Annotated in this window: 36 protein-coding genes and 2 pseudogenes; 23 read left to right on the top strand and 15 right to left on the bottom strand. The window is 46.9% G+C overall.

Translation table 11 applies throughout. The features are described 5' to 3' along the window. From J5I83_RS07165 to J5I83_RS07150, 4 genes are all read left to right on the top strand, one after another. Positions 1-471: WD40 repeat domain-containing protein (locus tag J5I83_RS07165; protein WP_369683404.1), on the top strand; the 471-nt coding region annotated here is incomplete at its 5' end. Positions 472-520: 49 nt separating this feature from the next. Further along, positions 521-1279 carry a peptidoglycan-binding protein gene (locus tag J5I83_RS07160; RefSeq protein WP_304054511.1) on the top strand — a complete coding sequence of 253 codons (759 nt, stop codon included), beginning with the start codon at positions 521-523 and terminating at the stop codon, positions 1277-1279. 31 nt (positions 1280-1310) lie between these two features. Then, positions 1311-1895: a hypothetical protein gene (locus J5I83_RS07155; protein WP_304054509.1), complete on the top strand. Its 585-nt coding sequence runs from the start codon at positions 1311-1313 to the stop codon at positions 1893-1895. A gap of 103 nt (positions 1896-1998) precedes the next feature. Next, entirely contained in the window at positions 1999-3000 is a 1002-nt protein-coding gene (locus J5I83_RS07150; protein WP_304054507.1) for a hypothetical protein, read from the top strand. Between the two features lie 75 nt (positions 3001-3075). On the opposite strand, the gene J5I83_RS07145 is transcribed toward J5I83_RS07150, so the two are convergent. Then, the gene (locus J5I83_RS07145; protein WP_304054506.1) at positions 3076-6564 is read right to left on the bottom strand and encodes a WD40 repeat domain-containing protein; all 3489 of its coding nucleotides are present in this window, start codon (positions 6562-6564) and stop codon (positions 3076-3078) included. A gap of 36 nt (positions 6565-6600) precedes the next feature. Next, positions 6601-7971, bottom strand: a complete 1371-nt coding sequence (locus J5I83_RS07140) for a toll/interleukin-1 receptor domain-containing protein (protein WP_304054504.1) — start codon at positions 7969-7971, stop codon at positions 6601-6603. 382 nt (positions 7972-8353) lie between these two features. Between J5I83_RS07140 and J5I83_RS07135 the strand changes: the two genes are divergently transcribed. The 7 genes from J5I83_RS07135 (at position 8354) to J5I83_RS07105 (ending at position 15436) form a co-directional block, all read left to right on the top strand. Next, positions 8354-8545 carry a YezD family protein gene (locus J5I83_RS07135; protein WP_304054503.1) on the top strand — a complete coding sequence of 64 codons (192 nt, stop codon included), beginning with the start codon at positions 8354-8356 and terminating at the stop codon, positions 8543-8545. Positions 8546-8680: 135 nt separating this feature from the next. Further along, positions 8681-10414 carry an alginate export family protein gene (locus tag J5I83_RS07130; protein ID WP_304054502.1) on the top strand — a complete coding sequence of 578 codons (1734 nt, stop codon included), beginning with the start codon at positions 8681-8683 and terminating at the stop codon, positions 10412-10414. A 42-nt stretch (positions 10415-10456) separates the two neighbouring features. After that, positions 10457-11455 carry a sulfate ABC transporter substrate-binding protein gene (locus J5I83_RS07125; RefSeq protein WP_304054500.1) on the top strand — a complete coding sequence of 333 codons (999 nt, stop codon included), beginning with the start codon at positions 10457-10459 and terminating at the stop codon, positions 11453-11455. A 187-nt stretch (positions 11456-11642) separates the two neighbouring features. Then, entirely contained in the window at positions 11643-12476 is an 834-nt protein-coding gene (cysT, locus tag J5I83_RS07120) for a sulfate ABC transporter permease subunit CysT (RefSeq protein WP_304054498.1), read from the top strand. A gap of 10 nt (positions 12477-12486) precedes the next feature. After that, the gene (gene cysW, locus J5I83_RS07115; protein ID WP_304054497.1) at positions 12487-13383 is read left to right on the top strand and encodes a sulfate ABC transporter permease subunit CysW; all 897 of its coding nucleotides are present in this window, start codon (positions 12487-12489) and stop codon (positions 13381-13383) included. Next, the gene (locus J5I83_RS07110) at positions 13373-14446 is read left to right on the top strand and encodes a sulfate ABC transporter ATP-binding protein (RefSeq protein ID WP_304054495.1); all 1074 of its coding nucleotides are present in this window, start codon (positions 13373-13375) and stop codon (positions 14444-14446) included. Before cysW ends, J5I83_RS07110 begins: the two co-directional genes overlap by 11 nt. Positions 14447-14482: 36 nt before the next feature. Then, a complete protein-coding gene (locus J5I83_RS07105) occupies positions 14483-15436 on the top strand; it encodes a CysB family HTH-type transcriptional regulator (RefSeq protein WP_304054493.1) in 954 nt (317 codons plus the stop codon). Positions 15437-15517: 81 nt separating this feature from the next. On the opposite strand, the gene J5I83_RS07100 is transcribed toward J5I83_RS07105, so the two are convergent. The 5 genes from J5I83_RS07100 to J5I83_RS07080 form a co-directional block, all read right to left on the bottom strand. Continuing rightward, positions 15518-17320, bottom strand: a complete 1803-nt coding sequence (locus J5I83_RS07100; protein ID WP_304054491.1) for a patatin-like phospholipase family protein — start codon at positions 17318-17320, stop codon at positions 15518-15520. Positions 17321-17523: 203 nt separating this feature from the next. Further along, positions 17524-18735, bottom strand: coding sequence for a catalase family protein (locus J5I83_RS07095; RefSeq protein ID WP_304054489.1), 1212 nt, complete (start codon positions 18733-18735; stop codon positions 17524-17526). Continuing rightward, positions 18732-20261 (bottom strand): peroxidase, encoded by a 1530-nt coding sequence (locus J5I83_RS07090; RefSeq protein ID WP_304054488.1) that lies wholly within the window; start codon positions 20259-20261, stop codon positions 18732-18734. The genes J5I83_RS07095 and J5I83_RS07090 overlap by 4 nt, the downstream gene beginning before the upstream one ends. A 15-nt stretch (positions 20262-20276) precedes the next feature. Beyond that, the gene (locus J5I83_RS07085; RefSeq protein ID WP_304054487.1) at positions 20277-21581 is read right to left on the bottom strand and encodes a hypothetical protein; all 1305 of its coding nucleotides are present in this window, start codon (positions 21579-21581) and stop codon (positions 20277-20279) included. A 35-nt stretch (positions 21582-21616) separates the two neighbouring features. Next, positions 21617-22072: a hypothetical protein gene (locus J5I83_RS07080; protein ID WP_304054486.1), complete on the bottom strand. Its 456-nt coding sequence runs from the start codon at positions 22070-22072 to the stop codon at positions 21617-21619. Positions 22073-22515: 443 nt separating this feature from the next. Between J5I83_RS07080 and J5I83_RS07075 the strand changes: the two genes are divergently transcribed. Next, positions 22516-25203 carry a hypothetical protein gene (locus J5I83_RS07075; protein ID WP_304054484.1) on the top strand — a complete coding sequence of 896 codons (2688 nt, stop codon included), beginning with the start codon at positions 22516-22518 and terminating at the stop codon, positions 25201-25203. A 225-nt stretch (positions 25204-25428) separates the two neighbouring features. Continuing rightward, entirely contained in the window at positions 25429-27366 is a 1938-nt protein-coding gene (locus J5I83_RS07070) for a GMC family oxidoreductase (protein WP_304054483.1), read from the top strand. 27 nt (positions 27367-27393) lie between these two features. Here the strand turns inward: J5I83_RS07070 and J5I83_RS07065 are convergent, their stop codons facing one another. The 3 genes from J5I83_RS07065 to J5I83_RS07055 form a co-directional block, all read right to left on the bottom strand. Beyond that, entirely contained in the window at positions 27394-30228 is a 2835-nt protein-coding gene (locus tag J5I83_RS07065) for a peroxidase family protein (protein WP_304054481.1), read from the bottom strand. 257 nt (positions 30229-30485) lie between these two features. After that, the gene (locus tag J5I83_RS07060) at positions 30486-32153 is read right to left on the bottom strand and encodes a lipoxygenase family protein (protein ID WP_304054479.1); all 1668 of its coding nucleotides are present in this window, start codon (positions 32151-32153) and stop codon (positions 30486-30488) included. A gap of 70 nt (positions 32154-32223) precedes the next feature. After that, complete coding sequence (locus tag J5I83_RS07055; RefSeq protein ID WP_304054477.1) at positions 32224-33672, bottom strand: peroxidase family protein; 1449 nt, start codon at positions 33670-33672, stop codon at positions 32224-32226. Between the two features lie 793 nt (positions 33673-34465). Between J5I83_RS07055 and J5I83_RS07050 the strand changes: the two genes are divergently transcribed. Continuing rightward, on the top strand, positions 34466-34690 hold the full coding sequence (locus tag J5I83_RS07050; RefSeq protein WP_304054475.1) for a hypothetical protein: 225 nt from the start codon (positions 34466-34468) through the stop codon (positions 34688-34690). Then, positions 34687-36111, top strand: coding sequence for a patatin-like phospholipase family protein (locus J5I83_RS07045; RefSeq protein ID WP_304054473.1), 1425 nt, complete (start codon positions 34687-34689; stop codon positions 36109-36111). The genes J5I83_RS07050 and J5I83_RS07045 overlap by 4 nt, the downstream gene beginning before the upstream one ends. Positions 36112-36199: 88 nt before the next feature. On the opposite strand, the gene J5I83_RS07040 is transcribed toward J5I83_RS07045, so the two are convergent. Both J5I83_RS07040 and J5I83_RS07035 read right to left on the bottom strand, forming a co-directional pair. After that, a complete protein-coding gene (locus J5I83_RS07040) occupies positions 36200-37126 on the bottom strand; it encodes a response regulator transcription factor (protein ID WP_304054471.1) in 927 nt (308 codons plus the stop codon). Then, entirely contained in the window at positions 37105-38454 is a 1350-nt protein-coding gene (locus J5I83_RS07035) for a cache domain-containing protein (RefSeq protein WP_304054470.1), read from the bottom strand. Before J5I83_RS07035 ends, J5I83_RS07040 begins: the two co-directional genes overlap by 22 nt. Positions 38455-38715: 261 nt before the next feature. Here J5I83_RS07035 and J5I83_RS07030 point away from each other — a divergent pair, with 261 nt between their 5' ends. From J5I83_RS07030 to J5I83_RS07020, 3 genes are all read left to right on the top strand, one after another. After that, entirely contained in the window at positions 38716-39105 is a 390-nt protein-coding gene (locus tag J5I83_RS07030) for a hypothetical protein (RefSeq protein WP_304054468.1), read from the top strand. Between the two features lie 141 nt (positions 39106-39246). Then, the gene (locus J5I83_RS07025; protein ID WP_304054467.1) at positions 39247-41289 is read left to right on the top strand and encodes a carbon starvation CstA family protein; all 2043 of its coding nucleotides are present in this window, start codon (positions 39247-39249) and stop codon (positions 41287-41289) included. 34 nt (positions 41290-41323) lie between these two features. Then, positions 41324-41518 carry a YbdD/YjiX family protein gene (locus tag J5I83_RS07020; RefSeq protein WP_304054465.1) on the top strand — a complete coding sequence of 65 codons (195 nt, stop codon included), beginning with the start codon at positions 41324-41326 and terminating at the stop codon, positions 41516-41518. Between the two features lie 182 nt (positions 41519-41700). Here the strand turns inward: J5I83_RS07020 and J5I83_RS07015 are convergent. Next, positions 41701-42946: pseudogene (locus J5I83_RS07015) on the bottom strand (cation:proton antiporter); the annotation flags it as partial. On the opposite strand from J5I83_RS07015, the gene J5I83_RS07010 reads away from it, so the two are divergent. Continuing rightward, positions 42945-43211 (top strand): hypothetical protein, encoded by a 267-nt coding sequence (locus tag J5I83_RS07010; protein ID WP_304054463.1) that lies wholly within the window; start codon positions 42945-42947, stop codon positions 43209-43211. The pseudogene J5I83_RS07015 and the gene J5I83_RS07010 sit on opposite strands and share 2 nt — an antisense overlap. A 154-nt stretch (positions 43212-43365) precedes the next feature. On the opposite strand, the gene J5I83_RS07005 is transcribed toward J5I83_RS07010, so the two are convergent. Then, positions 43366-43557 (bottom strand): twin transmembrane helix small protein, encoded by a 192-nt coding sequence (locus J5I83_RS07005; protein WP_304054461.1) that lies wholly within the window; start codon positions 43555-43557, stop codon positions 43366-43368. Positions 43558-43731: 174 nt separating this feature from the next. On the opposite strand from J5I83_RS07005, the gene miaA reads away from it, so the two are divergent. Both miaA and J5I83_RS06995 read left to right on the top strand, forming a co-directional pair. After that, entirely contained in the window at positions 43732-44718 is a 987-nt protein-coding gene (miaA, locus tag J5I83_RS07000) for a tRNA (adenosine(37)-N6)-dimethylallyltransferase MiaA (protein ID WP_304054459.1), read from the top strand. A 64-nt stretch (positions 44719-44782) separates the two neighbouring features. Then, a complete protein-coding gene (locus tag J5I83_RS06995) occupies positions 44783-45139 on the top strand; it encodes a BON domain-containing protein (RefSeq protein ID WP_304054458.1) in 357 nt (118 codons plus the stop codon). Between the two features lie 130 nt (positions 45140-45269). Here J5I83_RS06995 and J5I83_RS06990 read toward each other — a convergent pair. Then, a pseudogene (locus J5I83_RS06990) lies at positions 45270-45737 on the bottom strand (IS982 family transposase). Between J5I83_RS06990 and J5I83_RS06985 the strand changes: the two are divergent. Beyond that, on the top strand, positions 45657-45887 hold the full coding sequence (locus tag J5I83_RS06985; RefSeq protein ID WP_304054513.1) for a hypothetical protein: 231 nt from the start codon (positions 45657-45659) through the stop codon (positions 45885-45887). The pseudogene J5I83_RS06990 and the gene J5I83_RS06985 sit on opposite strands and share 81 nt — an antisense overlap. Positions 45888-46308: 421 nt before the next feature. Then, on the top strand, positions 46309-48588 hold the full coding sequence (locus J5I83_RS06980; protein WP_304054457.1) for a TIR domain-containing protein: 2280 nt from the start codon (positions 46309-46311) through the stop codon (positions 48586-48588). Positions 48589-48718 lie beyond the last annotated feature (130 nt).

Below are 48718 nucleotides of genomic sequence, written 5' to 3'. Positions count from 1 at the left end.
AGCTGGGACAACACCGTGCGCCTGTGGGATGCTGAGTCGGATCAACCCATCGGCCAACCCCTGCTGGGACATCAGAATGCCGTTTCAAGTGTCGCTTTTTCCCCGGACGGCCGCCGCATCGTCTCCGGCAGCTGGGACAGCACAATACGCCTGCGGGATGCTGAGTCAGGACAACAGATCGGCCAGCCTCTGCTGGGTCATCAGGATGCAGTTTTGAGTATCGCGTTTTCCCCGGACGGACGGCGCATCGTGTCAGGCAGTATGGACAAAACGGTGCGCCTGTGGGATGCCAGTATTTTTATGCTCTCTCTCAAAGAATTGGCAGCACGCGCCGAGAAGCTCTGCCCGTTGAGTAAAGCTGAGCGTCAACAGTTAGGCCTTTTTGATCCTCGAAATCAAGCCACAATTCAAGCGCTAACACCCGAGCAAAGCCGGGCATGCGGCGAAGAAGAACGCAAGCAAAGCCACTAATAGAAACGCTCCACGAACTTCCTCCCAAAAATTCTGAAAGGAGTAGATCATGAGTTTAAATGACCTGACAAACGTACCTGCAGACATTAATACAGGTGTACGAAACGCTAAACAGCAAACCATGCTGACATTACTGGGTAATCCGCGTTCTTCATATGATAGCGATTGCCAGCCTGTTACGCATACTACATTGAAAAAACTGATTGTATTGGAAGACGTTGGGCCATTTAGAATAACCGGCCTCAAACCCGCAATCGATGATTTACGCGCTATTTTTATCCGTGTCAAGATGAACAATCCTCAGTTGCATGCAGCATTGGGCACTGCCGGGATGCTCTGTTGCCGCCTGGTTCGTGGTTCCCAGACATCGATCAGCAATCATTCGTGGGGAACTGCTATCGATATCAAAATCAACGATCAACTTGATCGACGAGGAGATGGCAAAGTTCTGCAAGGGTTGGTAGATCTCGCTCCATTTTTTAACAAACAAGGATGGTTTTGGGGAGCTGACTTTGGAACTGAGGACAGTATGCACTTCGAGGTTGGAGATGACCGTATACGAGAATTTCATAAAGCTGGCCTCTTCGGTCACGCTGTCGTCGCACCTGAATTCGCATTGAGTATTGGCGATCGTGGACCCGAAGTGCGTCACTTGCAGGAGCGACTCAATTTTTTAGGAGCAGAAATGAAAGTGGATGGTATCTTTGGCTCAGCTACGCATGCAGATGTCGGTGCATTTCAAGCTGAAAAAGGCCTTATACCAGATGGCATTGTTGGTCCAAAAACGGCCGAAGCATTAGGTTTATAAAATGAGATTGCGTTACTGAGCAGGGTTATTTATGCGATTTATTATATCCACAATACTCATTGCGGTAATAAGTACACCCATTATCACCGCTTATAGCAAAGAAGACAGCGAGTACGTATCCTTGCAAGCACAGTCTTGCAAGGCACCGGATGATCTGGTTATTCGTCATTATCTTTCCCGCGATCTTGTAGTAAGCGAATGCCCGACCAGGGCCATAGTTCAATCAGAACCCTTGAAGTTATTTATTGTGTCAACTGATGAGCGATCCTGGATTGATCTCGCTATAGGTAACACCATATGGTCTAGCGAGGATGAAGTTGTTTATGAAAAAGAAAATCAATTTGGTTATTTTCCTAACGTTGGTAATGCACCTGCAGAAATAAGAATGAGCGATACCGGTGTTGTTGCTGGTTTAATCTTCCGCGTTACAGCACAAACTCCTGATGCTCGATCAGCCAATCTTGGTACTTCAAATGTCTCAAGGTTATTTGTAATCGGACTCAAAAAATCTAGTGCATGTTTTCTAGGTCTTGCCAGCAATAACACGATGGCTCGCAAATTATTGGATTCTGGTGCTGTTTGTAAACGGATGCTTAAAACTGAACAGCTGCCGTGAAGTCATTTTCTGAGTCTAAATTAATAAATAGATTCTATTTATTTCTTCAAACTCAATGATTTACCAATTTAAGCAAAATTTTTAACCCATAGGTGATAAAAAAATGAATCTTACAACATGGATAGACGTGGCTATCGGATTAACTCTCATTTATCTTGGGGTTAGCTTGTTTGTGACTATTATCAATGAGTACATCGCTCAAATGCTCAATTTGCGTGGGCGCCAATTACGTGCTGCCCTGAATAAATTAATTGATAATGATGCGATTAAGCAAACATTATTAAAAAATCCGGCACTTGAGCCCTTTTTCACAGAACAACCGAAAAAGAAAGGTTTTTATATCATTTTCGATGAACTGAAACGGCTATTGATCACATTCTTCCCGACCAATAGATTACCTTCCTATGTCGATCCCAATATACTGGGGCGCATGCTCATTGGCAGCCTTTTATCTGCTGGCAATACTCACAATGCAGTAAACCAAATTTCGGCAACAATTGATAAATTATCAACAGATTCAGCACTGACGATTCAGCTGCAGGCTATTGTAAGAACAAGCGGCAGTACCATTGAAAATTTTTCTACTGCAATCAGTGATTGGTTAGATCGATCACTCACAATGATGAGCGAAAGTTATAAACGGAATCTGCAGATCATCAGTTTTGGCGTTGGGCTAGCCATTGCAGTAACTCTAAATATTAATACGATCACACTCACCCAGCACCTTTACCGGGACAAAGAAACACGCGATGCGACAACTTCTCTCGCCATTCAAATTGCCGAGCAAACCAATAAAGCGTCTTTTGAGCAATGTATTAACTTGCCTCGCGACAAACTTATGAGCGATAACGCGTGTGCTCCTTTCAAAGGACTGGTCGATGCTATTCAGACACGCAATTCAACTTTGGGGCTGCTACCAATCGGCTGGCCAGAAGGCGTTTTGAAATTACTTTCGGCCACACTGACAGATTGGCTTGGCTGGTTCATGACCGCCCTTGCCGTATCACTTGGCGCTCCCTTCTGGTTTGACTTACTCAATAAAGTTGTAAGCGTTCGCCATGGCATACGTAAGCCCGAGATAGAACAGCCAGTTAAAAAAACTTAATTCATTCTGGAAAAACATAATTTCTTTATAAATCTGGTGATGCCATCTTCGCTATAGCCGTTAGTAGCCAACATATCATGATTGAGGTGTTTTACGGGACAAAGCAGTATCGGCAGGAACGGGCAAGTCAGGACATTGTGTTCGATACTTGCTATCAGGCGATACCCATTCATGCCATTCCATCATACTCATATTACGCGTCAATTTATTACAGAGCGCATCGCTCCATGCCGTGGTGGCTGGCCATAGGCGCACGGTCTTGTCGGCACTGCCGGAGGCGATGCGCGTACCGTCAGGACTGAATACCGCGCTTGATACTGAGCCCAGGTGCCCGGGCATGGGGTTGCCTATCGGCAGACCACTGTTTACGTTCCATAACCGCAGCATCATATCGTGACCGCCTGAAATAATACGGCGGCTATCAGGACTGAAAGCGACACTATTGACGCGCTCTTCATGGCCCACTAACGGCTCACCGAGAGACTGGCCAGTATGCGCATTCCACAGCCGCACCGTTTTATCTTTGCTGCCGGAAGCAATATATTGCCCATCCGGGCTGTAAGCAACACTCACGACATCCCGTTCGTGCCCGCGCATGGGTGCGCCGACAGCTTGACCTGTCTTTGCATTCCAGCGCTGCAAAGTCTGATCGTAACTCCCGGAAACAATGAAGGCGCTGTCTGGGCTAAAAGCCACGCTCCTGACCATTTTCTCATGTCCCCGCATCGGTGCACCGATTTGCTGGCCCGTGTGGGCATCCCATAGACGTACAGCATTGTCCTTACCACCCGATGCAATCAGCGTACCATCAGGACTGAAGGCGACAGTCTCCACGCCGTCTTCATGCCCATACCATGGGTTACCAATCGGCTGGCCATTAGCGGCATCCCATAGCCGCAGCGTCTTGTCGCTTGCACCTGACACAATGCGGCTGCCATCGGGACTGAACACAGCACCATTGAGCGTTCCTTCATGGCCTCGCATCGGTTCGCCGATCGACTCACCGGTATGGGCATCCCACAAGCGCAGCGTTTTGTCGTCACCGGCCGAAAGAATACGGCTGCCATCCGGACTAAACACGACGCTCGCCACCATATCTTCGTGCCCTTGCAGCGGCACATCAATGAATTGAATATTACTGGCATCCCATAACCGCAGCGTGGCATCGCGACTGACTGATGCAATCAGCTTGCCGTCAAGTGAAAATGTGGTACTGATCACAGCGCCTTCATGTCCGCGCAGAGGTTGACCGACGAGCTGACCAGTCCGACTATCCCATAGCCGTAGCGTTTTATCCTCGCTAGCTGAAACGATACGGGTGCCGTCAGGAGAAAAAGCAACGCTGGTAATGATTCCGTTATGTCCACGCCATGTTTCACCTATCGGCTGCCGGGTATGCATATCCCATAGCCGCAGTGTTTTATCCTCGCTCCCTGAAACAAGCCAGCTATCGTCAGGGGAAAAGGCGACGCTGCGGATTGCGCCATCATGCCCTTGCCAAGGTGCACCCATCGGTTCGCCGGTTGCCAGATTCCACAACTGGAATATGCCTTCACCTGCCATGATCAACTGCTTACCATCAGATGAAAAAGCCATGCAATAGATAGGCCCGTCGCCTTTTATCTCTCTAGTGAGTCGTTTAGTATCGATATCCCACAAGCGTACCGCTCCCTTGGCATCTCCGGTTGCCAACTGCTTACCATCAGGTGAAATGGCGATACTGCTCATTCCTTGTTCGGCGATCTGTATCGGCTCACCGAGCAATTGCCCGGTTTGCGCCTCCCACCAACGCAATATACCGTCGTCACCAGCCGAAAGCAGACGCATACTGTCTGAACTGAATGCAATGGCATGGATTGGTGCATCTGTCGTCCAGATTTTTCGCGTATTGTATTTTCTATTCAATACTGTGATCAGCGCTGCATCCACCTTTTTATTACCAGGTGCAATTTGTTGTGCTGCCAGCAATTGCAGCATAGCGCGTTCATCGCCCCCTGGTCGCATGCCATGCGAGATATCCAGACTCTCGGCTACCAGGCGCAGGCTGATGATCTCGCGCTGCGCTAGCTTTCTTTCTTTTCTTTCAGTATTGGCATCATAAAACCAATAGCTTGCTGTGCAGATCCAAATGATGACAACCCAAAATCTGCGTTGCAGTTTTCGCGCCTGCTGGCGCAACTTTGCTGCATCTGCTTGCGCCCTTTCCGTGGCGCGCAGCCGTTCGGCTGCCAGCGCCTCTGCCGTCGCCTGTTTTTCCAGCGCGGTTTCGAGCGCCATGCGGCGACGCCGCTCCTCCTCCTCAGCTCGCAGACGCTGCAATTCCAACTGTCGCAAACGCTCGTTACGCGCTTTGCTGACGACACTGACCAGCCGATCATGAATCAGCTCGATGCGACTGACGCCTAATTGCTGATCGATGCGCAGGAGGCGATATTTGGTTGCCAGCAACGAAAGCTGCTCTCTCGTCAGGAATCCATCCTGCAATGCCTGGTCAACGGGATAGCTGCTGCGATAACGGTTACCCTGAATCAAATGGGTTTCGATAAATTCCGACACGATCGCGGGCAGACCCGCCAGTGCTTGGTTGTAAAAATCCTGCAAAATATCCTGGCCCGCCTGACGCAATAACTCAAGATCGATCTTGCCCTCGGCTGAACGACGCTGATTGAGCTGGTAGCAGCACAAACTCAACAGTACCGGCTCGATCACCGGTAGCGCACTGGCGGTGGCTGAGTCAAGATTGCCGACGAAATCGACCAGCGGTTCTGCAACCCCTGTTGCCAGCACAGCAGCGCCTGCTGCCATAACAGCTTCAATCGCCCGTGCACGAGACATCGGCAATAAACGCAGGCGATTACGCAACAGAGAAGGTACTTGCCGCTGCCAGCCTTCAATTTCCGGCAGAAAATCTTCGCGGAAGGACAATACGACGCGATAGCGTTGTGCCTGCAGATCCAGGTCGGACAGAACACGCCGACTGGTTTCTGCGAGGGTGAGTTCAGTAGGAATACGATTTTCGATCAAATCGGCCAGCGCATTCAATGTCAACTGCAGCTGCGCGGGCATCAGCTCGCCCTGGGAAAAAATTTCCTCGAATTGATCGAATACCAGTACCGGCGTCAGTAGATAATTGTCTTGACTCCATATTTCCAGATCACGGCGATGCAGGTAGCACCACAAGCTTTCATCTTTTGCCGGCGCTGGAAATTCGGCATTCGCTGTTGTAAGCGCTTCCTGCAATTTCTGCATCGCCTGCTCAAGTGGAGGTAATAAAGCCGAAAGAGCAAAATCGAGTCGCAAATGAACAGGAAAAAAATGCTCTGCGCGCAAGAGTGGATAAAGTCCTGCTTGCAATAGCGATGTTTTGCCAAGTCCGGATTTACCATATAACGCGGTCAGAGGTGTCTGCCGGATCATGCGTGCGAGCTCGGCAGCTTCCTCTTTGCGGCCAAAAAAGAAGTTGCTCGCGTTTTCATCGTAAGCAGCCAGCCCCGGCCACGGTGATTGTGCTGTCAGCCGAATCTCTGCTTTCGTTTCGTCCGCAGCAAGAATGGATTCGGACATGTTCGTCAGCGGCGATTGGGGAGGAGGAGTCATCGCTTAAACACTGCGTTGCCGTTCAGCGCGGATAAGTTTCTTTAATAGTGTATTGGTCTGCTCATCTGGCAGACCGCCCGGTGCGTGGCCAAAATGCAAGTTATCTTTCCATTCGTGCGGCACACGCTGGTATTGTTCCGGATCGTAAGCCTGATCGATGATCATGGGAACAACGAATGTTCTGCCTTGAATCGATTTACTCCGGTCAAGCGCTTCGTTCCATTCCCGCCGGAAAAACTTTTCATCCAGTTGATCGGCTGAACTGGAGATCAGCGGAACGAAATAACGGCACGTGCGGATACCAGTCAGGATACGTTCCCGGAAATCCTGCCCCGGCTCGATCACCGATTTATCGAACCAGATTTCATTGTCTGCTATACCCAGCGATTTCAACGATTCCATCAGTTTTACGGCTACCGAATAATCAGGCGCACGGCAATAACTGATAAAGAACATGGTGTTGCGGGGAATCACCTCAGCTTGTGTGGATGTAACCTCCTCTGCTGCGCCATGACGCGTCAGCCAGCGCTGATGCAGTTCAGCAATAAATACTGTGGGGGAAATATCAGACAGAATTTCTGTTCCCGCGCTGTAGCTTTTTAGAAAATAGATCAGCTCCTCTTCTGCTTGCAATGCTTCCACAAGCCATTCGCGCTTTCTTTGCGTGTCCGAAAGTCGTTGCTGATTGGTCAGACGCAAAAAGAAGCGACTCAGCCACGCTGGAAAATTGCAACCGATCAGCAGCAAATTACGCTGTTGCAATTCAGCTAAAAACCGGACCGGCACATGACTACCGCGCGCAATAATGTTATGCACATATTCCAGAATATCTTCATCATGAATTGCAAACATGGGAGCAGGTCTCGATTTGCCGAACAAATAGAGCAAAAACACTTCCCCTGCGCGCGACAACCAATCGGCAGGTAAATCAGCTCCTTCGCTCGTGGGCAAATAAGGAGAATGAACGATCTCATTGACAACACATCGCGTCCGCAGACTGCGTGCAAGCAGCTCATCCGGCGTCAGGGTTACGAACAGACGGAAATGGCTAATGGCTGCAATCTGTCTGACTGGCTCCGGCATCGCTGCTTCACTTTTGGGCATCAACTTTTCGATCGCATCGTGAATATCGCCATATAAATCCTGGAGCTTATGATCGCGCTTGAGGCGCGTGACAGCTTCATTCATTTCGCGAAACGGCGGCAACGGATTACTGCCGGGATCACAGTTATAGGATGCCAGAAGCTGACGCGCAACCTGCGCCTGCAAGGAATCGTTGCTGCCCTGGGCGATCAGGATTTGTGGACCCAGCACGGGTACCACCAATCCATCTTCGATCGATTTCAACAAACGGTCCCAGCTTTTTTCATCCATCGCATGTTTACCGATTCTTTATGTACTATTCAGGTAAATTTTATGATGCCAGCAACTATGTCAGTCTATCATACCGCCAAAATACATTTTCCTGCTGATTGCCATGTGTTTCTATACTTCGAAGTTCTTATTCGACACCGCCGCGCTGACAGTAAGAAATAGCCCTGCTATCTGCTGATACGCGCAGCAAAGACAAAATGCCGGATAAACCGCGCAAAAATAAATCTTTGGTGAAACTGGAAAGCATCCAGGGCTTTGTCAAGCATTCTTATTGCTCTATATATATGAAAAAGTGATAAACAAATGAATTAATATTATTTCTACATATATAGAATGACTGATAAAGTTCGCAACCATCGAAGTTACTAATTATTTCAACGCAATGACAAACAGCACGACACCAGCGAACAGCCGATCAGTCCCTCAGGATATCCAGCAAGAGATTCTGCGAGCCATTGCCAGCATTCAATATGGCTCAGTCGAGATTGTGATTCATGCTAATCAGGTCGTGCAAATCGAGTGCCGGGAAAAAATTCGTATCCATCAAGTTGATCCTATTCATAAACTCAAATAACGAATTCAAAATTTAACGCACTCAGCTCATGTTTGCTCAAATACTCGACATCACCTCGACCAGAAAACTGGAGAAAGAAAAAAATGCACAACCTTGGCCTGACCGGAATACCGGAAGGACAGCGGGGAGAGATGAATGAAGTACCTTTGGCAAAAATTATTTGCATTAGCAGGAGAAGTCTTTTTCTTACTGCTGATAACTATTATCAAATTCCAGTTTAAGACGATTGCCATCTTAAAAAATACCTTATTTCCAGTATTTAACAGAACTAAGCCATTCTTGGTTAAAAGCAGCACCTTCATGTTGATTGGAAGCATACTATCGGTGGCGTGGTTCCAGAAGATTGCGGGTGCTCAATCCTTTACCGAAAACGCTACCTCTCGGCAAGCTGTCCTGCAAACTGCTCAAGCGGCTGGGGAGGATGCCTACAAGTGGGCCGTTAAATCCAAGGAACAACCAACTGCGCAACCTGCGGCCGCCATAGTCGAAGCCTCCCAGAAAACAACCTATTTTCAGCGTGCGCGCAGCTATGCCACCCATCCTGAATCTGATCCGCCCCGCTATGTGCGTAATCTGGCCAAGACTGAATACGAAATATTCAAGGATCTCAACTGGCTCGATGCCGGTCTTGATCACCGCACACGTTTTGAGTTGCGTGATGGTGATATCCGGCGCAATAACCTGTTAACCGATTACCCATTCTTACTGCGGACTCGTGCGTACGTAGGGATCAGGAATATCCTTGATCCGTTTCGGATGGCGGTCGAATTTCAGGACTCGCGCGGTTATAACAGCGAGTTCCCACGAGATAACCGTGACTGGAATGAGTTTGAGCTGATTCAGACCTATGGTGAGCTATATTTCAAGAATGCGTTGGGGCAGGACGATCTGGGAAATAACCGTCCAATCCGGATCCGTGGTGGCCGTATGGCCTGGGAAGCAGTTGACCGGCGTTTGCTCGGTAACAACCAATGGCGCAATACCACCAACAATTTTGAAGGCTTTCGCGTCACCTTTGGACAAGAGGCCAATGACTGGGAGTTCGATGCCTGGGGCATGCAGCCGGTCATTCGTGACATCGATGAATTTGATGGGCGCAATAAAAGCCAATGGTTTTATGGCGCAGTAGGGCATTGGCGCAAGTGGTCAGATGTCATTACGCTGCAGCCCTATTTCATGGGACTCAAACAAGATGACCGGGAAGGACGTCAGCCCGAGCGGGATATCTATTCACCAGCCATCCGTGCCTATGGCGTGCTGCCCAATACCAACATCGATTTCGATCTGGGCGCGATCTATCAGTTTGGCCGCGACAATGGCATGAAAAAATCTGCCTGGTCTTATCTGCTTGAATTTGGCTACTCCTTCAAACACGACTGGAAACCCCGGCTCAGCGCCTTTTATGGTTTTGTCAGCGGTGACCGCGACCCTAACGACAATGTTGACAACCGTTTTGAACGATTCTTCGGCTTTGCACGGCCGTGGTCACCTGATGACTATCTCGTCATGGAAAACGTCAAAGCACCCAAACTGGTATTCGAGTTTTCTCCGCACAAAGATATCTCCATTGACGGGGGCTATAGCTGGTTCTGGCTCGCCAGTGACACCGATCGTTTCAATAATTTACTGAACATTTCAACCCCTAATCCCAACAATCGTGACCGTACCGGAGAAAGTGGCGATTTCATCGGGCAATCGATCAATGCGCGCGTCAATTACAAATTGTCATCGCTGGCCGACACCACCATAGGGTATTCACACTTTATCAGCGGGGAGTTCACCAAGAACAGGCAGATGGCGGCACTGGGAGAATCCCGGGATAGTTCCAATTTTTTCTATGTTGAAGTATCGATTCGAGCATTTAAATAAAGCGTTCAAATAACCCAAACCTTATCCATTAAAGGAACAAAGATGACAGCAAATAAATGGTTAAACATCATCCTCCTGGCAGCAAGCTTACTGATCAGCAGTCATGCATTAGCAGACAAAACCTTGTTGAATGCCTCCTATGATCCAACGCGCGAGCTCTATCAGGAATTCAACCCTGCATTCAGCAAATACTGGCAAGCACAGACCGGTGAGAAGATTACCATCCGCCAGTCACATGGCGGCTCCGGCAAGCAAGCACGTTCCGTCATTGACGGACTGGACGCCGATGTGGTCACGCTGGCATTGGCTGGTGATATTGACGCGATTGCAGCATATGGCAAGCTCCTGCCAGACGATTGGCAAACCCGTTTGCCAGGTAACAGCTCGCCCTATACTTCAACCGTTATTTTTCTGGTGCGCAAAGGCAATCCGAAAGGCATCAAAGACTGGAATGATCTCGCCAAGCCAGGCGTTGCCGTAATCACCCCTAACCCCAAAACATCTGGCGGCGCGCGCTGGAACTACCTGGCAGCCTGGGAATACGGCAAACAGCATTTTGGTGAAGCGAAAGCCAAGGAATTTGTCGCAGATATTTTTAAGAATGTGCCAGTACTCGATTCCGGTGCGCGCGGTTCTGCGACGACCTTCATAGAACGTGGCATTGGCGACGTGCTCATTTCCTGGGAAAACGAAGCATTCCTGGCACTTAAGGAATATGGCCAGGGTAAATTTGAAATCATTATTCCCTCATTCAGCGTGCTGGCAGAGCCCACCGTAGCCCTGATCGACAAGGTTGTCGACAAAAAAGGCACACGCAAAATCGCTGAAGCTTATCTGCAGTACCTCTATTCGGATGAAGGCCAGGAAATTGCTGCCAAACATTTCTACCGGCCAAGTAATGAAAAAGTTGCGGCAAAGTATGCCAGGCAGTTCCCGGCCATCAAACTGTTCAAAATCGATGACGCATTTGGCGGCTGGAAAAATGCACAAAAGGTCCACTTTGATGATGGCGGTACATTTGATCAAATCTATCTGAAATAACGAGCTTCGTATTGGTGAAGTCAACTGAGAGTTGCAAAAAATCATAGCAAGCGCCCCAAACGCAAAGCAGATGGCGCGCAAAGCGAAACATATTAAATGGATAAACGATGAACGAGCACCACCCCACACAACAATTAAGATGCGCAATAGGTTTATTTACAATCTCTGATTGATCAGGAGTTAACACTTGAATACATTCAAACAACATAGCGTGCTGCCAGGATTTAATCTGGCGCTGGGATTTACCCTCCTCTATCTGAGCCTGATTGTGCTGATCCCGCTTGCGGCTGCATTTATTCGTACTGCTGAACTGACCTGGCCAGAATTTTGGGCGACGGTAACGACACCGCGCGTACTGGCTTCGTATCGTTTGACGTTTGGCGCTTCCTTTGCTGCCGCCCTGACTAACGCGCTCTTTGGGCTGCTGGTGGCCTGGGTGCTGGTGCGTTATCACTTTCCCGGCAAACGGCTGGTCGATGCCTTGATCGATCTGCCATTTGCCCTGCCCACTGCTGTGGCAGGAATCGCTCTGACCGCGCTTTATGCCGGCAATGGCTGGATTGGCCAGTTGCTCGAACCGCTCGGCATCAAAGTCGCCTTTACCCCTATCGGCGTCTATGTGGCACTGACATTTATCGGGCTGCCATTCGTAGTACGCACGGTGCAACCGGTGCTGGAAGATATCGAAACAGAGCTGGAAGAAGCGGCCGCCATGCTGGGTGCAAACCGGCTGCAAACTTTCTTGCGGATCATTCTCCCGACTATTTTTCCGGCGCTCATGACGGGTTTTGCGCTTGCCCTTGCGCGTGCCATCGGCGAGTACGGTTCAGTCATATTCATCGCTGGCAATATGCCCATGATTTCGGAAATTACGCCGTTATTGATCATTACCAAGCTGGAACAGTATGACTACGCTGGCGCAACGGCCATTGCCGTCGTCATGCTGATCATTTCTTTCGTTCTGTTACTCATTATCAACCTGTTGCAATGGTGGAGCCGCCGCCGCAATGCATTAGCCTGAGAGACGCACAATGACGACGATAACCATTTCTCACCCAAGCAAAAGCCAGCAGGCTGCCATTACCCAAGAGCCTGCCTGGGTACGCTGGATACTGATTGGCATAGCGCTTGCCTTCCTGACATTATTCCTGTTTGTGCCGCTGGTTTCGGTATTTTACGAGGCACTCAAAAAAGGCGTGGATGTTTATTTTGCTGCGATCACTGAGCCGGATGCGCTTGCCGCCATCAAATTGACACTGACTGCCACGGCGATTGCTGTGCCACTTAACCTGGTATTTGGCGTCGCGGCTGCCTGGGCGATCACCAAGTTTGAATTCCGTGGCAAGAATGTTCTGATCACGCTGATTGATCTGCCCTTCTCGGTATCGCCTGTCGTTGCCGGATTGATCTATGTGCTGGTATTCGGTCTGCAAGGCTGGCTAGGACCATGGCTGGCCGAACACGATCTCAAAGTGATCTTCGCAGTGCCTGGCATCGTGCTGGCAACGATTTTTGTAACAGTGCCGTTTATTGCACGGGAGTTGATCCCATTGATGCAGGCGCAAGGAACGGAGGAGGAAGAAGCGGCAGTGGTATTAGGCGCCAATGGCTGGCAAACATTGTGGAACATTACGCTCCCGAATATCAAATGGGGTCTGCTGTACGGCATCATTCTATGCAATGCGCGCGCCATGGGTGAATTTGGTGCTGTGTCAGTGGTATCCGGCCATATTCGCGGCAGCACCAATACCTTACCGCTGCATGTCGAGATTCTCTACAACGAATATAACTTTGCAGCAGCATTTGCCGTCGCATCGCTCTTGGCATTGCTCGCCTTGATCACGCTTGCCATCAAAACGTTCGTAGAATCAAAAGTCACCCAGCAAAAGCACACCACAAAACTTAAGGAAAATAACCATGAGCATTGAAATACGTCATCTTTCCAAGCAATTTGGCTCGTTTGCTGCATTACGCGATGTTAACCTGAAAATCGAGGCAGGCGAATTACTTGCCTTGCTGGGACCTTCGGGCTCTGGCAAGACCACCTTGCTGCGCGTCATCGCAGGACTGGAAACAGCCGATACTGGTCAAGTATTGTTTAATGACGAAGATGCAACCAGTCAGCATGTGCGTGATCGGCAGGTAGGTTTTGTCTTTCAGCATTATGCGCTGTTCCGTAATATGACGATCTTTGAGAATGTCGCGTTTGGGCTCCGTGTTCGTCCTAAACAGAGCCGTCTGAAAGAACAGGAAATCCGTGAACGCGTCTCTCATTTGCTGAAACTGGTGCAACTTGACTGGCTGGCAGACCGCTATCCTCACCAGCTTTCTGGCGGCCAGCGTCAGCGCATTGCTTTGGCACGCGCTTTGGCAGTTGAACCCAAAGTATTGCTACTGGATGAGCCATTCGGCGCGCTTGATGCCAAAGTGCGCAAGGAATTGCGCACCTGGTTGCGCAGGCTGCATGATGACATGCATATCACCAGTGTTTTTGTCACTCATGATCAGGAAGAAGCACTGGAAGTTTCCGATCGGGTTGTGATCATGAATGAGGGACGCATCGAGCAAATTGGTACACCCGATGAAGTCTATGAGCGGCCGGCTAACCCGTTTGTGTATGAATTTCTGGGACATGTCAATCTGTTCCATGGCCGGATACACCAAGGCCGTGCCTGGATTGGCGATATTGAAATCGATGCGCCTGAGCATGCCGAGGCTGAGGATCTGGCTGCAGTCGCCTATGTGCGGCCGCACGATATCGAGGTTGATCGCACCATTAATGGCGAATCAGCATTGGCAGCGCATGTGGTTCATATTCTCTCCGTTGGTCCGGTCGTAAGACTAGAACTGACGCATGAAGATAATGAAAACAAGAACCTCGTTCAAGTCGAGATCAGCAAGGAACGATTCCGTGAGTTGCAATTGAGAAGAGGTGACCAGGTTTTTATTAAGCCACGCCGCCTTGATCTGTTTCCTCATCAACTGCATTAACAGAGAACAACTAAACATCAACGAAGGAATCAACCATTGAACTTCCAGCAACTGCGTATCCTCAGCGAGACTGTTCGCCAGAATTACAATCTGACGGAAGTCGCCAACGCCTTATTCACCTCGCAATCCGGTGTCAGCAAGCATATCAAGGACCTGGAAGATGAGCTAGGTATCGAATTATTTGTTCGTAAGGGCAAACGATTGACCGGACTGACTGAACCCGGCAAAGAGTTGATCAAGATTGTCGAGCGGATCTTGCTCGATGCCAAAAATATCAAGCGCCTGGCTGAGCAGTTCAGCCAGCATGATCAAGGCCAGCTTACGATTGCCACCACTCACACGCAAGCACAATATGCCTTACCTTCCGTGGTCGAAAAGTTTAAGAAAGCCTTTCCTAAAGTCCACCTGGTACTGCATCAATCCAGTCCGGATGAAATCGTATCGATGCTGCTTGATGGCCAGGCAGACATCGGTATCGCAACAGAGGCGCTGGAAGACACTGCCGATTTGATCTCTTTTCCCTATTATACATGGCACCATGCCATCATCGTGCCTGCCGGACATCCCCTGCAGTCGGTTCATCCGCTCACGCTTGAAGCCATTACTGCATTTCCGGTCATTACCTACCACCAGGGCTACACCGGCCGGTCGCGGATCGATCAAGCCTTTGCGCAAGCAGGCCTGACGCCCGATATCGCTATGTCTGCCCTGGATGCCGATGTAATCAAAACCTATGTTGCTCTGGGGCTGGGGGTAGGCATCATTGCCTCGGTAGCATTCGTGCCAGAACGGGATTTCCTGCTGGTCAAACTGGACGCCTCACATTTATTTGAACAGAATACCACCTCTATTTCGATTCGCCAGAATCACTATCTACGCGATTTCGCCTATTACTTTATAGAGCTTTGCATTCCTACACTCAGGGAATCCAGCGAATCCCCTTTCTCTTGGTTAAGATCAGAAATTCCAGCAACCCGCAGCAAATGTTAAATTTTAGTCAGTCCCCAGCTATAGCCAGAACTTATCTCTCTGAATTATTTTATAAAAAATAATTCAGATCAGGAGATTGGGTTACTTTCCCATTGTCTTAATAAAGTATCTATCAATGGTATAGAGATAGATAATTATCGGTATAGCAAATACCAAAGGCAAAATAAGACGAGTGAATAGACCAGCAATGAGCCTCATTGGACTCTTCAATATTTGATAGAAGATATTAATCCATTTACCGGTTCCTTTGAGCAGTACATCAGCAGCTTTCGATAGAATAAACAATACCAAAAACAAATAAATCGTGGGCGCTGCCTTAAACATGAATTGCTGGAAGCTTTCTTGGTCGCTCATGATCTTCCAAATATTGATATCTAACATGCTCTCTAACAGAGAATGAACAAGAAGGAAAATAAGCGCAAGGCTCAGAATGACAGGTACGCTTACTAATATTAAACCCAATGACTGCTTAAACCCTGTAGCTCCCTTGATGGCGTACATGAGCGGTTTGAAAAACCTGTAGCGTCCTTGCTTCAGCTGATTGAGCGTTTTAGGGTCACCTGCTTTTAGCAGCGGTTGATACTGACTAAATTGCCAGCTTCCTTGTAGATGCGCAGATGATACATACGATTTTAATTTTAAAAGCTCTGGTTTTGACATTTGATAACCACTCGCTTGCAGGCATCCCGCCTCCACATCGGTGAAAGAGTCCAGATCTGTCCGGATTTTTGACAATGTACGTTGCGCTTCCTCCGAAACATCAAATTGGGACACTGAAGAATCAGCCTCTATCTCTATTTTATCGCTGGGCGCCCAATCGATCTTTCTTGCAGATAAACCACGAGCCAAATGGAAATAAGCAACGTGCTTAGGCTGAGTCTGTATTAGATTATTAACTAACTCCTCACGCACACGCCTCATCAAAATTGAGCTACTCGTGGAAAGCACCGATAACAAATCGGTTCGAGGCTTATTAGTGGCCTCAATTTGGCCTGAAGCATCACTGACGACAAAATCGCTACAAACGCAATCAGGATCGAGCAGGCTTGCAATCCCCTGATTGTCATATGCACCTCCATCGACAAGTTGTACGCGACGACTTTTGTACAATTTGGAGATAGCCATCGGTGGAAATATGCCAGGCACACCCGCTGATGCAGCCACCGCATTCCCTAATAGAAAGTAAGGCTTTCTCCCAGTGGAGGCCTCATCAATCTCGTCATAACGCATACGGCGATAGCGATCCCTTTTATCAATGTCACGGAAAGTACAATTTCGTGGAGGAACTTCACCCATACTCATGGCGGTAAAATACCAACTGTGACCAGAATTCAGACTGGTGGCATTAATCATGAGTACAGGCACTTTGTGTTTACGCCTGGGATTACCGTTTACGGTATCCCATGGATGGAAAGGCTGCGCTACCCCCTTCGGTTGAATTAATAAATCACTCATTCGTATGCGGCGATTACCCACATTAATTAAAGGCCGGTAAATATGGTACTCATATAACTCACCTATGGCGTCTGAGCGGGAATAATTGGGCAAGCTCATGCGCATATTCTTGAGAGGATTTGCAAAAGTTCGCATACGCAAGTTTTTTTGCACAGCATTTAAGAAATGCTTTTCCAGTTCTTGTACCAACTCAACATAATCTGAATCAGCAATCTCATGATCGGTTTTGGATTCCAGCAGGTCTTTCAGTAATAGATAATAAGCTGCCCCTACTATTGAACCACCCGATACTGTTGAAATCGACTCGACATGCTTCAACATACTCAATTCTGCCATGCGCGCAAGAACGCCGATATGATAGAACGATGCTCTATACCCTCCCCCGGATAAAGCTAGCCCCAAGCGTTGATTACTTTCTATAGCTTTCATCATTTCCTCCCTTTCGTGAGAATTTCACTAAAGCATATATTTTCTAGATCCCTAAAAAATTGTTCGGAATAGCTTGGATTAGATTGACATAATCCGAATTAATCCTATCATTCCATAAGCTTTATGCGAATTGCTTGCTTATTTCTTGCAATAAAGAAGGAGTCAGATTAGAGCCTGATTAGGCATTAGTGCCATAAAAAATGCTAATCGAATTTCTCCTCCCCGGTTGGTTCAAGATGTGTGGTCTCATTCATCTCCTGGCGGAATTTGGATAACTCAAAATACATTCTAAAGCGTGCCCGATTTATATTGCCTAATGGTCGATGTTCAGGAAGGCAATGCCAAGGATTCATTTTCAATCGTTTACCAAACTCAAATTGCGCATCCGAATCAAATTTTTGTTTTGGAATATGAATTGTGGCAGCAGGTATGAACGGGGAAAGCTTTTCCGGCCAGCGTACTGAGCTATCTTCAATCGGCATTAAATGAGGATCGGTTTGTATTTGAATCATAAGATCAAATTCAATGTCTTTCTCATTCAGCGTTTTGATCATATTCTCCCGCAGGTAATTAAACGGAGGCGTACCAAAAGGCAGGCCAGGAATATGCCTTTCCACATCTTTTGTTTTTGGCACAAATGAATACATCATAGCCTGCCCCTCACCTAACAGATAGGGCGTGCAACTCCAATAGCGCTGCGCCAATGGATTATACTGAGTAGCAGTCCACAGACTTTGCATGAAGAAATCAAGCAAATGGGAGTCCTTGGGATTAAGAAAATAATAAAGCGTCATATCCACCAGGCTCCAGTATTGCAATTTGGCATTTTCCCGCGTATTGGGTGTAACAAACGTTGCGCCCCCGCTGGTTGCGATAAAGTCTTGAGTAAATTTTTCTTCACTCATGAGTTTTTCGCCTGGAACGCCCATGAGCTTCACCGCCATACTCAGAAAGCCTACATCGTTAATATCAGCAGGCACATTCGGACCAGGTCCGGAATAGCGAACATAGGCTGGATAGCTGCACGGATTGGCAAAAATACCTTTGCGGCAATGCTCTGGCAGATCATCGCGTATGGTTACCGTGGCACGCACAATACCATGTGTTTTGGTATTACCACCTCGCTCATAGCCGCCTGGCTTGAAGCGCCCACGCATCTGATCCATCATGAGATCGATAATTTTATTGAGACTTTCTTCTTCATCAGGATCAAATCTTTCCTCAGCCAGTTTAAGATTAAGATCCTTGTTCTTGCGCCGCCGATTAATCAAAAACTGGATAAATCTTGAGCCAGGTTCGCGAAAAAGATAGTCCCACTGCGGCCGAAACCAAGGTTCTAACCGGCGTTCAATACGCAGCAGCAGAATCAGAAAATTGTGAATAGCTTTAAGTATTCGGTCCTTGATTGTCCTCATGATGAACTATTACCTCCGTTAGCAGGTAAGGCTGAAATGTACTTTAATGCACGCAATCCAGGCATAAAAAAATATCCGCCGCCATGAACAGTAACAAACTGCGGCAAATGGCAGGTTTTTTGCATCGGCCCGGAGGGATCGGGACGATTAAAATGATCGGTACTTCCCCCACTCAGTAACGGTTCACGATTCCCCAGCAACGGGTCCGGTTCCTCTTGCAGTCCATTAAATTTACCATTCACAATCCAGGCATTCTGGACAAATTCAAACTGCCGCGATATGTTGGCTACCAGACAGATAAACTGGAGGCCACGTTCGGCAACAGGGGCATCCGGTTTAATAGCGTCTTCCGGTGCAAGGAAGGGACCGTAGCTGCGACCACGCCGTAACAAACGATGGAAACGGGAGGAAGCAATAAGATCTTCCTCCGGCTTTTGTCCAAATCCCAGGATTTTAATCAAGCGATTGATAAAACCGACTATACCCAAACCCGTTACACCCCCTGGTAAGTCACCTGTGCGAGGGTTAGCCCTGCGAATATGGGCACTCATCGGACAATGGTTTCCTTTTGCATCTAAGTCATAAGTAAAATGGTTACCATGATCTTTGCGTGAAATTCCTGGAATGTGTTCTGCAATCAATGGCGTGCCATTCCGTTCTCTACCCACCATTGCTGCGGCAAGATGTTCACGTTTTTTCGACTTGGAACTTGATGCCTTGTCGAGAAACTGCCAAAAACCGGGAACATCCTGACCTAACTCTCGCAGCACTAAGTATGTTCCATTACGAGCAAAGTCCTTTAGCGCGGGATCATCTTCGGCATCTGGCAAACCGGTTGCAAGTTGGTCTTTTTTTGGATTAATGAGTGGTCGCGCAGTGTACTGCCCATATTCATTTGGGTAGCCAAGCACCATCTCTCCCACAGCCAATAAATTAGAGTAACGATCACGTTCATGCGGGTCTGTACTTTGTCGATAAGTCCAGTCAATCGTGGGCTGGCTGATACCATCATCGAAGCCGAAAGGTTCAACCCGCCCTATATCCGAAGTAGGTAATTGTCTCAGCAGCTGAAATGCCTGAGAAAAACGGTCATCTTCAACAGTTTTTCGCCAAGCTTCGAGATCTCCTTTTTTGGCATAAAGCAGCAACAAGATATGCGGCATTGTGACCGAATCATTACCCCACTCCCAGCGTTCCGGCGCATTACGACCAATATCACCTAGTCGTCGAGAACTATTTTCATTTCTAGTCATACCATGAATGAATTCATCAGAGAAATCACCAATGATCGATTCACTTACTCCCAGTATACGCAAGCCGTGTACAGAAAAAGCAATCTGCAGCGCCGTATCAGGCGGTGAATCCATCGTAACGGCATTGCTGATGGGTGCTGTATTCAACCATTGTTTAGCTGCGTCAACATTTGCAATATTCAGCAGCATGAAACAAGTATCGGTTAATTTTCCATATCCAAAGCGCAGCAATCCCTGCAGATCATCAAATTCAAAATCGTTTGATTTTTTCATTTCCATACTCCCTGTTCAGATCAGGCTGAGCCATTCACGGATTTCCGCATCGTTGGCTTGACGAATTTCCACGCCCTGCCGGATGCGGCTGTTACGTGCCAAATCAACGGCTGTTAGCCCTGGATAAGCCTTATACCAGACCTCTGTAGGTATTTGATGTCGCCTTTGCGTATATTTGAATGCAAGTTCCCGCTGCGCACCTTCTTTAATGATCCATCTCGTGGTAGGGTAGCCTACCGCGTTACTGAAAGTAAGATTCAGACCCCAGCCGACCTTATTAATGAAATCATCCATATAGCTCTCATGGCTACCATCATAATTACTGGCAAAAAAGACTCTATGGTTATTGTCCATAAACACCCAGCGCGCAAAATGGATGGTTTTTATTCGAGCGAGAAAACCCCGATTGTATACATGTCTCGCAAACCAGTCGGTCAGCAGAAGTATAAATTTGAAAGTCAGCAGACGGAACAAACCCGGCTTCACATCCCCAAACACACTATACTGATTACTGACATCCCAGTCTTCCTGTTTTGAAAGTTCATTGATATGTTCATAGCTAGGCCGGATAAAGAGTTCGGGGTCGGAACGCTCCAGCATTCTCAGACGTAGGGCAAAGAAAGGGGCGATAGCTAACAGCAGTGGGGATAGCAGAAGTAGAATTAATGGCACCCCAATCATATGCAGCAGATTGCGGATTTTCCAGTCTGTGGGTGTCGGTTCGGGTGGTGATAATGTAAGTCTACCTTTATATTTTTCCATTTCGACATGTGACAAAAGCTTTTGTCGTAAGGTACGGACATTTTCCCGGCCAACATCATCAACAATTTTCTGTAAATAGGTAGACAGGCTTCGATGGAGTGCAGCTTCTTCATGTATTTGTTTAACAGTTCGGCCAATCCAGTTAACATAATTCGCTCTGGGATTGATAGTGTGTGCTTGTATCCATTCCAGCAGATTTTGATCTTCCTCAGAAAAACCATCACAATGGGAAAAGATTTTTTTTAGACCTGGTTCCGCTTGTTCCACCAGTTCTGCCAGGAAAGTATGCATATCCCCATCAATATCGCCTAGAAAGGCAAGAGTAGGCCGCCACAGTCTTGGTTTTACGCCAAATTCCTTAATTTCGTGGGTCGTATTGGCTTCTATGATCACAAAGCGCGCAAAATGCAAGCGATCAAATCGACTGAATGGAATCAGGCTATTATCGGGATCAGCATGACCGGGTACTTTGTTCATCGAAGCCAACAAGGTGCGGAGGTTTTTCATCTGTCCAACACGCACAGTCGCAGCAATCATGAAGGGAGATTGAGGTGTCATAGTTTTCTATCTCAAGTAAACATTTACATGATTTCTTATTTAGCATTACTTCGTGTCAGGGCAAAATCCAGAACCCGCGTTTTACCCCACCATACCTTCCCGAGATAAACACCAGGTTCGATCTCACGAATTTCATCGCGGATCACTTTGGCAACGAAGGAAGTCTTAGAATAATCAATGACAATGGTATCTTTTCCATCCAACCAGCTTTTGTCACGATATACCTTGGCAATAATAAATGTCAGGCCAAACGGTGTAATCTTGTTGACAAGAACACCTGCCTGACCGCCTGGGCAAAATAAATCAAATACTTTACCTTGCCAAGCAAAGAGACGGGCAAAGGCTGCCACGAGTTTTGAGAAGATTGATCCTGCTAGGATTGCTGTGCCCTGTGTGTCGCCAATTGGAATGTTCCCTGGATTGGCATTGCGATAAATTTCATCTAATTCCTCGCGTGATTTACTCAACCAAGTCCTTACCGTATTGTTCATTTTAGTTACTCCTCATAGAGTTATATCAAAAATAAGTAAACAAAATGCCTGACAACACTTGATTTGTAATAATCCAAGAAACTCTCCAGCACATACACAATGATAAACGCCTGGAATCAATTAAAAATTTTTCAAACTAATAATTTATAAATTCACTCTCCCCTGTTTAATTGTTGATTATTTATATATAACAAGGAGCCATTCTTGCTCACTCGTAAAAATTTATTCTAGATGACTTTATTCCAAGTTTGTTTAATGTGCAAGAATTTAATAATCGATAAAGAAAGAAGTTCTTGCAGAATGAATATTGATTATTTAATTTAAATTTATATAGCAATAATTCTAAATATAGCAATATACTTACTGAAAAAAGAAAGAGATTATTGTAAGTGGTAGCTTCGAATTTCAGCCTGTCTGATCAACAACTAATTCTGGAGATCGCCATGAAAAAATGTGAAAAAACCCTTTCCTTTATTGGATTCAGTTTAGTTTTATTTCTTGCTGGGTGCTCAGATGACCGGTCGCTAAAAATCGCTAGCGAATGTATCAAAGGCAGCAATGCCAAATCGGGATCAGTCATGGACGAGGCGCAATGTGTAGGTAGGACTGCAGAAAGTTTCCCCGCAGCAGACGATGATTATTTCAAGGATATGGATTATGGAATCAGTCAGAAGACTGATGACGTAGTCGCTGCTCTAAAACCCTTTGTACCAAATATCTCCGACAAGTCGAAGGAAGAAATCGAAAAAATCATGCACAGAGGCCGAAACAATTGGATTGTTTGGACGGGCGGCAATGACAAGTTCTGGGATTATATGAATGCACAGAGCTTTGGCAGCTTCGATTTGCTGAAAATATTGTCGAACCATCCTGCGCTCCAGAAGAAGAATCCGAAACACAGCCGTGACCACCGATGGGAGTGGTTTGGTCTCGTCAATGAACCGTGTTTCAGAAAAAATACCGACGCACAAGGTAAATTGGTTGGACGTGAGGACCGCTTCGGCTTATATCTGGATACACGAGACCCGAATTGCCCTACTGATCCTTTCGAAAATGAAGAGAAATATCCCGGTGTCAAAATTGGTGCGCGCGGCAAAACCGTACCGGTGGGATCTTATTATGGCTATGCGACTGGCATCATAGGCCTTCGTTTGTTTCCCAACCCTGATTTTGATGAAGCAGCAAAAAAACGCTGGGATGCAGAAAAATACTACTCTGATCCTGACTATTACAATGATCCAAAATTAGTTAAGCCTTACCGGGTGGGGATGTCTTGTGGTTTCTGTCATGTAGGACCCAATCCAACCAATCCACCCAAAGATCCGGAAAATCCAGAGTGGGCTAATCTCAACTCCAATCCGGGCGCACAATACTTCTGGTTTGATCGCGTGTTTGCGTATGAAGCAGATAAGACCAGCTTCGCCTACCAGCATCTTCACACTAATCGGCCGGGCGCATTGGATACCTCGCTCATTTCCACCGACTATATCAACAATCCACGCACCATGAATGCTGTTTATAACCTTCCTGCGCGTATGCTGAATGCGTTGCGCCTGGGCGAAGAAGAAATAACCGGTGGAGAAAGGGATAATAAACAGTTCAATCACTTTGAAGAGATTCCTGCTGACAGTCCATTGAGAGCATTTTTCAAAGAATCAAAAGATGCTGATAAAGTGCTGACACCACGTGTACTTAAGGATGGTGCAGATTCAGTGGGTGGATTAGGCGCACTGAATCGTGTTTTCATTAATATTGGTTTGTTTAGTGAAGAATGGCTACAGCACATTAATCCTTTGGTAGGTGGAAAGCCGTTTACACCTTTTCCGATCAAAGCAGCGGAACAAAATTCCAGCTATTGGCGCGCAACTGAACTACAAACTCTGGATGGTGCTTTGTTTTTTCTAGCAGCAACTCCCCCAGACTATCTTAAGAATGCACCTGGAGGGGAGCGCTACTTAACAGATGATGAAGAAATCCTCAAGCGCGGCAAGGAGGTATTTGCCGAGAACTGTGCTGCTTGTCACTCGAGCAAACTGCCAGAGGAAGCATACAAGTTTTTTCCAGAGAATGGTTGTGTCGGTCCTAATTACTTGAATTGCTGGAATCAATATTGGCACTGGACCAATTCCTCAGAATTCAAGGAAAAAATGACAAAAATTGTATTAGAGGAAGATTTTCTTAGGGAAAATTTCCTTTCTACAGAATTGCGGGTTCCGGTTACTCTGCTGGAAACCAATATCTGCGCTTCGATAGCGACCAACGCTATCAAGGGAGATACCTGGGATAATTTTTCATCTACTTCCTACAAAATGCTGCCATCAGTAGGAAAAGCAAAGATTCATCATCCGGTTACGCGTAAGCCTACGGATTATGACATGCCAGACGGGGGTCGCGGTTATATTCGACCGCCATCTCTAACGAGTATTTGGTCTACCGCACCGTTTCTGCTGAATAACACGGTGGGTAAATTTTACTGGTCAGGCTCGGTAGAGGATCGTATGAAATCCTTCGATATCAGTATAGAACAACTCTTATGGCCCGAGAAACGCTACTGCGACCAAAAAGATTTATATGCTGAGTACGATGAGGGGAAAGGAACGGAAACTTCCTATAGCTCGGCCTACGGTGCAAAAAATAGTTGCGAAGGTCAAACCTATCTCACTCGATCAGGCAAAGAAGTACCCGGTATTATCGATCGAACGACAGAAAGAAGTTGGCTAAAGGTGCCAAGAGGTTATCTGCCTTGGTATGTAAAAATTTTTCCTATTGGCGACGAGTTGGAATTTGGCCCATTTCCTAAAGGCACTGCAGTCAATCTAATTTCTAATATCAATATGGAAATGGGCTGGGGCCAACGACTCTCTCTCTCCTGGGATTATCTAAAGACTGTTGGATGGCATGTTTCTGATTTGTGGAGAGCAAAGGAAAACCCCGAGAGTATTACAGACGATGAATTGCACGAAATTTATGGAGGCCTGGTTGACTCTTTATTAGAAGTTAATAAGTGCCCAGATTTGGTTGTAAATCGAGGCCATTATTTCGGTACAGATTACCTGCCAGCAGAGGAAGGTAAAACAGCACTCAATGACAGCGACAAACGGGCTTTAATTGAGTTTCTTAAAACCATGTAATTTTCATGAATAAAGTACCTCGTTACTGGTGGCGGGGTACTTACTGCATTCTTCAATCTCTCGATTTTCAATCAGTTCTTTAGCGATGAAGAATTAAAGTCTGCAAAGTTTTCAAATAAAGCTTCTCTTTAAATAAGGAGAGAGTTTTGGTGTTTATCGACACAGTGATGCTATCCCTTGGAAATCTATAGAAGATTTTTAAAATCATTTTGTTGGAGATAACTTGTGATCAAGTCCGATTCCTTGGAAAACAACCAGATTGATAGTAGCAATGACGAAAAGTTTGATTACGTCGTAATAGGTTCCGGTGCGGGTGGAGGGCCGCTTGCCTGCAACCTGGCCTTGCAAGGCTTCCGTGTATTGTTACTGGAAGCCGGTGGAGATGACGAACCGTGTGATTATAAAGTGCCTGCATTCCATGCCCGCGCCTCAGAAAATGAAACTCTTCGCTGGGACTACTTCGTGCATCATTATGTTGACAAAACTCAACAAGAGCGGGACTGTAAGTTTAGCAAAGAAAAAAATGGTGTGCTTTACCCTCGCTCGGGCACATTAGGTGGATGTACCGCACATAACGCCATGGTTCTGATGTATCCCCATAATAGTGATTGGGATGACATTGCAAAACTAATGGATGATCCAAGCTGGCATAGCAGGAATATGCAAAAGTACTTCCAGCGTTTGGAACGCTGCGAATATGTTCCAAGATGGAAAATCTGGAGTCATCATGGATTTGATGGCTGGCTGCCAACCAACCAGGCTAATCGCTGGATGCTATTGAAGGACAAAGTACTAACAAAACTGACGGTCGCCGCAGTGAAAGAATCCCGGCGCATGATGAATCCGCTAAAACGTTTTTTTCTAGGAATTCTGAAATTTATTATTCGCTTCGATCCCAATGATTGGCGTTTAATACGCAGAATCCCTGAGGGCTTATGCAAAATTCCGATGACTACCCAACACGGCAAGCGGGTAGGCGCCAGAGAGTACATCCTGCGGATTCGTGAACAATGCCCTGACAAACTGGTAATAAGAACCCACTCATTGGTCCAGCGTATTTTGCTCGACGAACATAACAAAGCTTACGGTGTGGAGTATCGTGTGGGTACTCATCAATATCGCGCTGATCCTCGGCACACAGAGGCAGTTGTTTCCGAAGCAAAGACAGTTTGTGTGGAACGCGAAGTCATTATAGCCGCGGGTGCTTTCAATACCCCCCAACTACTCATGCTATCCGGGATTGGTCCGCGGGAAGAGCTGGAAAAACATAAGATTGAGGTAAAAGTAGAACTGCCAGGTGTAGGGAAAAATTTGCAGGATCGCTATGAAGTAGGGGTGGTAACGAGACTTAAAGAAAATATTCCCTTGATCAAAGGAATGAAATTACGCCCACCTGAACCTGGAGAGGAACCTGATCCACAATATGCCTTGTGGCTCCAGCAAAAAGGACCTTATACAACGAACGGTGCCACGATTGCCCTCATCAAACGCTCTTCTTCCAAGTGTCCAAATGATGATCCGGATCTATTGATTTTTGGATTGCTCGGTAATTTTAGTGGATACTATCCAGGATACGCTAATGACATTAGCAAGGAGAATAGTCGCTATCCTAATGCTCTATGTAATAAGAATGGCGACCACTCTGATACTTGTAAAGAAAATATCTTTACCTGGGCCATTCTCAAAGCACACGCAAGCAACAGAGGCCATGTCACTTTGCGGTCCAACGATCCACGCGATGTTCCTCACATTAATTTTAATTACTTTCCTGAAGACCTGGACGGCAGCGATGGCAAGAAAGATTTAAATTCAGTAGCAGAGGGGGTGGAAACTGTTCGTAACATCCTCGGGCATTGCGGAGATTTAATTGACGAGGAGATTCTTCCAGGAACAAAAGTCAGAAGCCGTGATGAAATCTGTCAATTCATCAAAGACCAGGCTTGGGGGCATCATGCTTCCTGTACCTGTCCAATGGGACCAGAAAGCGACAAAATGGCAGTTGTCGATAATCGGTTTCGTGTGTATGGAACCACAAATTTGCGTATCGTGGATGCTTCAATTTTTCCCAAAATACCCGGATTCTTTATCGTATCCGCCGTCTATATGATCAGTGAAAAGGCCAGTGAAGTTATTATTGAGGATGCGAGAAAAAGTGCTTCGTAACTCTTTTTATGTGCACATGGATGGGGATTACTTAGCGAACGCACTATCCCCCTCTGCACCACCCCGAGGTTCCCATTCGGTGCTGTAATATTCTCCCCGGTCTCGCGCCCAAGGATCGAATACATTGATCACTCCCTGAAGTTCGTCTGCTAATTCCGGTAACGTTCTCAATAGAACACGCTTCAGCGGAGAGACCGGCTGTTGGTGACCATTGGACATCCCCTGCTCCATCTTTTCCGGACCCGGCCCGTTGTGCATCACCCACGTTACCCCAAAGGTGCTATAGAATTCAGGGCGAAAACTCGAGGTGAGAAAGCGGTCGCTAAAGAGCCTGCGCGATGCATTGAGAATAAACACGACGAACTGGGTTTCTGAAATAGCAAAACCATGCGGTCGTTTGAATTCCGCCAGCCAGCCGACGACCGTATCGACATCTTCGATATTGTCAATGAGGCTGCCATTTGGATGCCCCAGACAATCGTTAATGGGTGATTGATCGTTATTCAGTTGCGCATTTGTAATCTGTTTGGATTCATCACAGCGGTGCTGCCCGTATACCTCACGTAACATCTTCACGAGCTGCTCCTGCTCGCGCCGAACGGGCGAGTCCTGGGGCAAACGCGGATCGATGAAATCATCGAAACCGGTCAATTGCTTCAACCCATACTGCCGGCGGAACTCGTTATAGCGTGGAATGCCCCGCTCCCGATCACGAATGAGATCGAGTGCAGCGATATCGATCTGCTGGGTGGATGATTGCAACTGCGGCATTTTCAGATTTTGCAGAAATTGTGGATGATTCTGGAGCGTCAGCTCGCCCGCTCGTTGACGGCCCATGCTAAGCGCCCAGCTCGCCAGACCTTTCTGTCGCATCGCCTCGGTTGCTTTTCCGCGGAAGGTGTCGATAACGGGTACTTTTTGCTGGATGACATTCGGATCCTTGTTCCATTCTCGGTATTCGATCAGATCCGGCAGCAAAGGATGCAGCCGGTATACGGTGACAAACTCTTCTGGAAAATTAAAGGGTGAGCCAAAATGGTTGATTCCGCCGTTGATGTCGTCGTTGCTGGCGAGTGTCCAGATATCCTCCCTGTCCCGCTCGACTAAAGAATAGAATGACTTCCCTTCATAGCGGTGGTTGCCTAACCCAAAAATGCCCGCTCCGCCCGCGAAGGCTGCATAGAGGCTGTTGTTGGCAGCATCCGAATCATCGAGTTGGCGGATGATTTCTCTCAGTGCCTCAGATACCGCTGTATGTTCATGAAAAAGACCATGCCAGTTGGCGTTCATCCCCCGATACAATGGCTCGTTGTACAGCAGTTGTGTGGTCCATTCGATAGTGTGGATTTTGGCAATCTCAGCAGAAACAACCAGCCGAGCAACATTGAATAACTCGTCCGGTGTGACATCTTGGTAACGGATAACGACCTCAGGTCTGGCTGGGTTTCTCAGGCCGCTGTCGGCATCGGGAATTTTTGCTGCCTGTTTGCGGAATTCATCAACAAAAGCATTGTGCTCTCTGGCAAAGATATTGTGAAAGAAGCTCAACCCGATAGACCAGTTGTCGGGAAAGGCAGTAGCTTCCTGACCGGACCATTCCGGCTTGATCGGATCGCCAGCGTCGAAGACCGGCAAATATCCAGTCTTATCGCCCTCACCTCCACCCTCTCTCACCGGTATCAACAGTAATTTGGCCGGATCTCCAGGATCTCGCTTCACGCGCTGACTAGAGCGCTCATCATAGCCATACAGTTGCGAGGCATCCCACCAGGCTGTCACGTGATTGCGTGTTGTTTTCGGTGCGCGTACAAGATAGGACTGGCTGCCATGTACAAATGATTCGGGCGGCGTGTCGTCAGCAACTGGTGAAACATTGATCCTGTCATCCGGTCGGCAACCCAGTTGCTTGATCTCCTCTTCTGTCAAGGAGTGTTCGCTATTGCCAACCAGTTGGCCCGTGCAGCCAACAGTCATCCACTCTGGCTGATGAGGGTCTTCCTCCATATGAGAAAACCAATCATGGGTCATGAATTGAATCCAGAAAGCTGCCAGCACATTAAAGGCCGGGGCCTTTTTGTAATCGCACTCGGCTTCTTCAGGACTACCAGGCAAGCCATAACCGCTTTGGCATTTGTCAGGGTGAGACTGCATACGCGTGAACAATTTCCGGCTAACGACCTGTGGATCTGGCTTCAGCAGTCCTAACCGGTCTCCATGACGATTTCTAGTCATTTCATGGAAACCGAGATCAGGAAAGGTCGTCTCAAACTGAACATTGCGCGCAAAGAGCTGATGCGTCGAACCCATCAATGGGTTGTAGATATCGTTGCAGATGCCAGTAACGGTGCGGAAACGAATTAACTCGCCCCTGCAGACCTGTTTTTGATCACTCCTTACATCCTGATAATTGGGATGGGTCGGAGGCAACAGCATTTCTGGCCAGGTTTGCAGCACGGGACCCGCCTTGCTATCACGGCCTGTGATATACGCCTGGTAAGTGCCACTATTGTCGAAAAGGTTGAATTTGATAAGTTCGATCCGTTGTAACTCCAATTCATAGAGCGCGCCGCTGATGCCACGCGCATTGGGACCGAAAAATGTGCTATTTAGCAAAGTAGGTGGTGATAGTGATGAGCTATCCCCTGTAGCCCAGAAATTTGGCCAGTCCAGCCAGGGGCTCTGGTTGAGCGTGACGGCATGATCTCCGCCGAGACAATGCGCCCGCTTTTCAGGCACCTTGCCGAGGAACCGCTGCTCTCTGGTTTGAGCAACGCGCTGAATATCCCCCTGCATGAATACTTCCAGACAGGAGAGTTCAGACTCCCAGGTATTACAGCCACTGAGCAGAAGCAATCCTGCCATTGCCAGATGCGTCAATAAACGACGGCACCTGGAATAGAGGGAAACCAAATAACACTGAATAAAATCAGTAGATCGAGCTACAAACTTAAAGCCAAGGTATGGGTCGGTTAAATAATTCGCCTTATTTAAACCCCTTCTTAAATTCTCATCCGGGCTTGATCGAAAGCAATACCTCAAGCTTCGTTTAACTATTGTTTTTACCATACGATCTACTTTGACACAGCGACCTATAGTTGGATATAGGTATGCGTGCCCTGTTAAACAGTTACCCCATTGGGGATGAACCTTGGATTCATGCGATCATAAGCAACAGAACGACTGTGATTTCTTTGATCAATTTCCCTTTCTATCTCTTTTAGCCGGTCACTGAATCGTTTGATGACGTCACGCGCAGCCGGATCGAATAGCCGTAATGGGTACTGACCAATGCGATTAACAGTAAAATTTGTCTGGAAATACGTCCAGGTTTGTGAATAAGCCGCCCGGAATGCAGGTTGAAACTTCAATAGTCCAGCCTCATCCATTTCAGTACGTTTTCCCGTTGGGGGTGGCGCATAAGCCGCATGCGGCATATTGGGAACAAACCCCGGATATTTGTATTGGTTGAAATGAATGCTCGAATGAAAAGCCGTGCATAGAAAAACAATATGGCCAAGCGTCTCAGCCAGTTCTTGTTTAGATTCAAATTTGGCAGGAAACCCGGGGATTCTGCCGCGATCCTGGGCACTGATGTCATTGGCCCATGCCTGGATTTCGTAGTCTTCAGTAACATCTGCATCAGACTGGTAATAGACATCGACATATTCTCGGAGAAAACCTTGAATGGCATTCCATAGCAACATGCCATCATCGCGATAGGGATAAAAAAGATCAGGGTTATCGACTTCCCGGTTGGCAATATCGCTAGGAAAAGCAGACGCTTTAAAGTTAAAGCTCGTCATGCCATTGGCCATGCACTGAGTGGTCGCATCATAGTCTCCAGCAAATAACTCGCCGAACCGGCCAGGGCGCCCTTTTCGATCTCTCAGAAAGGTGTGCTGATGATTCACATTGAGTGTATGCTGAAGATGTGGATTTAAGAGAACAGAAAGCGGGTGGGACTTATAAAGCTGCCTGCGTGAGGCCATAATAATGGCTTCCATGACGTAATGAATACGCGTCGCATGGGTATACAGGATGTGGTGGTTGCCGTCCGCGACTTGGGCAAACATTTTTGCTACCAACCAAAGATTACCGTCCTTTGCAGTATAGATTGGATTATCTGGTCCAGGGTTCTGATATAACTGTATGGCGATCGGTCGCAACATGCCATCTGATTGCATCAATAACACGACGATCGGGGTCGTAATATATTGTTTGCGTCCGCCATCAATATGCCCATGGTTTTTCTGCAATATATCCAAGACCGCGTAATTCAGAACGTACATACGCTTTTGCTCAATGGCAGCTGCGTAGTCAATTTCCTCAATGTGTTCTGCAAAAATGCGCTGAATTTCAGATTCTGGCAGTTTCTCTGGGAGAGGATGCTGAGGGGTTACGGCACGCAATACGACAGGATTGACCCCTATGACACGCTGCATACCAAATATCAGATCTTGTTGGAAATTGTTAACCAGGTCGGGGTTTGGTGGACTGAACGGATAAAAGATATAGTCTCGATAATTTTCTAATGGTCTTCCGAGTAAGTAGCGCAAATAAGTAACCGCCAGGCTTGGCAAGCTTGGAATCAACCGTAACAAATTTAGCCCGCCACGCAGCCAATATCCAAGTCCCGGTATTTCCCGGCAAGGTAATTTACGCACGACAGCAATCGTATTGGCATACTCATAGGCATATTGATATTGAGCTTGCTTCTGCAGCAGATAATTTTTCCGATTTTCTGCTTTGCGTTTATTGTCTTCATATTGTGGTAGCTTATTCATCATATGGCGCTCCTTACAAAAGATAAAATTCGTCCGGCTTCGCTATTACTTCCACATTTAAGTTAAATAACCCTTAGCTGCCTGGTGCCACAGCGGATGTTCTGAAGCTTGCAACAACCGTGTCGCTGTCCTTTACGTTACGTTTAACAATATCCGCAAGCGAGTTTGTTTCTTCGATGATCGATTGCCCCATTTTCGAAAATGTTTTTTCATTGTGCACATAGGTCGATACCAATGGATTGGTCAAGGCATGGGTAAACGCATCGTAACCTACCATACGTACCATCAGACGGCCAAGGCTAAAACCTTCATCATGATCTTCAGCAAAGATGCCGACCAGCCACTCTAGATCATCGATCCGGTCATTATAAAGTTCCTTCAGTTCTCGCTGCAGTTCGGCATCTTCTGTCAATTCTTCAAAATTTCTCAAGCGCGGCATGCTGAATGCTTCGCGATAGTCATTGAATGAACGCAGCCGGGCCTGACGCCCCATCTCGACCGTGCGCTCCATGACACTGCGATTATCCTCACCAATAGGCAGCGGATCGAAAAAGAAACGATGGGTGTTGTAAAGACCGACACGGCCAGCTTTTTGCCTTGAGGCAGCCGTTATCAGCGGCCCAACTCCATATTCAACCACCAACGATGTATTGTTGCGGAATTCGTCAAGCTTGTATGGCTTATTACCGACCAGGTAGTATTCCGGTACCATTGGGTGCCATCGGTACAGCAGATTAAATTCCAGCGAAATCCAGTTAGTGCGATACCAGCGCTGCCTTTCCGCCATCCCCGGCGTGGGATCAAGGGTAAAATCAAACTGTGTGAAATGCGACACGTAATCCCGTAACACGACTTTGATCAGCAGCACAATCATGATGTTTCTAGTTGTCTGAAACAATCGTTCATCATCCCAATTTGGATGGGATTCCTTGAGCAAGTCACAAATCCGATTGTGTTCGCGCAGCATGATGGTATTCATGATGGTATAACCAATCGACGAATTGCCATGCTCCAGTCCGGTGGCAAACATACGTTTTAACCGCTCTTCCGGAACATTGTTAAAAACAAATTCCAGAACAAAGCGGGGATGCAGATTCTCAAATTCCTTATCAGCGAATACCCATTTGCCTATGGTCGTTTCTTCCACGTTAAAAAGATAAGGAGGAAAAATCTCTCCATCGATGACTTGGTACTTCAGCTTTCCATCTTTTTTCAGCCGCAACAAATGGGTGATTTCTTCACGCAAGCCATAGATCTGGCAAAGATCGATTTCGTGGTTTGAGGTATTTTTCCGGCGATCGCGAAAATCTGTCCTCAGGAAACTATCCGTAAACCATTGGGCAAAGAAAGAAAACAGTATGCTGGTATCAACCGATGGGATTTCTTTATTTTCTTTTCTTTTCCATAGATTAACGACTCTCTCCAGACTCGGAAGAATCTGTTCCCCTTCTGCTTCTGGCAGATGCCGTCCGGTAAATGTTCTATCTGTCAATGATTGCCATGTTGTATAGGGTGCAGCCATGGAAAACGGCCTGGGGCGAGGGTTCGTAGCATAAGCCTGCCAATTGATAAAATTGTCACTGATAAACCGACGCAGCCAAGTTATGCGTGAGGCAATCCTGCTAATCCAAGGGAACCTATTGACAAGCCGAAAAATAATCTGAAAAAAAAATTCATTCATAGTTTCACCCCCCTTTTTGTACTTATGATCTGGTCAAGTTTTTGTAGCGGAATTATTTGTCGCATCGGGACAGGCGGACAAATTCCCATTTGCATATCTTTTTGTACCTTCTCCATCTTGAAACTGGGTATCGGTCAACCAATCCTTTAAGCCAACCGGCTCCAGACGCTGCAGGGTTAAAAGTATTTTTCTCGCGATCATAATAAGTAGTCTCTTTGACTCATTAGCAATTCTCCTGCAAGCGCATAAATATCAATGAAAATCAATGGATCTACATGCACCTTTCATTTCTTTAGAAAAATATCGGAAAACAGGAAGTAAATAAATACGTGCAAATACGTAGGAGAGTGAAAGACAACGCAGTCTAGGAATTAAACCGCTCAAAATCCGCCAAAGTGTACCGATAAGGATAAAAATCAGGAATTACAGAAAATTTGAACAAAACCTGCTTAGAAAACGAGCAACTTCAAACAATAGCTTTAAGAAAGCAACCGAAAAACTTGCGATCCTTTAAACACTGAACTTCAGACTAAAAGGATCATGTTTTTCAATACCCCTGCTAGACAATTTTTCGTTCTGCAGGAATAATCAATTTGCAGAGGTCCTGTAAACAGCAATGAGGGAGGAAGTCAGCATGGCTTTGGAGTTCATCGTGGTGCAGTACCCAGAAAAGCGGGAAGTGTTCATTGACGGTCAACTGTGTGGTCTGACCAATATCACTTTATACATACAATCAGGAACGCATCGGTTTCATTTGGGTGTTCCAAAAGATTATCGGCCAAGCGAGGTGGTGCAGGCTATACAAAACACGAGTCCACTAGAGCCTGCAGCCGTCGTGTTTGAAAAGGTGAACGTATGAGATCAATTACTCGTCTTTGTATTGGTCTGCTGCTCATGGCGAGTCTTTTCGCCTGTGCCACTTTCCCCGAAAACCCAAAACTCGAAAAGCACGATCCTACACAAGGGTACCGATTCGATGAATTACGCCCAGATGCCAAGAACACGGATAGCCTGTTTGTCATTCTGACCTTCTCCGGCGGTGGCACCCGTGCTGCTGCTTTTTCCTATGGTGTGATGGAGGCGCTGCGCGACACCGAGATTGTCTGGGCTGGCCAAAAAAAGCGCCTGCTTGATGAGGTCGACATCATTTCCTCCGTTTCCGGCGGTAGCTTTACCTCAGCCTATTATGCCTTACATGGCGATGGACTGTTTGATGGGAGTTTCGAGCGCAAATTCCTCAACAAGGATATTGAGCATGATTTGTTTATGCGAACTTTGTGGCCGATTCACTGGTTCAAGCTCGCTGGCTGGAGCTACGGGCGGAGCGATTTGGCTGCCGAATACTATGATGCATCGATTTTTCATGGCGCCACTTATGCTGACCTGATCAAAAAAAGCACGCGGCCATTTGTCATCTTGAACGCAACTGACATGAGTATAGGGGAACAATTTTCCTTCATTCAGGATCAATTCGATTTGATTTGTTCCGACCTGGCTAAATTACCTATTGCCCGTGCTGTGGCCTCGTCTTCCGCTTTTCCGGGCATATTGACACCATTGACGTACCGGAACCTTGCTGGCACATGTGATTATCAGGAACCACAATGGATCGGGCTCGCTAACCAAGATCACCGCATTGCTCCAGAGCGGGCAAAGATAGCTGAACGCCAGCGAAGCTACTACTTGAGAAACCCATGGGAAGGAGAAAAACGCTACGTCCATCTCATTGATGGAGGTGTTTCTGACAATATCGGTTTGCGTGGGATTCTGTTCGCACTTCAGAGTAGCGACTCGCCCTACAGCCTGCAGAAGCGTTTTAACCGTCAGGAGATCCAGAAACTGCTTATCATTGTTGTCAACGCAGCAACTGATCCCGAGGCAAATCGCGATGCCAAAGCAAAAGTGCCTGGTTTGGTCGACACGCTGATTACGGCAGCAACCATTCCATTGGATCGGTATTCGTTTGACACGGTGGAAAGGGCACGTGCCATTGCGAAAGAATACAACGACGCAGTACGCACCCGCAAGACGTGTGAGAACATTCTCCGGAACACCTGTCCGGAAGCCAGGCTTCCAGGTGGAGATCTCTACGCCGTAGATATCTACGTCAGTCACATCTCATTTGACCTTATTGACGATCCGAAAACTCGATTTGACTTTAAAAATCTGCCGACTACGTTCAAGCTTCCTATCGACACGATCAAGGCATTGCGAAGTACGGCTGCCGAGCTGTTACACAAGGACACTGAATTCAATAGATTGAGGGAGCAATTGAAATAAATCTGTATGCAAAATTACGCGAAGAGACAACAACTGACGTTAGATTAAATCCAGACTTCTACATATTTCACTGAAGTATACGGATCTATTAAGCTACACCAAACTTCTTCCTGATATCTTCCACCTGATGCTTGCTGATACTGTGTTCTTCAGCAATCTGCTCGACGGCCATTCCTTCTACCAACAACTTTTCCATCACTATCAGCTCCTCTTCAGTGAATGGCCGCCTTTTCTTTTCGAGTGGAAGATATTCGTCTATAGCTATTCTTATTAATTCACCCAGTTTATTGATACCAAGTTTCTCCTTGATATTGGCAATTTCAGCCTCAACCACACGCGTACGCCCTTTCAGACGTGATTGCGTTCTTATCATTTTTCCTTTCTCTTCAGGCACTTCATGCATGTATTGATCAAAATCACCGTAAATTTCCAGTGCTTTTTCCTTCCCATATTTTCTTAACGATTCCTTATATTCAGCCTGCAGAAACGAATAAGCAATCTGTCCATGTGATTTTCCTTCGGCAAGTAGTTCCATGACTTGTATTTCCTTTCGGGTCAGCTTGATATATCTTCCAATAACTTCTTCATCTTTAAGTGAAATCCATTCCACTTTCCCGCTCATAACTTTATAAATTGCTTGTATTAAAACTTCATCAGGCTTTGTTTTTGGAATATAGCCTGATGCACCTGCTTCTTTTGCGCGATCCAAATCCAGATCCCTGATATAAGCGCTCCAGAAGATAATCTTTATATGGGAAAACTGATCAAGAATCCTTTTCGTAAGTTCAACGCCCCAGAGACCATGGTCATCCAGTTCATAATCCATGATCACTAGATCAATTGCCTGACTCTTTAAATAACCAAGCGCTTCTCGCCCATTTTCTGCTATTGCTGCAATCTGAAGATTAGCATCCGCCGCCAGCCCTTCTTGCAGGCTTTTTCTCATTCTCCATTCATTTTCTATCAGTAGTATTTTTATAGGCTTTTCAATATTTATGGACGGTTCAGTAAGCATAAGATATCGCTCCAAATGTTATGATTTCTCGGTGCAGTTGCTGTGATGGTCGTTCCTTCTTCCAGCGATGAGACGATAAGCAGCGTTCCATCCACCTCTTTCATATATGCCTCCATATTGTTAAGTCCCATACCTCGTATGGCATAATCAATATCAAAGCCAATGCCATTATCGTGAATAGTGAGTATGATGTTATGGTCGTCTACCCCTAGCTGCATATTCACTTGGGTCGCTGCCGCATGCTTGCCAATATTGTTCAGCGCTTCTCTTGCAACCTCAATCAATGCCATTTTTTTTGCTTTTGCTAAATGATCTGTTTGAGCCTTCATTTGATTCGATAGGGAAAAAATAACAGGAATACCCTCTCTTTTTTCAGAATCATTCTTAACCATTTTTAATCCTTCCACTAACGAAGGATTATCAGGATCCTTGCCTTCTATGAGGAAAATGATCTTGCTCAGGGCTTGTTGCGCAGCATCCTGCATGTTCCGGAGGAAATCCTGATCATGAGCAATCGCCATTACCCCTGAATGATTAAACAAAGCAAGCTTATTGCCTAATTCACGCGCTATATAAGCCAAATCCTGCTTGACCTTATCATGCAACTCCCGGGCAAGCAGCGTACATGCGATTATTCTTCCGATCCGGATCTGTATGATGCTCAGCACCATCACCCCAAGCAGTGTAATAGCAGTCACCCATTTCAGTGAATCATGGATATAGCTGCGCAATTCCGTATCAATGCCATCTAAAAAGCGTTCGACATCATCCAGATAAACACCTGTTCCTAGTACCCACTCCCAGTCTTCCAGCACGACCATATAAGCCAGTTTAGATCTCCCAGCATGATCTGCAGAGGGTTTATGCCACAAATATTCATCAAACCCATCTCCTCCCAGCGCAGTCTTAAGTAAATCCCGTATCACATATTTCCCGTTACTGTCCTGATAATCCCATTTATTCTGGCCATTCCAGCCTTTTTTTATGGGATGCACAATATTCGTGCCTGTAAAATCGTATACAAAAAAGTAACCATCTTCCTCACTATACCTAAGGTTTGTCAGAATCCTTTTGGCTCCTTCTTTTGCTTCTTCATCTGTAAGTTTTAACCCAGGTTCACGCAAATGTTTGATGGCTTTCTGGGCCAGTTCGATATGACTTTTGAGATCCTTTTTCTTGCTTTCGAGATAGTCAGATTTGATTGCATGACGTAATTGCTGTGGCAGAATTTTGGCTTGTTGAGCGATCACCCATCCAATAGTAAAACATACTGCCAGTACCAGAACTATCGGAGCAAACGCCCATAAATTTCTGCTCTGCAATCTCATAACTTTCCTTGTTGCTGTTGTGACAGCGGTCAGTTTATCCAATTTTTGATTGAATCTAACTATGTAATTTCCCGGATACACTTTGCCTTATAACAAGTGAATAATTGCTCCACCACTGCAGGACAAGGCTGTAGCGGTAGAAGCAGTGCCGCTGATGATAGCAACTGCGGTGGCTAATCAATATGTGTTACTGATGATTGAGGCAGCACATACTGCAGGGTCACATTTCTCTGACATGCATTTTTTAAAGAAGGAATAAAAATGAAAACAATCGATACAATCGTATCTTTATTGATGGTTGTTATACTAACAGCCTGTGCAACAGCCGGAAACAAACAGATGGAGCATCAGACCGAAAGCTCAGTTTCACAGGTCATTAAAGAAGGCAAAACAACAAAATCACAAATTAACGCCCAGTTTGGAAATGCTACAACTACCAGTTTTACAGATTCTGGCAATGAAATATGGACATACAGGCATGCACGTGCAGTTCCGCATGCACGTAACTTTATACCTTTTGTTGGCATAGTTAGCAGCGGTGCGGACGTAGTCACGAAAGAACTAGTGATTATGTTCGACAAGGAAGGAGTCGTTTCCCGGTATACGATGAAAGAAACGGAAGAAATTGTTAATTCAGGGATTGCCCATTGATTACTAAGTAATCATGGCATTACCAGCAAAAGTATATTTTATAAATTCAGTAATCTCTATGAGTACCCCTTGTCTTTACAGCACCCTGCTAGCAAGCAGGGCGATGGGGTAAACCAGAAAAATTCTATCTTAGGAAAAACCATGGATCATCTCATTAAACATACTGGCTGGCTGATTCTAGCTATTGCAGGCGCCTTTTCATTTGGCGTCATTGCCGTGCAGCAAGGCGAAACCATTAATGCTATCTGGATAGTCATTGCAGCCGTTTGTGTTCATCTGATTGGCTATCGCTATTACAGCCTGTTTATCTCCCGCCGTGTATTGGGGCTCGATTCTGAGCGTATGACTCCTGCGCATAAATTTAACGATGGACTGGATTATGTGCCGACAAACAAGTATGTGCTATTCGGTCATCATTTTGCTGCAATTGCCGGTGCCGGGCCTTTAGTTGGCCCGATTCTGGCTGCCCAGATGGGTTATCTTCCCGGCTTGCTATGGTTGCTGGTCGGGGTGGTGGTAGCGGGAGCAGTGCAGGATTTCGTCGTGTTATTCATGTCCATGCGACGTGATGGCCGCTCACTCGGCGATATGATCAAATCTGAACTGGGTCCTGTTCCTGGCATGATCGCGCTGGTCGGCACCTTCTTCATCATGCTGATTCTGCTGGCGGTATTGGCATTGATTGTGGTCAAGGCGCTGGCGGAATCACCTTGGGGAACGTTTACCGTGGCCGCGACCATTCCGATTGCATTTTTCATGGGTATTTATGCGCGCTATATCCGACCAGGGCAAATCGGCGAAGTTTCCTTGCTCGGCTTTATCCTGCTCATGCTCGCAATCGTCGGTGGGCAATCCATTCAAGAAAATCCTGAGCTAGCGGCCCTATTCACCTTTAATGGAGTGCAGTTAACCTGGATGTTGATTATGTATGGTGCAATCGCTTCGGTGTTACCGGTCTGGCTGTTGCTGGCACCGCGTGATTATCTCTCGACTTTCCTGAAAATTGGCACGATAGTCGGTTTAGCTGTGGGTGTGCTGGCTATTTCACCTGAACTCAAAATGCCGGCATTCACACAATTTGTCGATGGCAGCGGTCCAGTCTGGTCTGGCAGCTTGTTTCCCTTCCTCTTTATCACCATTGCCTGTGGTGCTGTTTCGGGTTTTCATTCGTTAATCTCATCCGGTACGACACCCAAAATGATCAAAAATGAGAAGGATGCCCGTTTCATTGGCTACGGCGCCATGTTGATGGAGTCATTTGTCGCGATTATGGCACTGGTGGCTGCTTCAATCATTGAGCCAGGGATCTATTTTGCGATGAACAGCCCGGTAGCACTGATTGGCACTACCGCCGAGTCTGCGGCACAGACCATTTCACAGTGGGGATTTTATATCACCCCAGAAATGCTGACCCAAACCGCCAAAGATGTGGGTGAAAACACCATTATCTCACGTACGGGCGGCGCTCCCACTTTGGCTGTCGGCATGGCCCAAATCCTGTCTAACTTTATCGGCGGTCAGGCCATGATGGCTTTCTGGTATCACTTCGCGATTCTGTTTGAGGCACTCTTTATCCTGACGGCTGTTGATGCAGGTACCCGTGCCGGACGATTCATGTTGCAGGATCTGCTCGGTACTTTTGTACCTGCCATGAAACGCACTGACTCCATTGCCGCAAATCTCATTGCTACAACACTATGTGTCAGTGGCTGGGGATATTTCCTCTACCAAGGGGTCATCGATCCATTAGGTGGTATTAACACTTTATGGCCGCTATTTGGTATCACTAATCAGATGCTTGCTTGCATTGCGCTTATTCTGTGCACCTGCATCCTGTTCAAAACGCAACGCGACCGTTACGCCTGGATTACCATTGTGCCTACCGTTTGGATTGCCTGCACTACCTTAACAGCTGCCTGGCATAAGATATTTAATGACAACCCGCGCATTGGATTTCTGGCCCATGCCTCCTCATATGAGGAGGCGCTCAGTGTAGGGAATCTGCTTGCACCTGCTAAATCGACTTCGCAGATGCAGCAGGTTATTTTTAATGATTATCTGGATGCTGGGCTTGCTGCGATGTTCATGTGTATATTGATCAGTATGTTGTTTTTTGGTATCCGGACTATATTGCTCGCACGCAGAACAGCGCGCGTCGAATTATCTCCTATCAGTCCTTATTAATTTTCAAAATTTTCTCACGGAAGATTTTTCCACTATGTTACACAAAATTATCTGTGCAGGACGTTATTTAGGGCAAAGCATGCGATTGATGATTGGCATGCCTGAATACGATGTGTATGTTGCTCATATGAAAGAGGCGCATCCTGATAAGGAAATCATGTCTTATGAAGCATTCTTCCGTGAGCGTCAGGAGGCGCGTTACGGCGGTAAAATCAGCCGCTGCTGTTGATCGCGATGATTAATAACTGGGCATCTTACAAAATTTGACTATAAAGCAAGTGAGATGCCCAAGCAGTCGGATAATTATGAAACAATTTTGCGTATCAATGCTGCGGTTAGATGCTAATGATGGCTTGGTAGCTTTTCCGGCACATGATGGGTAATATTATGCGCAAGTTCCTGCTCGCCTCAAAATACCCTGCCGGCTTTTTGTAACCGTGCAGCATCTCCTGCATCGTGCGTACTTATCAGCACCTCAATCTGTGGTTTGAGGATCTGCGTTGTCTCCACCATTTGTCGTATCCGGAACACATCAGCAGCTGTGATGATCAACACACTGACCCCGGCGATATGTGCCTGGATCAATACCGCTGGATCGGCAGCATCACCTGCCACGGCATGAATGCCTTGCTTGCGGAAGCGCTAGACGATTTCCCGATTGTGATCTACCACATGATCTACCACAACAAGGTGGATTCCTTTCTTGGCCAGAATGTCACCAACTCGCTTGCCTACGGCACCATAGCCAACAATCACTACATGATTCGTCACATAATTTGATGTCACCGCTATTGGCAGTTCAGCCAGTGGGTCATTTGCGCGTTCCAGTCTGCGCGCCAGTCTGGAACGGGAACGGATCCAGTGTTGGATGGGTTCAGCAGTTTGAAAAATGAGCGGATTAAGGGTAATGGAAATAAATGCGCCCGCCAATATCAGGCTATATCCTTCAAGCGGAAGAAGTCCTGTCGTTAAGCCAAGGGAGGCAAGGATGAATGAGAGCTCACCGATCTGTGACAAACTGACTGCCACCGTAAGAGCGGTATTGAGTGGATACCGAAAAATAAGCACAAGGATAAATGCGACCAGCGATTTTCCCAGAATAATGATCGCAGCGACGACCAGGACGCGCAGCGGTTCCTCGAGCAAGATATTCGGATCAAACAACATGCCTACAGACACAAAAAACAGCACCGAAAAAGCATCTCTGAACGGCAAAGATTCCTGCGCAGCAGGATGGCTCAAACTAGACTCACGCATCACCATGCCCGAGAAAAATGTACTCAGTGCAAAAGAAACATCAAATTGTATCGCTGCGCCATAAGCAATGCCAACCGCAACAGCAACGACGCCGAGCGTGAAAAGCTCGTTTGATTTGGTGCTGGCCACATGCCAGAGCACCCATCGCAATTCCCATTGCGGTGGCCACTACGATTTGTGCGATCGCACCTGGCTAGGCGATACGTCGAACCACCAGCAAGTCACTGAGTGAAAAATGCAACCCTACGCCAAACATCAGCAGGATAACACCGATTTCTGCCAACTGATTTGATAACTCGAGATCTGCTACAAACCCAGGCGTATGCGTGCCAATGATCATACCAGCCAGCAGATACCCTACTAATACCGGCAATCTCAATCACTGAGCAACAATTCCCATGATGAGCGCTAGACCAAGACTGATGGCAATAGTGGTAATTAAAATCGTGCTGTGTGATTTTCTTCAAAAAATTGCTGGTTATGACGTACTTCCATCTACAAAAGCTAGCGTAAGTGACATCAATCCAAAAGCGAATGGAAGCAATGAACACAATATGGCAGGCAGCAAAGATGCGCACTATCAGGAAGCGCTATGTGTGCTGGGCATTGCATGTTACCAACTGCTTCAGCCCATTGCATTGTTTATGATACTTTCTTCAGAATAATCTTGTCTGCTTCAGGTAATGCTGGCGCACTCAAAAATCATTCTGATGATTGTAGTGATATTGCTGTCATGCTATACGAGCTGGACATCGTTCCTGCTCACGAGAAAAGAGTAATTTTCGTAGCTCGCTGCCAGCATTTAAGCTGATCAAAGAATCAACCTTTATGAATATAATTTATATAAGTTGATATCATCATGACAATGAACAGCACGAGAGACAAAGCAATACGTATCGTTAATGATTTGACCATACGCGTACTCTTTCCGTCATCTTTAAGCATGTAGTAAAGCGCAGATCCGAGGCTGTAAAGTATTATCAGCAATAGTAAAATAGCAAAGATCTTCAATTTTTATTCCTATGATTGTTGGAATTTACCGGTATTGATTGCCAAGCCTAAGCAATGAATAATCTATGTTTCATCTGCTTAAATGACAATTCAGTTTATGCATTGTAACTGATAACCGTAGCATACGATTGATCCGTTAATTTTCAAACAATCTTTTAAAGTTCTGACAATTCCTTGAACATTCATCAGCACGACAGATCAAGTAAACACAGCGCAGCAGAGCTTCCGCCTGCCATTGTCCTGATAGGCCCGACAGCCAGCGGAAAATCAAATGTGGCCATGGAAGTTGCCCAACTATTTCCGGTTGAAATTATCAGTATCGATTCAGCCCAGGTTTACCGGGAAATGAATATCGGCAGCGCTAAGCCTGATCAGCACGATCAGGCTGCGGTACCTCATCATCTGATCGATCTAATCAATCCGGATGAGCACTACTCTGCTGCCCAATTTCGCAAAGATGCGCTCGCCAAAATGGATGAAATCACAGCAAGAAGGAAAATTCCATTATTGGTGGGAGGCACCATGCTTTATTTTAAAGTGTTGAAAGAAGGTCTGTCTGAACTTCCTTGCGCAGATGAAAACATTCGTCTGGAGATTGAAACGGCTGCTGAAAAGAAAGGCTGGCCAGAAATACATCAAGTGTTAGCGCAGCTTGACCCTGTCAGTGCAGCGCGTATCAAACCTCATGATAGCCAACGTATCCAGCGGGCGCTGGAAGTATGCTATCTCACGGGCAGACCTATGTCAGAAATACTGTCGCAACCGAGAAGCACGCCTCTCCCATACCACTTGATCAATATGGCGTTATTACCAACTGACCGGAAAATTTTGCATCAGCGCATTCAACTTCGATTTGAAAACATGATAGACATGGGATTGATCGATGAGGTACGCGCTATCCGTAGCCGATATGGTGTGAATGCGGACACCCCCTCCATGCGTTGTGTCGGCTATAGACAGGTATCCATGTATCTGGACAATCTTATAAGCCTGGCAGCAATGATGGATATGGGAATTGCCGCTACGCGGCAGTTAGCAAAACGGCAATTAACTTGGCTACGAGCAATGACAGGATTACAGGCATTCGATTGCCTGGCGGAGAATTTATCCCAACAAGTGATCGCCTACTTACAGACAAGAAGCCTGCTAATTAAAGATTAATTCACCCAAGGCATTTCTTCCCGCTATATAATTTTAAGCTAACTTTAATTCTAAGGAGGGCAATATGGGAATGCGTATTAAATTATGGATTCTGATGGGAATACTTTTTAGTATGTTGACTATGACAGGCTGCGGCAATTCCGAAAGAGTGCACGAATCCTGGGTCACACCACCGGAAGGACCTCATTACGATGATAATGCCATTCTTAATACAATCAATTCAAGATTAGCCGCTAATTCAGATCTGAAAAACCTAGTTCTCAATATAGATGTGAAAAACGGCGAGGTCTCTATAAAAGGTCTGGCCGACAATCAGACCCAAATCGATCAGGTCATTATGCAGGTGTGGCTGGTTGAGGGCGTCACAAAGGTCGATAATCAGATTCGCGCAAAAGACAGCCAGTCAACAGTAAGCCAGTAGGCTTTAAAGATAAAATATGGCTATGTAATCAAAGTGTGTGGAAAAATATAACCAAATCTCTTGGCTTGTTGATATACAACACTTGAACGTGAGTTCAGCATAAAAATCATTACACCACGGCTGGAAGAGCCTAAGAAAATCTAATATTAAGAGAGGGCTTCTTCTCGCGGGAGGTGTAAGCCACTCGTCCGGCTATCAAATTAACAAAGAAGTTAAATGGGCTGCGATGGCGAAAATATTCGATTTGCGAGATGTTTTTCAATTGATCATTGACAGTCTCAATGATCGAGCGTTTATGCAATACGAGTTTGTGAAACAGTGGCAATAGTTTGTTTTTCATGTTCTTACCCACCTTGGTAACAAGCTGCACGCCTTGCTCCAAGGGTTGCTCGAAGAGCGGCTGGGAGATGTAACCCCGGTCGCCAAACAGTTTCCCAAACAAAGCGTGTGTCAACTCTGATACCGGGTCACGGTCATCGACATTGCCCGCCGTGATTTTCACTCACAGCAATTCCCCTTGGTCATTGATGATCAGGTACGACTTGAACCCATAAAACCAATCCACGCTCGTCTTTCCCCGGTCAGCAAACTCTGCCATCATTTTATGCGATCAGATGCGGCGATTGTGGCACACACTGATCTTGGTCGAATCAATGAAGCTGATCCCACTCCAGCGCCCAAAGCGGCTGACCAGAAGCAGCACAAAGGCATCAGGCTACCTGGCAACAATTCAACAAAGCAGTTATAGCTTACTAACCCCGGATAATAGGGCCGCTGATACATCAACACCTGAACATCCCACATAATAAGACTTAAACGTCCGGTAACCTGACAGATGAAACCCTGCCACGGTCGTCATGACTTCGCTTAGATACAGCTCCCCTCACCGCCGACTTCGCTTCAGCGCCAACTCGAATAAGCGCTGCTCCCCCCACCATGGTTCAAACTCCTGACAAAATATCGTCAATCACTCAAGAAATCGCTATAGTATCTATCCATTAGACCGCGTGATGAAACCTTTTTCCAAAATAGTTACTTGGGAGGTGTTTCTTGAGAGCTTTATCATAAGGAAGGAATTCAGGTTCTTTTTACTTCTTTTTACTGCTTTTCTTATGTTGAACTCACGTTAATGAGTCTCCAAACTTGCTCGAGCTTAAGGAGTCTTTTTCATGCCCAGCCATCATTTCATTAGCTACTCTGCCGTAGATGGTTTTGAATTTGCCCTGCGGTTGTGCGATGAACTGCAAAGCGGCCCTCCAGTGTTCGAGGCATGGCTGGATAAGCGGCGTTTGCAAGCAAACGATGACTGGGACAAACAGATCGCTGAGGCCATCCGCGATTGCGAAAGTTTGATTTTCGTGATGACATCCGACAGTGTAGAAGACGCGTCTGTTTGCAAAAATGAATGGGTACAGGCGTTGAAATTCAAGAAACCGATTTTGCTGGCTCGCTTTCATGCTAAGGCCGATCCACCATTCCGATTAAACTCCCGGCAGTATCTCGATTTCATAGGCAATTTTGAAACGGGTCTGGCACGCCTGCGTAAGGATTTGCTGAATTTGTCGTCTCCACGCGGTATTTTAAAAGCGATGGAATATCGACTGAATGATGCGCAACGTGACCTGCGACGTGCTTCGGATTCGACTGAAACAGCGCGTATCACCGATGAGATCACGCAACTCAAAAAGCAGATCGCGGAACAAAAGCATATTGTCGACAATCCCCAAGCTGCTGCCGAGCAGACCGAGCACAATATTCAGGCAGGCTTGAAACGTGAACAGCAGCCAGAAAAACCGTTTGCCGATGTAGCACGTGCAAAGTTCATCAACCCCCCACCCGACATCGCACCGACCTTTTTCCAAAATCGACATGTTGAAACCAAGCTCATCGGAGATTTTCTAAAAGACCCGAGTCGTCGCCTGCTGACCATCGTGGGGCGTGGGGGTATCGGCAAGACAGCAATGGCATGCCGTTTACTTAAAGCATTGGAAAGCGGTCATTTACCTGATGACCTCGGCCCGCTGAGCGTGGAGGGTATAGTGTACTTGAGTGCCAAAGGCTCCCGCCGCATCAACACTACCCACCTGTTGACCGATCTCGGCAAGTTGTTGCCAGTAAACAAATCGAATGCGCTTGATGCACTATATAAAGATCCACAAATCAGTACAGAGGCTAAGCTCCAGGCATTGTTGACCGAGTTTCCGCAGGGACGAACCGTAGTGCTGCTGGATAACCTGGAAGATTTAATCGATCCTGCAACGGAGGACGTACAGGACGATGAACTAAACCAAGCCCTGCGCGCATTGTTGCAAGCACCCCCGCACGCCGTGAAAGTAATCGTCACCACGCGCATCAGCCCGCGTCAATGGCTGGTGATTCACCCAGAGCGACAACAGCAGATTTTTCTGGATGAAGGACTGGAATCACCTCACGCTGAAAATATTTTGCGTGAGATGGATGCCGACGGCAAAGTAGGTCTGAAACACGCCCCCGAATCCCTGTTGAATGAAGCGCGTATTTATACGCGGGGCTATCCGCGCGCGCTGGTCGCCTTATACGGCATCCTTTCTGCCGACCGCTACACTACGCTTGAGGAAGTGCTCTCCAAACCCTTGCCGGATCATGTGGTGGAAGTATTGGTGGGCGAAGCTTTCGACCGCCTGGACATCACCTCGCAGAAGGTAATGGAAGCACTGGCGATCTACGAGCGGCCTGTTACACCCGCCGCCGTGGATTATCTGCTGCAACCTTTTGAGCCCAGTATCAACAGCGCACCTGTGCTCAATCGACTGGTCAATATGCAATTCGTGCGCAAGGAAGGCAATCGCTATTACCAACATGCCACTGATCGTGCGTATGCGCTGGCACGCATTCCCAAAGGTGAAAAACAGGATACCCAGACTCCCGACATGCCTTCTCCTCCAGCATCTTACTCTCAGCACACCTTGCTTCATCGCGGTGCGGAATATTTCAAACAAGCCCGTCAACCGCGGGAAACATGGAAAAGACTGGAGGACCTCACCCCGCAATTGAATGAATTTGAACTGCGCTGCGCAGGTGAAGATTATGACACTGCCGCCAATGTATTACTGGAAATCGACTTTGACTACCTGCAACTGTGGGGCCACTGCCATTTAGTCATAGCGCTGCACCAGCGATTACAGGGCACAATTCATGACTTGGATTTGAAACAAAGGTGCGTAGGCAATCTGGGTACAGCTTATGCCGCTATCGGGCAGGTTCAAAAAGCGATCGGCTGTTATCAAGCAGCACTGCATATCGCGCGTGAAATCGGTAATCGTGGCAGCGAAGGTACCTGGCTCGGCAGCCTGGGTAGCCGCTACGCTGATCTGGGCCAGACCAGCCGCGCGATCGAGCATTATGAACAGGCACTGGCCATCGCGCGCGAAATCGGCGATCGTCGAGCGGAGGGTGGCTGGAGCGGCTAGCTCGCGAACCGCTACGCTGCACTAGGCCAGACCAGCCGCGCGATCGAGCATTATGAACAGGCGCTGGCCATCGCGCGCGAAATCGTCGATGGTCGCGGGGAAGGGCACTGACGCGGGTACGTGTGTGAGC

It is taken from the genome of Nitrosomonas communis, from assembly GCF_024102715.1.
In the GTDB taxonomy this organism is placed as follows: domain Bacteria; phylum Pseudomonadota; class Gammaproteobacteria; order Burkholderiales; family Nitrosomonadaceae; genus Nitrosomonas; species Nitrosomonas communis_B.
This window is presented reverse-complemented; position numbering and strand designations above follow the sequence as displayed.

Bases quoted from the DNA above. Each gene is read 5' to 3' on its own strand.
- J5I83_RS07090 (WP_304054488.1), bottom strand. From the start codon at position 20,261: ATGAAAAAATCAAACGATTTTGAATTTGATGATCTGCAGGGATTGCTG.
- J5I83_RS07145 (WP_304054506.1), bottom strand. From the start codon at position 6,564: ATGTCCGAATCCATTCTTGCTGCGGACGAAACGAAAGCAGAGATTCGG.
- J5I83_RS07155 (WP_304054509.1), top strand. From the start codon at position 1,311: ATGCGATTTATTATATCCACAATACTCATTGCGGTAATAAGTACACCC.
- J5I83_RS07055 (WP_304054477.1), bottom strand. From the start codon at position 33,672: ATGGCTGCACCCTATACAACATGGCAATCATTGACAGATAGAACATTT.
- J5I83_RS07150 (WP_304054507.1), top strand. From the start codon at position 1,999: ATGAATCTTACAACATGGATAGACGTGGCTATCGGATTAACTCTCATT.
- J5I83_RS07050 (WP_304054475.1), top strand. From the start codon at position 34,466: ATGGCTTTGGAGTTCATCGTGGTGCAGTACCCAGAAAAGCGGGAAGTG.
- J5I83_RS07075 (WP_304054484.1), top strand. From the start codon at position 22,516: ATGAAAAAATGTGAAAAAACCCTTTCCTTTATTGGATTCAGTTTAGTT.
- J5I83_RS07060 (WP_304054479.1), bottom strand. From the start codon at position 32,153: ATGATGAATAAGCTACCACAATATGAAGACAATAAACGCAAAGCAGAA.
- J5I83_RS07135 (WP_304054503.1), top strand. From the start codon at position 8,354: ATGACAAACAGCACGACACCAGCGAACAGCCGATCAGTCCCTCAGGAT.
- J5I83_RS07100 (WP_304054491.1), bottom strand. From the start codon at position 17,320: ATGAAAGCTATAGAAAGTAATCAACGCTTGGGGCTAGCTTTATCCGGG.
- J5I83_RS07110 (WP_304054495.1), top strand. From the start codon at position 13,373: ATGAGCATTGAAATACGTCATCTTTCCAAGCAATTTGGCTCGTTTGCT.
- J5I83_RS07130 (WP_304054502.1), top strand. From the start codon at position 8,681: ATGAAGTACCTTTGGCAAAAATTATTTGCATTAGCAGGAGAAGTCTTT.
- J5I83_RS07160 (WP_304054511.1), top strand. From the start codon at position 521: ATGAGTTTAAATGACCTGACAAACGTACCTGCAGACATTAATACAGGT.
- J5I83_RS07045 (WP_304054473.1), top strand. From the start codon at position 34,687: ATGAGATCAATTACTCGTCTTTGTATTGGTCTGCTGCTCATGGCGAGT.
- J5I83_RS07140 (WP_304054504.1), bottom strand. From the start codon at position 7,971: ATGGATGAAAAAAGCTGGGACCGTTTGTTGAAATCGATCGAAGATGGA.
- cysW (WP_304054497.1), top strand. From the start codon at position 12,487: ATGACGACGATAACCATTTCTCACCCAAGCAAAAGCCAGCAGGCTGCC.
- J5I83_RS07125 (WP_304054500.1), top strand. From the start codon at position 10,457: ATGACAGCAAATAAATGGTTAAACATCATCCTCCTGGCAGCAAGCTTA.
- J5I83_RS07035 (WP_304054470.1), bottom strand. From the start codon at position 38,454: ATGAGATTGCAGAGCAGAAATTTATGGGCGTTTGCTCCGATAGTTCTG.
- J5I83_RS07020 (WP_304054465.1), top strand. From the start codon at position 41,324: ATGTTACACAAAATTATCTGTGCAGGACGTTATTTAGGGCAAAGCATG.
- J5I83_RS07010 (WP_304054463.1), top strand. From the start codon at position 42,945: ATGATGAGCGCTAGACCAAGACTGATGGCAATAGTGGTAATTAAAATC.
- J5I83_RS07085 (WP_304054487.1), bottom strand. From the start codon at position 21,581: ATGACACCTCAATCTCCCTTCATGATTGCTGCGACTGTGCGTGTTGGA.
- J5I83_RS07065 (WP_304054481.1), bottom strand. From the start codon at position 30,228: ATGGCAGGATTGCTTCTGCTCAGTGGCTGTAATACCTGGGAGTCTGAA.
- J5I83_RS06995 (WP_304054458.1), top strand. From the start codon at position 44,783: ATGGGAATGCGTATTAAATTATGGATTCTGATGGGAATACTTTTTAGT.
- J5I83_RS07040 (WP_304054471.1), bottom strand. From the start codon at position 37,126: ATGCTTACTGAACCGTCCATAAATATTGAAAAGCCTATAAAAATACTA.
- J5I83_RS07080 (WP_304054486.1), bottom strand. From the start codon at position 22,072: ATGAACAATACGGTAAGGACTTGGTTGAGTAAATCACGCGAGGAATTA.
- J5I83_RS07025 (WP_304054467.1), top strand. From the start codon at position 39,247: ATGGATCATCTCATTAAACATACTGGCTGGCTGATTCTAGCTATTGCA.
- J5I83_RS07030 (WP_304054468.1), top strand. From the start codon at position 38,716: ATGAAAACAATCGATACAATCGTATCTTTATTGATGGTTGTTATACTA.
- J5I83_RS07095 (WP_304054489.1), bottom strand. From the start codon at position 18,735: ATGAGGACAATCAAGGACCGAATACTTAAAGCTATTCACAATTTTCTG.
- J5I83_RS06980 (WP_304054457.1), top strand. From the start codon at position 46,309: ATGCCCAGCCATCATTTCATTAGCTACTCTGCCGTAGATGGTTTTGAA.